The organism is Bacillus sp. RC240 (assembly GCF_044907945.1).
In the GTDB taxonomy this organism is placed as follows: domain Bacteria; phylum Bacillota; class Bacilli; order Bacillales; family Bacillaceae_G; genus Bacillus_A; species Bacillus_A mycoides.
Genome location: NZ_JBIYCT010000013.1, coordinates 1 through 57671 on the forward strand (window position 1 = coordinate 1; position 57671 = coordinate 57671).

The 57671-nt window shown below is 34.4% G+C and carries 65 protein-coding genes, 1 pseudogene and 1 riboswitch (1 of these 67 running past the window's edge); of the genes and pseudogenes, 22 read left to right on the plus strand and 44 right to left on the minus strand.

Translation table 11 applies throughout. The annotated features are described in order from the left end of the window. On the plus strand, positions 1-771 hold a 771-nt coding region (locus tag ABH955_RS29205; protein ID WP_483862315.1), incomplete at its 5' end, for a collagen-like triple helix repeat-containing protein. A gap of 147 nt (positions 772-918) precedes the next feature. Here the strand turns inward: ABH955_RS29205 and ABH955_RS26005 are convergent. Both ABH955_RS26005 and ABH955_RS26010 read right to left on the minus strand, forming a co-directional pair. Then, a complete protein-coding gene (locus ABH955_RS26005) occupies positions 919-2136 on the minus strand; it encodes an ATP-binding protein (RefSeq protein WP_404491831.1) in 1218 nt (405 codons plus the stop codon). Between the two features lie 25 nt (positions 2137-2161). Continuing rightward, positions 2162-3391: an ATP-binding protein gene (locus tag ABH955_RS26010; RefSeq protein ID WP_404491833.1), complete on the minus strand. Its 1230-nt coding sequence runs from the start codon at positions 3389-3391 to the stop codon at positions 2162-2164. A 172-nt stretch (positions 3392-3563) separates the two neighbouring features. Here ABH955_RS26010 and ABH955_RS26015 point away from each other — a divergent pair, with 172 nt between their 5' ends. Together ABH955_RS26015 and ABH955_RS26020 are read left to right on the plus strand one after the other, a co-directional pair. Continuing rightward, positions 3564-5591, plus strand: a complete 2028-nt coding sequence (locus ABH955_RS26015; RefSeq protein WP_404448357.1) for a catalase — start codon at positions 3564-3566, stop codon at positions 5589-5591. 21 nt (positions 5592-5612) lie between these two features. After that, a complete protein-coding gene (locus ABH955_RS26020) occupies positions 5613-6422 on the plus strand; it encodes an alpha/beta fold hydrolase (RefSeq protein ID WP_404448359.1) in 810 nt (269 codons plus the stop codon). 49 nt (positions 6423-6471) lie between these two features. Here ABH955_RS26020 and ABH955_RS26025 read toward each other — a convergent pair whose 3' ends face one another. The 5 genes from ABH955_RS26025 to ABH955_RS26045 all read right to left on the minus strand — a co-directional run bounded on the left by ABH955_RS26025 (position 6472) and on the right by ABH955_RS26045 (position 10455). Beyond that, positions 6472-6756, minus strand: coding sequence for an ABC transporter permease subunit (locus ABH955_RS26025; protein ID WP_313897559.1), 285 nt, complete (start codon positions 6754-6756; stop codon positions 6472-6474). Between the two features lie 152 nt (positions 6757-6908). Then, positions 6909-8975, minus strand: coding sequence for an LTA synthase family protein (locus ABH955_RS26030; RefSeq protein WP_404448361.1), 2067 nt, complete (start codon positions 8973-8975; stop codon positions 6909-6911). Positions 8976-9159: 184 nt separating this feature from the next. Continuing rightward, positions 9160-9723 carry a YwbE family protein gene (locus ABH955_RS26035; protein ID WP_404457676.1) on the minus strand — a complete coding sequence of 188 codons (564 nt, stop codon included), beginning with the start codon at positions 9721-9723 and terminating at the stop codon, positions 9160-9162. Positions 9724-9916: 193 nt separating this feature from the next. Beyond that, the gene (locus ABH955_RS26040; protein WP_404457679.1) at positions 9917-10147 is read right to left on the minus strand and encodes a hypothetical protein; all 231 of its coding nucleotides are present in this window, start codon (positions 10145-10147) and stop codon (positions 9917-9919) included. A gap of 11 nt (positions 10148-10158) precedes the next feature. Continuing rightward, positions 10159-10455 (minus strand): DUF3986 family protein, encoded by a 297-nt coding sequence (locus tag ABH955_RS26045; protein ID WP_002034469.1) that lies wholly within the window; start codon positions 10453-10455, stop codon positions 10159-10161. Positions 10456-10575: 120 nt separating this feature from the next. On the opposite strand from ABH955_RS26045, the gene ABH955_RS26050 reads away from it, so the two are divergent. The 3 genes from ABH955_RS26050 to ABH955_RS26060 are packed head-to-tail and all read left to right on the plus strand — an operon-like array spanning position 10576 to position 13158. Next, positions 10576-11583 (plus strand): ABC transporter substrate-binding protein, encoded by a 1008-nt coding sequence (locus tag ABH955_RS26050; RefSeq protein WP_002089139.1) that lies wholly within the window; start codon positions 10576-10578, stop codon positions 11581-11583. An 11-nt stretch (positions 11584-11594) separates the two neighbouring features. Then, entirely contained in the window at positions 11595-12359 is a 765-nt protein-coding gene (locus ABH955_RS26055) for an ABC transporter ATP-binding protein (RefSeq protein WP_002034467.1), read from the plus strand. Then, positions 12352-13158 carry an ABC transporter permease gene (locus ABH955_RS26060; RefSeq protein WP_404457682.1) on the plus strand — a complete coding sequence of 269 codons (807 nt, stop codon included), beginning with the start codon at positions 12352-12354 and terminating at the stop codon, positions 13156-13158. The genes ABH955_RS26055 and ABH955_RS26060 overlap by 8 nt, the downstream gene beginning before the upstream one ends. A 34-nt stretch (positions 13159-13192) precedes the next feature. Here ABH955_RS26060 and ABH955_RS26065 read toward each other — a convergent pair whose 3' ends face one another. Together ABH955_RS26065 and ABH955_RS26070 are read right to left on the minus strand one after the other, a co-directional pair. Further along, positions 13193-13420: a hypothetical protein gene (locus ABH955_RS26065; RefSeq protein ID WP_002089142.1), complete on the minus strand. Its 228-nt coding sequence runs from the start codon at positions 13418-13420 to the stop codon at positions 13193-13195. A gap of 226 nt (positions 13421-13646) precedes the next feature. Further along, positions 13647-14765 (minus strand): recombinase family protein, encoded by a 1119-nt coding sequence (locus ABH955_RS26070; protein ID WP_404448368.1) that lies wholly within the window; start codon positions 14763-14765, stop codon positions 13647-13649. A gap of 93 nt (positions 14766-14858) precedes the next feature. Between ABH955_RS26070 and ABH955_RS26075 the strand changes: the two genes are divergently transcribed. Next, entirely contained in the window at positions 14859-15533 is a 675-nt protein-coding gene (locus ABH955_RS26075) for an HAD family hydrolase (protein ID WP_404457685.1), read from the plus strand. A gap of 107 nt (positions 15534-15640) precedes the next feature. Here ABH955_RS26075 and ABH955_RS26080 read toward each other — a convergent pair whose 3' ends face one another. From ABH955_RS26080 to ABH955_RS26090, 3 genes are all read right to left on the minus strand, one after another. Further along, positions 15641-16177 (minus strand): DUF3267 domain-containing protein, encoded by a 537-nt coding sequence (locus ABH955_RS26080; RefSeq protein WP_113938165.1) that lies wholly within the window; start codon positions 16175-16177, stop codon positions 15641-15643. Between the two features lie 113 nt (positions 16178-16290). Further along, a complete protein-coding gene (gene mutTA, locus ABH955_RS26085) occupies positions 16291-16770 on the minus strand; it encodes an antimutator 8-oxo-(dGTP/GTP)ase (RefSeq protein ID WP_002015736.1) in 480 nt (159 codons plus the stop codon). 84 nt (positions 16771-16854) lie between these two features. Next, a complete protein-coding gene (locus ABH955_RS26090) occupies positions 16855-17172 on the minus strand; it encodes a hypothetical protein (RefSeq protein ID WP_002089150.1) in 318 nt (105 codons plus the stop codon). An 83-nt stretch (positions 17173-17255) separates the two neighbouring features. Between ABH955_RS26090 and ytzI the strand changes: the two genes are divergently transcribed. The 4 genes from ytzI to ABH955_RS26110 are packed head-to-tail and all read left to right on the plus strand — an operon-like array spanning position 17256 to position 18137. Next, on the plus strand, positions 17256-17405 hold the full coding sequence (ytzI, locus tag ABH955_RS26095) for a YtzI protein (protein WP_016095937.1): 150 nt from the start codon (positions 17256-17258) through the stop codon (positions 17403-17405). Position 17406: 1 nt separating this feature from the next. Beyond that, positions 17407-17637, plus strand: coding sequence for a YczI family protein (locus ABH955_RS26100; protein WP_113938167.1), 231 nt, complete (start codon positions 17407-17409; stop codon positions 17635-17637). Positions 17638-17651: 14 nt separating this feature from the next. Beyond that, the gene (locus ABH955_RS26105; RefSeq protein WP_404457689.1) at positions 17652-17882 is read left to right on the plus strand and encodes a DUF3953 domain-containing protein; all 231 of its coding nucleotides are present in this window, start codon (positions 17652-17654) and stop codon (positions 17880-17882) included. A gap of 24 nt (positions 17883-17906) precedes the next feature. Then, on the plus strand, positions 17907-18137 hold the full coding sequence (locus ABH955_RS26110) for a YczI family protein (protein WP_002138770.1): 231 nt from the start codon (positions 17907-17909) through the stop codon (positions 18135-18137). A gap of 61 nt (positions 18138-18198) precedes the next feature. Here ABH955_RS26110 and luxS read toward each other — a convergent pair whose 3' ends face one another. Next, positions 18199-18672 carry an S-ribosylhomocysteine lyase LuxS gene (luxS, locus tag ABH955_RS26115; RefSeq protein ID WP_001141371.1) on the minus strand — a complete coding sequence of 158 codons (474 nt, stop codon included), beginning with the start codon at positions 18670-18672 and terminating at the stop codon, positions 18199-18201. 128 nt (positions 18673-18800) lie between these two features. Between luxS and yidD the strand changes: the two genes are divergently transcribed. Then, complete coding sequence (gene yidD / locus ABH955_RS26120) at positions 18801-19037, plus strand: membrane protein insertion efficiency factor YidD (protein ID WP_002112460.1); 237 nt, start codon at positions 18801-18803, stop codon at positions 19035-19037. Here the strand turns inward: yidD and ABH955_RS26125 are convergent. Then, positions 19034-19597 (minus strand): beta-class carbonic anhydrase, encoded by a 564-nt coding sequence (locus ABH955_RS26125; protein ID WP_002015742.1) that lies wholly within the window; start codon positions 19595-19597, stop codon positions 19034-19036. The genes yidD and ABH955_RS26125 overlap by 4 nt on opposite strands. Positions 19598-19821: 224 nt before the next feature. Here ABH955_RS26125 and cydA point away from each other — a divergent pair, with 224 nt between their 5' ends. Both cydA and cydB read left to right on the plus strand, forming a co-directional pair. Then, positions 19822-21171 carry a cytochrome ubiquinol oxidase subunit I gene (cydA, locus tag ABH955_RS26130; RefSeq protein WP_404457692.1) on the plus strand — a complete coding sequence of 450 codons (1350 nt, stop codon included), beginning with the start codon at positions 19822-19824 and terminating at the stop codon, positions 21169-21171. Then, the gene (cydB, locus tag ABH955_RS26135; protein ID WP_002164909.1) at positions 21161-22189 is read left to right on the plus strand and encodes a cytochrome d ubiquinol oxidase subunit II; all 1029 of its coding nucleotides are present in this window, start codon (positions 21161-21163) and stop codon (positions 22187-22189) included. The genes cydA and cydB overlap by 11 nt, the downstream gene beginning before the upstream one ends. 169 nt (positions 22190-22358) lie before the next feature. On the opposite strand, the gene ABH955_RS26140 is transcribed toward cydB, so the two are convergent. Together ABH955_RS26140 and ABH955_RS26145 are read right to left on the minus strand one after the other, a co-directional pair. Then, positions 22359-22592: a spore germination protein gene (locus ABH955_RS26140; RefSeq protein ID WP_002015747.1), complete on the minus strand. Its 234-nt coding sequence runs from the start codon at positions 22590-22592 to the stop codon at positions 22359-22361. 84 nt (positions 22593-22676) lie between these two features. After that, positions 22677-23489, minus strand: coding sequence for an S-layer homology domain-containing protein (locus ABH955_RS26145; protein ID WP_002089166.1), 813 nt, complete (start codon positions 23487-23489; stop codon positions 22677-22679). A gap of 745 nt (positions 23490-24234) precedes the next feature. Between ABH955_RS26145 and ABH955_RS26150 the strand changes: the two genes are divergently transcribed. Further along, positions 24235-25269, plus strand: coding sequence for a YdcF family protein (locus ABH955_RS26150; protein ID WP_404457696.1), 1035 nt, complete (start codon positions 24235-24237; stop codon positions 25267-25269). Between the two features lie 202 nt (positions 25270-25471). Next, a complete protein-coding gene (locus ABH955_RS26155; protein WP_000738210.1) occupies positions 25472-26344 on the plus strand; it encodes a YitT family protein in 873 nt (290 codons plus the stop codon). A gap of 138 nt (positions 26345-26482) precedes the next feature. On the opposite strand, the gene ABH955_RS26160 is transcribed toward ABH955_RS26155, so the two are convergent. The 5 genes from ABH955_RS26160 to ABH955_RS26180 form a co-directional block, all read right to left on the minus strand. Next, the gene (locus ABH955_RS26160) at positions 26483-26701 is read right to left on the minus strand and encodes a hypothetical protein (protein ID WP_193652298.1); all 219 of its coding nucleotides are present in this window, start codon (positions 26699-26701) and stop codon (positions 26483-26485) included. Between the two features lie 96 nt (positions 26702-26797). Beyond that, positions 26798-27616: a DUF4247 domain-containing protein gene (locus ABH955_RS26165; protein WP_002089171.1), complete on the minus strand. Its 819-nt coding sequence runs from the start codon at positions 27614-27616 to the stop codon at positions 26798-26800. Between the two features lie 13 nt (positions 27617-27629). Next, positions 27630-28136, minus strand: a complete 507-nt coding sequence (locus ABH955_RS26170) for a DUF4178 domain-containing protein (protein ID WP_002015752.1) — start codon at positions 28134-28136, stop codon at positions 27630-27632. Between the two features lie 21 nt (positions 28137-28157). Next, on the minus strand, positions 28158-28562 hold the full coding sequence (locus ABH955_RS26175) for a DUF350 domain-containing protein (protein ID WP_002015753.1): 405 nt from the start codon (positions 28560-28562) through the stop codon (positions 28158-28160). An 80-nt stretch (positions 28563-28642) separates the two neighbouring features. After that, positions 28643-29308, minus strand: a complete 666-nt coding sequence (locus tag ABH955_RS26180; protein ID WP_002015754.1) for a PspA/IM30 family protein — start codon at positions 29306-29308, stop codon at positions 28643-28645. A 403-nt stretch (positions 29309-29711) separates the two neighbouring features. On the opposite strand from ABH955_RS26180, the gene ABH955_RS26185 reads away from it, so the two are divergent. Continuing rightward, complete coding sequence (locus ABH955_RS26185) at positions 29712-30290, plus strand: lipoprotein BA_5634 family protein (RefSeq protein WP_002129594.1); 579 nt, start codon at positions 29712-29714, stop codon at positions 30288-30290. Positions 30291-30325: 35 nt separating this feature from the next. On the opposite strand, the gene ABH955_RS26190 is transcribed toward ABH955_RS26185, so the two are convergent. The 3 genes from ABH955_RS26190 to ABH955_RS26200 are packed head-to-tail and all read right to left on the minus strand — an operon-like array spanning position 30326 to position 32722. Beyond that, on the minus strand, positions 30326-30493 hold the full coding sequence (locus ABH955_RS26190) for a FeoB-associated Cys-rich membrane protein (RefSeq protein WP_000989601.1): 168 nt from the start codon (positions 30491-30493) through the stop codon (positions 30326-30328). Between the two features lie 16 nt (positions 30494-30509). Then, positions 30510-32498, minus strand: coding sequence for a ferrous iron transport protein B (feoB, locus tag ABH955_RS26195; protein ID WP_404491835.1), 1989 nt, complete (start codon positions 32496-32498; stop codon positions 30510-30512). Then, positions 32495-32722, minus strand: coding sequence for a FeoA family protein (locus ABH955_RS26200; protein WP_000060512.1), 228 nt, complete (start codon positions 32720-32722; stop codon positions 32495-32497). Before ABH955_RS26200 ends, feoB begins: the two co-directional genes overlap by 4 nt. Positions 32723-32913: 191 nt before the next feature. After that, positions 32914-33015, plus strand: a riboswitch (TPP riboswitch). An 86-nt stretch (positions 33016-33101) separates the two neighbouring features. On the opposite strand from ABH955_RS26200, the gene thiT reads away from it, so the two are divergent. After that, positions 33102-33761, plus strand: a complete 660-nt coding sequence (gene thiT / locus ABH955_RS26205; protein WP_044443876.1) for an energy-coupled thiamine transporter ThiT — start codon at positions 33102-33104, stop codon at positions 33759-33761. A 219-nt stretch (positions 33762-33980) separates the two neighbouring features. On the opposite strand, the gene ABH955_RS26210 is transcribed toward thiT, so the two are convergent. From ABH955_RS26210 to ABH955_RS26240, 7 genes are all read right to left on the minus strand, one after another. Next, the gene (locus ABH955_RS26210) at positions 33981-35834 is read right to left on the minus strand and encodes a sensor histidine kinase (protein ID WP_404457703.1); all 1854 of its coding nucleotides are present in this window, start codon (positions 35832-35834) and stop codon (positions 33981-33983) included. Further along, positions 35831-36520: a response regulator transcription factor gene (locus ABH955_RS26215; protein ID WP_113938177.1), complete on the minus strand. Its 690-nt coding sequence runs from the start codon at positions 36518-36520 to the stop codon at positions 35831-35833. Before ABH955_RS26215 ends, ABH955_RS26210 begins: the two co-directional genes overlap by 4 nt. A gap of 54 nt (positions 36521-36574) precedes the next feature. Next, positions 36575-37195, minus strand: coding sequence for a class D sortase (locus tag ABH955_RS26220; protein ID WP_113938178.1), 621 nt, complete (start codon positions 37193-37195; stop codon positions 36575-36577). Between the two features lie 89 nt (positions 37196-37284). Beyond that, entirely contained in the window at positions 37285-37779 is a 495-nt protein-coding gene (locus ABH955_RS26225; protein WP_404448396.1) for an LPXTG cell wall anchor domain-containing protein, read from the minus strand. Between the two features lie 172 nt (positions 37780-37951). After that, the gene (locus tag ABH955_RS26230) at positions 37952-40693 is read right to left on the minus strand and encodes an S-layer homology domain-containing protein (RefSeq protein WP_404491853.1); all 2742 of its coding nucleotides are present in this window, start codon (positions 40691-40693) and stop codon (positions 37952-37954) included. Positions 40694-40853: 160 nt separating this feature from the next. Then, a complete protein-coding gene (locus ABH955_RS26235) occupies positions 40854-41186 on the minus strand; it encodes a hypothetical protein (RefSeq protein WP_000410947.1) in 333 nt (110 codons plus the stop codon). Positions 41187-41370: 184 nt separating this feature from the next. Further along, a complete protein-coding gene (locus ABH955_RS26240) occupies positions 41371-41586 on the minus strand; it encodes a hypothetical protein (RefSeq protein ID WP_002034478.1) in 216 nt (71 codons plus the stop codon). Positions 41587-41747: 161 nt separating this feature from the next. Here ABH955_RS26240 and hpt point away from each other — a divergent pair, with 161 nt between their 5' ends. Beyond that, positions 41748-42275 carry a hypoxanthine phosphoribosyltransferase gene (hpt, locus tag ABH955_RS26245; RefSeq protein WP_000687586.1) on the plus strand — a complete coding sequence of 176 codons (528 nt, stop codon included), beginning with the start codon at positions 41748-41750 and terminating at the stop codon, positions 42273-42275. A 150-nt stretch (positions 42276-42425) separates the two neighbouring features. Continuing rightward, positions 42426-43328: a diacylglycerol/lipid kinase family protein gene (locus tag ABH955_RS26250; RefSeq protein WP_404491837.1), complete on the plus strand. Its 903-nt coding sequence runs from the start codon at positions 42426-42428 to the stop codon at positions 43326-43328. 79 nt (positions 43329-43407) lie between these two features. On the opposite strand, the gene ABH955_RS26255 is transcribed toward ABH955_RS26250, so the two are convergent. After that, positions 43408-44097, minus strand: a complete 690-nt coding sequence (locus ABH955_RS26255; protein ID WP_404457706.1) for a DUF7003 family protein — start codon at positions 44095-44097, stop codon at positions 43408-43410. A 66-nt stretch (positions 44098-44163) separates the two neighbouring features. Between ABH955_RS26255 and ABH955_RS26260 the strand changes: the two genes are divergently transcribed. Then, complete coding sequence (locus ABH955_RS26260) at positions 44164-45075, plus strand: Rpn family recombination-promoting nuclease/putative transposase (protein WP_404457709.1); 912 nt, start codon at positions 44164-44166, stop codon at positions 45073-45075. A 39-nt stretch (positions 45076-45114) separates the two neighbouring features. On the opposite strand, the gene ABH955_RS26265 is transcribed toward ABH955_RS26260, so the two are convergent. From ABH955_RS26265 to ABH955_RS26275, 3 genes and pseudogenes are all read right to left on the minus strand, one after another. Next, on the minus strand, positions 45115-45879 hold the full coding sequence (locus tag ABH955_RS26265; RefSeq protein WP_404491838.1) for a hypothetical protein: 765 nt from the start codon (positions 45877-45879) through the stop codon (positions 45115-45117). 52 nt (positions 45880-45931) lie between these two features. Then, positions 45932-46141, minus strand: coding sequence for a hypothetical protein (locus ABH955_RS26270; RefSeq protein ID WP_002015775.1), 210 nt, complete (start codon positions 46139-46141; stop codon positions 45932-45934). A 166-nt stretch (positions 46142-46307) separates the two neighbouring features. Then, positions 46308-46478, minus strand: a pseudogene (locus ABH955_RS26275) (FtsX-like permease family protein); the annotation flags it as partial. Between the two features lie 373 nt (positions 46479-46851). Here ABH955_RS26275 and ABH955_RS26280 point away from each other — a divergent pair. Then, positions 46852-47031, plus strand: coding sequence for a cold-inducible protein YdjO-related protein (locus tag ABH955_RS26280; protein ID WP_002015777.1), 180 nt, complete (start codon positions 46852-46854; stop codon positions 47029-47031). A 198-nt stretch (positions 47032-47229) separates the two neighbouring features. Here ABH955_RS26280 and ABH955_RS26285 read toward each other — a convergent pair whose 3' ends face one another. The 9 genes from ABH955_RS26285 to ABH955_RS26325 all read right to left on the minus strand — a co-directional run. Continuing rightward, the gene (locus ABH955_RS26285; RefSeq protein ID WP_404491839.1) at positions 47230-49077 is read right to left on the minus strand and encodes an FtsX-like permease family protein; all 1848 of its coding nucleotides are present in this window, start codon (positions 49075-49077) and stop codon (positions 47230-47232) included. A 15-nt stretch (positions 49078-49092) separates the two neighbouring features. After that, positions 49093-49854 carry an ABC transporter ATP-binding protein gene (locus tag ABH955_RS26290; RefSeq protein WP_002143529.1) on the minus strand — a complete coding sequence of 254 codons (762 nt, stop codon included), beginning with the start codon at positions 49852-49854 and terminating at the stop codon, positions 49093-49095. 210 nt (positions 49855-50064) lie between these two features. After that, a complete protein-coding gene (locus ABH955_RS26295; protein ID WP_113938185.1) occupies positions 50065-50721 on the minus strand; it encodes a YkyA family protein in 657 nt (218 codons plus the stop codon). A 17-nt stretch (positions 50722-50738) separates the two neighbouring features. Next, positions 50739-51560 (minus strand): peptidoglycan-N-acetylglucosamine deacetylase, encoded by an 822-nt coding sequence (locus ABH955_RS26300; protein ID WP_113938186.1) that lies wholly within the window; start codon positions 51558-51560, stop codon positions 50739-50741. Between the two features lie 77 nt (positions 51561-51637). Further along, positions 51638-53500 carry an FtsX-like permease family protein gene (locus tag ABH955_RS26305; RefSeq protein ID WP_404491841.1) on the minus strand — a complete coding sequence of 621 codons (1863 nt, stop codon included), beginning with the start codon at positions 53498-53500 and terminating at the stop codon, positions 51638-51640. Between the two features lie 663 nt (positions 53501-54163). After that, positions 54164-54925 carry a rod shape-determining protein MreC gene (gene mreC, locus ABH955_RS26310; protein ID WP_003192006.1) on the minus strand — a complete coding sequence of 254 codons (762 nt, stop codon included), beginning with the start codon at positions 54923-54925 and terminating at the stop codon, positions 54164-54166. 200 nt (positions 54926-55125) lie between these two features. Continuing rightward, the gene (locus ABH955_RS26315; RefSeq protein ID WP_003192005.1) at positions 55126-55491 is read right to left on the minus strand and encodes a YxeA family protein; all 366 of its coding nucleotides are present in this window, start codon (positions 55489-55491) and stop codon (positions 55126-55128) included. A gap of 112 nt (positions 55492-55603) precedes the next feature. Then, positions 55604-57112: a sensor histidine kinase gene (locus ABH955_RS26320; RefSeq protein ID WP_113938188.1), complete on the minus strand. Its 1509-nt coding sequence runs from the start codon at positions 57110-57112 to the stop codon at positions 55604-55606. Then, positions 57096-57671, minus strand: partial view of a response regulator transcription factor gene (locus tag ABH955_RS26325; protein WP_113938189.1) — the 3' portion only. The gene runs 126 nt beyond the window's last position; only the last 576 of its 702 coding nucleotides appear in the window; the start codon falls outside the window, past its right edge — the gene reads right to left on this strand; the stop codon is at positions 57096-57098. Before ABH955_RS26325 ends, ABH955_RS26320 begins: the two co-directional genes overlap by 17 nt.

Below are 57671 nucleotides of genomic sequence, written 5' to 3' on the forward strand. Positions count from 1 at the left end.
TCTACTGGTTCTACTGGTTCTACTGGTTCTACTGGTTCTACTGGTTCTACTGGTTCTACTGGTTCTACTGGTTCTACTGGTTCTACTGGTTCTACTGGTTCTACCGGAGCTACTGGTCCTACTGGTTCTATCGGACCTATTGGTTCTACCGGAGCTACTGGTTCTACCGGTTCTACTGGAGCTACTGGTCCTACTGGTTCTACTGGTTCCATCGGAAACACCGGTCCTACTGGCAGCATTGGACCGACTGGTATTACTGGACCTACCGGAATCACTGGGCACACCGGTAGCAGTTCAGCAAAAAGCATCCTTTTCCAAGGAACTAACGCTGAGTTTCAACGTATAGCAGGTGCTCCAGCAGTTGATTCCAATATTATTCCTTATGTAATTGCTGGATCTGGAAATATAGCTGGTTTTTCTGCATCTATAAATGTAAATAATTTGCCTATAGAAGTTTATACAATTCAAATCTGCACTAATGTCCCAACAAACCTTTCCGCCCCTACCTCTAATCACGTTATATCTACTATTACTTTTACCACTACGGCTAAAATCACTGGAACAATCACATTTACTATTACTCCTTCAGACGTTGGATCACAGCTAGTTCAAGTGTATGACCCTACCCCTTTACCAGGACCTGCCACTGTTATTTGGACTAGTACAACAACTGGAAATCCAGTTTCAAGAGGAGACGCATTATGCCTTTATATTAGCCCTGGGATTACTGACAGTGCTATATACTCTATTTTTCTAATTACCTCTATTTAAACTGTACTCTATAGAAAAAGCTTTAATCAGTAGGGGGATCCCTTCCCTACTGATTATTGGTTGAACCAATTGGATCTTAACGCAAGATAAATTAAAAAACATCACTTTTGATTAAGTGATGTTTTCTATTTATCTCTTACACTATCATTAAATCGGCAACATAATCTCAACAGTCGTTCCAACTCCAACTTCACTTTCAAAGTTCAATTTACCGTGGTGATCTTTAATAATTTTTTCCGTAACTACTAATCCTAAGCCTGTTCCAGTTTCTTTCGTTGTGTAAAAGGCTTCATTTAGCTTCGGAATTTTATCTTTCGGAATGCCGCATCCCTCATCTATAATTTGAACAATGATCACATCTTCCACTATAACTTTTACAGTAATAGTTCCGCCAACTGACATTGCTTCAATCGCATTTTTTATTAAATTAAAAAATACTTGTTTCAATCGTTTTTCATCACATGTAATTGAAGGTATATCTTTACTATAAATAGCATGCATTTTTATCCCTTGTTCTAAAGCTGGCTTTTCCATAACCCTGATAACATAAGAGATGATTTCTTTAATATTATGCGTTTCAGATTCTACCGATTTAGATTTCTCAAACCCATTTAGTTCTGTAGCAATTGTATGAATTCGCTCTACTTCCTGTCTCATAATTTCACTATAAATTTTATCTTCTGGATATTTTTTCGCTTGCTTATTCACAAGTTTTTTCAATTTTTCTAACGGTCTTCTAATCTTATCGCCAATTACTGTCGCCATTTTCCCAACCATTGCTAATTTTTCTACATTTCGTATTTCTTTATCCATCATTTCAAGTGTACGAACGTAAGATTGGAATCTTAAAAATATAATCCAACATATAATAACAAACATGCTATACAATGCTATGGGGATAAGAACAATAAAGGATTGAACAACGAATCCCATAAGTGCATATTTTCCAACAATAGTTCCGGCAACTAACCAAAAGTACCTCTTATTCACAAATATCGGTGCAAATAAAATAAAGAATCCTTCTACTATATTCCCGCCATCAAATTCCGCATCACTTCCATAATAAATAATGAAGTTATTAATAAAATCCAATATATTATAGCCAATTAAAATAATATACTTCACAATATACGGCTTTTTCCATTTCATAAAATAAAGTCCTATAAAGAATAATCCAACCATCAAACTATATAGCCATAAACCTAATCCTTCTCCAAAAGCATCTGCTAGTTTTTGATTTTTATCTGATAAAAGGACAATAGCTTTTTCAGCAAAATCATACGCAAAAAATATAACGAAGAATAAGCTTAAAAATATTATTAATGCCTTTATCTCTTCTTTTTCAAATATATTGCCTTTTTCCATATGATAACTCCTTTAACAACACCTCTTAATCTTGTGTCACATTGCGCTCACATTTTTTCGGGAGCAGTATTTCTACTCTCGTTCCTTTCTTTACTTCACTAGAAATGTGTAATTCTCCAAGATGCTCTGTCACAATTCGCTCTGCTACCGTAAGACCTAATCCAATTCTATCTTGCTTCGTTGTATAAAAAGCATCCTTAACTCGTCCTAAATTATCCTTTTTTATCCCAAAACCACTATCTACTATACTTACTATTACATAATCTCTTTTTTTATTTTCAACTTGTATTTTTAATATTCCGCCATGTTCCATTGCCTCTAAAGCATTTTTAATAACATACAAAAATACTCCTTTTAATTTGCGTTTATCACATTCAATTTCACTTCTATTTTGCTCTTCATTAAAGGTGTAATTTATATTTAACTCGTTCATTTTTCCGCGCATGTTTTCTACCGCTTGTACTAAAACATCACTTACAATGTGTTTTTCATAAAAAGAAGGTTTACATGTAGCAACCTCCATTAATTCACTAATCATATTATTCATATTTTCGATTTCGAGAATCATTTGTTCATATGTTGCATCTTTTTCGTGTTTCTCTTTTTGTAATTGTGTAAACCCTTTTAATGAAGCAAGTGGGTTTTTAATTTCATGTCCGACTGTCGCTGCCATTTTTCCGATAACCGCCAATTTTTGTGACTGACTTGCCTCTGCAATACGTCCCTTTACTGCTGAAAGATATTGTAAAAATCGATTTAAAATAATAAATGACACGAAAAGTAACACCATATTTATAACAAGAGACATAAACAGGTTAAGTTCTCCAAATACAAATAGGTATATCATATATTTCCCTATAAGGAATGGCGCTAGGACAAATAAATATCTTTTACTCAAAAAGATCGGCACGAAGAAAATGAAAATATATTCAATTACATTCCCTTCATCAAATGCTATTGTATTATGAAAAGCATACCATCCAATATTAAAAGTCTCTGCGATCATGTATGCAAATAAATATGTATATTTAACTAAATATGCTTTTTCTCTCTCAAATAAGTAAACACTAATACCTAATATAGCCATAATATATGCAAGCTTCCATATCCCTTTATGCCAATTTCCTAAAGGCATTGTATCTTCTAATATAATCGCGTATGCAACCTCGTATACAATTAAAATAACATGTATTACCCATAAGAAAATCTTAGCGTTTTTCTTTTCTTCTTTAGCTGATAGAAAACTCTCTTCCACTTCAACACCCCTTCAAAAGAATACCATTTATTATAATAAATGATTTCCATAGACAAACAAAGATAAATTGAACAAATGAGGAAAATAAATCCATAGATAATATACTTCCCCACACCATATGTAAGCATAAAAACCATGAACAATAATACGTATAATATGGGAGGTGCTTTATATGGACGGTCGTGAAAATAAGAAGATAGAACAGTTACAATCCTTTACGAAAAACAATGAAGGAAAAGAGATGACAACGAATACGGGTGTCAAAATTTCAAATGATGAAAACTCTTTAACCGCCGGCGATCGTGGTCCTACACTTTTAGAAGATTTCCTGATGCGAGAAAAGCTCGCTCATTTTGACCGTGAACGAATTCCTGAAAGAGTCGTTCATGCCCGCGGTTACGGAGCACATGGTGTTTTTGAGCTATATGATTCTTTAGAAGACTTAACAATGGCTCATTTTTTACAAGACCCATCTAAAAAGACACCTATTTTTATTCGTTTTTCTGAAGTTGCTGGATCAAAAGGTGCAAATGAAACGAACCGAGATGTACGAGGATTCGCTGTTAAGTTTTATACAGAGGAAGGAAATTTCGATTTAGTGGGTAATAACATTCCGATTTTCTTCATTCAAGATGGTATTAAATTTCCGGATCTTATTCATGCCCTTAAACCAGAGCCACATAATGAGATTCCCCAAGGACAAACAGCACACGATACTTTTTGGGACTTTATCGCCAATAATCAAGAATCAGCTGCGATGATGATGTGGATTATGTCGGATCGCGCAATTCCGAGAAGTTTTCGAATGATGCAAGGGTTCGGCGTTCATACATTTCGTTTAGTTAATAAACATGGAAAGTCACGATTCGTAAAATTCCACTGGAAGCCAAAGCTTGGCGTTCACTCGTTAATTTGGGATGAAGCTCAAAAACTAGGCGGCGCTGATCCAGATTATCATCGCCGTGATTTATGGGAAAATATTAACGCTGGAAACTACCCTGAGTACGAACTTGGCGTGCAAATTTTAGAAGAAGAGGACGAATTTAAATACGATTTCGATATATTAGATGCAACGAAAATTTGGCCGGAAGAAGACTTCCCTGTTAAAATCATCGGAAAAATGACGTTAAATCGGAACGTTGATAACGTATTTGCGGAAACAGAACAAGTCGCACTGCACCCTGGAAGCATCGTCCGCGGTATCGATTTTACAAATGATCCTCTCTTACAAGGTAGACTATTTTCTTATACAGATACACAATTAGCACGCGTCGGTACAAACTATCAAGAGTTACCGATTAATCGTCCAGTATGTCCTTTTCATAACAATCAAAGAGATGGTGCGTCTAAATATATAATTGATAAAGGAAAAGTCGCTTACCATAATAACTCTTTAGCTAATAACTCTCCCTTTACTGTACCTGGTACGAAAGGCGGTTTCGTTACATATCCTTCTACTGTTTCTGGACATAAAACAAGAGAAACAGCCGCTAGTTTTAAAGACCATTTCTCACAAGCCCGTTTATTTTGGAATAGTATGAGCCACGTCGAAAAAATCCATATTATGCAGGCCTTTTCCTTTGAATTAGGAAAAGTAAAAAGTAAATCAGTTCGCCAACAAGTCGTAGGTATGATTGGTCATATAAGTACAGAATTAGCTACTTTAGTAGCTGAAGCAGTCGGGGCAACAGTGCCAAATGTTCAAGAATCAAATGTTACAAAATCCTCACCAGCACTAAGTATGGAACATACAACATTCAGCCCAAATACATTACGAGTAGGCGTCATTGTCGCAAACGGATATGACGGTCAAAACGCACAATATATTATAAATCAATTCAAACAAGCCGGTCTTCAGCCCGTTATTATTTCCGAACAATTAGGTTTTGTGCAAGGCTCTCAAAATGGACAGTGGGAAGTGAATGATACTTTCTTAACAGGGTCACCACTTCTTTATGATGGGCTACTTCTTATTGGCGGAAATATTAATGATCATTTTCTTAACAAGGCAAGTTCATTCGTCGTAGAATCGTATAATCACTTTAAGCCAATTGGCGCTTTCCAAAATGGAACTACTATTGTTCAATCTTTAAACATCGAAGGAAAACCTGGCGTTATAACAGAACAAAACCCTACCTTACTTGCAAATGAATTTATTCAGGCAATGACAAAACAGCGATTTTGGGAAAGAGCCTATTAAAATGCATGAGGAGGATACATCATGTTCGTTACAGTTGAAAAAGATGTACACATTTTTGTTGAGGATATTAACCCAGGCCCTGGAAGTAAACCTGTCTTCTTCATTCATGGCTGGCCTTTAAATCATCAAATGTACCAATATCAATTTAATATCTTACCACAACATGGTTTCCGCTGCATCGCCATGGATATACGAGGAAACGGACAGTCTGATAAACCATGGACTGGTTACACTTATGATCGTTTAGCTGATGATATCGCAATTGTATTAGAAGCACTTCAAATAGAAAATGCTACGTTAGTCGGCTTCTCAGTCGGTGGCGCTCTCTCTATTCGGTATATGTCACGATATGATGGGCGTCGTATTTCCAAACTTGCATTAGTGGATGCTGTCTCTCCTTCTTTCGTGAAAAACCAAGAATCCCCTTACGGCGTACCGAAAGAACAAGCAGATGCTCTTATTAATCAAATGTATGTAAATTTACCTAAGTTTCTAAGTGATGTATCTTTATCATTTTTTAATAGAAACTTAGGAGCGGCTACACTAGAATGGTTTTCTTATCTCGGTATGCAATCCGCTTCATACGCTCTCATCAAAATTTTGCAAGCAGCCGCGAACGAAGACGTAACGAAAGATTTAAGTAAAATTAACGTTCCAACAAAAATATTCCACGGCGTGCACGACCAACTCATCCCTTATAAAAGTGCTGAGCTAACAAAAGAGCGAATTAAAAATTCTGAACTATATCCTCTTACAAATAGTGGCCACGGCTCTCCAATCGATCAAGCGGATGAATTAAATAAGGAACTGATAAAATTTTTAAATTCATAGTTCCTTTACAGTAAAAAAAGAATTTGCCCTTACGGCAAATTCTTTTTTCTTAACTACCTTTTGCACGAGCAAATTCCACATATGGCTTATTCTTCTCTTCCATTAAAAATAAAACGATAATGCGGAAAAAATGAAGAGTTGGAACAATCGTCATACAAAGAATCGGTAAGACATATGCACGTTCATCATTAAACGCATAAATAGTAACGAAGCGATATCCTGTCTGTTTATAAATCCATACAACAAATAATTGCAAACTAAAAATTAATAACAAATCTGGAACTGATTCTATTAAAATTAAACAAATTGTCCAATTATATACTAGATGAAAAATTCACACACTTCTCACAAATCAATTATTAAAACGACTCTATTTTAATTTATACTAAATGTACAAGTAATACTCCCTAAACCTAGCTTGTCTGGTTATCCCGTTAAATACTATGAAAAAAGAACTTGTATCGTATACAAGTTCTTTTTTGTCGCCTATTTAAATAATATATCCTTACTATATTGCTTTCCGATGAGTAAGTCATATTGAATAAACTCATATTGCTTTAACATTTCTTTTTGTTTTTCTGTTAAACTTTTTATTGCTTCTCCGTCTTTTCCTATCTTCAATTCATCACGAAGTACGGGAATTTCTCCATATAACTTCGATAAAAATTGATAGAACGGTACCTTATTTAATCCAGCATAATCAAAGACAAGATTTGAAAAATAGATTGGACTTACTAAACCTAAATTGTCATTTGGCATATCAAAATTTGCATACATTAATAACGGCGTTTGCGCCATCGCTAATCGTTCACTTGGCGTTTTTTCATTCGTTATATAACCAGTCTCTTTATAAAGAGATTTATTTGTTCCTAGTGATGGGAGATGGTCCCCAAAGAATACTAATAATGTAGGTCTATCTAAATTATCTAGCTCCTCTATTAAATATTGAAGAGCTTCATCTGAACGTCTTAAACCTTCTGTATAAGTCTCTAATTCAGCCTTCGATTCTTCATTCTCTAAACCACTAATCTCTATTTGATTTTCGCCAAATCTTCCTTCTGTAAATGGAAAATGATTTTGCATTGTAACCGCATGAATAAAAGTAGGTTTCTTTTGCTTCTCTAATTCAGCTATTATCTCTTTACTCATAGATAAATCGCTAATATAATCTCCATCAACTTCTACATTTTCCATCGTATCTTGTGCATTAAACTTATCAAACCCTAACACTTTATATACGTCATCCCGTTTAAAGAATGAGCGACCGAACGAATGAATTGCACTTGTATAATACCCTTCTTTTTTCAAAGCTCGAGGAATTGATGGAATTTCTTTCTTATTTGTAACAACTTGCTGATACGGTATAGATCCTGGTTTTAACAAACTCATTGAATAACTCGTTAATACCTCAAATTCAACGTTTGCAGTATTTCCTCCAAATGCAGGAGAAATAGTTTGTCCACCCGGAAAACTTTCTATATAATGATGTAAATTCGGTAAAGGATCTTCACTAAAGGACAGGTTCGTTAACTTCGTTGGATCCCAAAACGATTCACTCATTACAAAAATAATATTCGGTTTCTCTTTTTGCTTCTGCGTCCCTATATTGCTACTATATTGTTTCTTTATATCGTTTGCTATTTGAAGCATACTTTCTTTTGAATACTCTTTCGGCTTTTCAATAACTGTTGTATCTAGATTACTTATAAAGCCTAACACAAAACCGTTCGAAGCATAATTTTCATTTTGATTCCACAAAACGAACTCTATACCTGACTTTTGAAACCATTTATTCATAAACGTATTCGTAAAATTACCATACACATATAAAATAAAAACGGATCCTATTATAAATAGTACTCGTACGCCTGCATGAACTTTTACATTTTGAATATACTTCCTCACATACATACCCGCCAAAATACAGACAACAACACTTACAATAACGAGAAGAATATAACCCCAACTAAAATAATCCATCACCATTGGTATAACAGATTGCATATGTCCAATCTGTGTAAAATCAGAAGGATATAGTGGGTCTCCCCTAAAAACAATTTTGAAGTGATTTACAATAGCCAAAATGATTAGCAAAATGCTTGTCAAAATAGTACTCAAAAAAACTTTCCCAAGTACGTTATACACCAAAACATATATCGCATAAATTACAATTAAACTAAATATAAACTGTGCGTTATAATTGTAAATCCAATTCAGTGTATTTACGAGATTCATATTATTTTGCATAAAAATAAAAAGCAAAGTAACCACATGCGCTACTAAAAACATTCTAATATAAATCCTAATAATCCGTTTAAATTTATTAACAATATCTTTATTCAAATGCGCAACATACAATAGTACAATCCACATCAAAATTGTCATTATACTTAAGACAATTTTTTGATTTAACATATCTTTCATCGTATCTAAACTAAAATATTTTAAAATCAAGAAAAGTGTGGGTATTACATATAGGGTTACTAGGCCACTTAACATCGCTGAAATTAATATACTTCTTCTTGGCTGATGAAATGAAAAATTACACCTCAATTCATTCCCTCTTTTCTGTTTATTAATTTCACCCCGCACCGTAATAAAATATTACTTATATAAACATAACATATTATGTACACAACGTCTTCTCATGTACACCCTCCGTATAATGTCATCTGTTACCTCTTGTACATACCGAATAGAAAAAAGAGATTTCCTAAGAAAGGAAATCTCTTTTTCACTACCCAACACTTTGAACACGGCCAATTTGTCCATCTTGTAATCGAACTTTAATTCCGTACGTGTGTGTTTCTGTGTTTGTTAAAATATCTTTCACAACACCACTCACTGTTTTACTATAATCTTTATCCAATTGAATAACTACATGTGAACCAACCGAAATTTGTGATCTTGTCGGTTTCCCACCTGTTGCTTGTGTTGTTTTTTCTTGTTTTGCAGACTGTTGTTGCTGTGCTTTCTGTTGCTCTTGTATCTTTCTTTGTTCCTCTTGCTTATGCTTCTCTTCTTCTATTCTTTGTTGCTCTTCCTGCTTACGTTTTTCTTCCTCTACTTTTTGCTGCTCTTCTTGCTTACGTTTTTCTTCCTCTACTTTTTGCTGCTCTTCTTGCTTACGTTTTTCTTCCTCTGCTTTTTGCTGCTCTTCTATCTTCTTACCTTCTTCAACTTTCTTCTCATCTATTTTCTGTTCTTCCGCTGCTTTCAGCTTTTCCTCTTCATCTTTACAAGCTGTTAAAACAACTACACATAAGCCCGTAAGTAAAAATAATAATAATTTTTTTAACATTAAAAAATCCGACTATATATACATTACAAATAATGACCTTTAATAGAATAACAAATGTGTATGAATCCCCTTGTCGTAATTTGTCGTATACATTGGATTTTCCATGTAACACTACATGCTCCAAATAGAGAAGAACCTGTCATGTGACAGGTTCTTCTCGTTATTTATTAGGATACGATGATTAGCATGTTTACTATACAAGAGGAAGCATCCATAGTTTCCATATGATACACACGATTACTATAAAGATAAAATCAAAAAAATCTAATCTCGGACCCTTTTTCATAGTCATATCTAACCACATATGAACCAATTTCAATCTTTTGTATTTATGAATATTTTTCTTTGCAAATCGGTACATGAGCACTTGCATAATAAGAGATCCGACTACAAAAATAAACAATAAGATGAGAAATTCAACCACGAAATTCTTCCCTATTTTTGAAGCGTTCTTTCTACTATATGGTTCTTCAAAACCCACTCTTCAAACTGAGCACTTCCAAATTCCCAGCTCAAATCACGAGCATGTACAGAAAAAACGTAATAACCAGCATATTCGTCCATAAACCGACCTGTCTCTATCTCCTCTTTCTGAAGACCGTATACTCCAAAATTAAAATACACATCCCACACGTCTTCATGCTTCCTCTTATAAGCAATCGATTCCATATCACATTCAGTTCCGAAATAATCAAGATGTAAATGTACGCTATCATCGTATTCGTAATCCATTTTATCACCCCTTATATTTGTACTTCTTTACTACCCAAAAAATTCCTGCTATATATACTCACATATGGGCACTTACCTACATATTATGCTTGTAGATTGACTTCTAGGAGGTGTCATATAGTGAAAAAATTAATAACCGTTTTTTGCATCATGTTACTAGCTGTTTTCACATTCGCTGCTTGTAGTAGTACAAAGGAAAGTACGAAAGAACAAGCTCAAAAAATTCGCGTTGGCGAAGTTACACACTCTCTTTTCTACGCACCATTATATGTTGGAATTGAAAAAGGATTTTTTAAAGATGAAGGCTTAAATATTGACTTACAAACAACAGCTGGCGGAGATAAAACGATGACCACCCTTTTATCTGGCGGAATTGATATTGCTCTCGTTGGTTCAGAAACGTCTATTTATGTTCATCAACAAGGAGCAAAAGATCCTGTCATTAATTTTGCGCAGCTTACACAAACAGATGGCACATTTTTAGTTTCCCGTAAAAAATTAGACTCTTTTAATTGGAACGACGTAAAAGGCGTTACGTTTTTAGGACAGCGTAAAGGCGGCATGCCGCAAATGGTTGGTGAATACGTTTTAAAGAAAAATGGCATTGACCCTCGCAAAGATACGAACTTAATTCAAAATATCGAGTTTGCTAATATTGCAAATGCCTTTGCATCTGGTACGGGAGAATTTGTACAGCTCTTTGAACCGACTGCAAGTATACTTGAAAAGGAAGGAAAAGGTTATATCGTCGCGTCTTTCGGAGCTGAATCTGGTACTGTTCCTTATACAACGTTTATGGCAAAAGAAAGTTTCTTAAAGAAAGATAAAGCTGCTGCAGAAAAATTCACGCGCGCACTATATAAAGCGCAGCAATGGGTTGATACACATAGTCCAGAAGAGATTGCCGATGCCGTTTCACCACTATTTAAAGACACTTCAAAAGACATTTCAGTAAAAGTAATTGAGCGCTACAAAAAACAACATTCTTATGCGACAAATCCATTATTAGATGATGCAGAATGGAAACAACTCCAAACGATTATGAAAGAATCTGGTGAATTACAAAAAGAAGTTCCACATGAAGCGCTCGTCAATACAAAAATTGCCGAAAGCGTTATTAAGAAATAGAGGCGAAGTGTATGAGCTTTTTACAAATACGTAACGTTTCTCACTGCTTTTTTGCAAAAGAAAATGCCAAACTTATTCTTGAAGATATGAGTTTGCAAGTAGAAGAAGGCGAATTTATTTCAATCCTTGGTCCAAGTGGTTGCGGAAAAACAACGCTCCTCTCCATCATCGCAGGTCTACTCGATCCAATTGAAGGTATCGTATTTTTAGATGGTGAACCGATTACAACTAAGACCCCCTCTATGGGCTATATGCTCCAGCAAGATTACTTGTTTCCGTGGAAAACAATTGAAGAAAATATTATGCTCGGACTTCATATTCGGAAGGTTTATGATGAAAATACGAAAGAACATACATTAAAGCTTTTAAAACAAGTCGGCCTATATGATATAGAACAGCAATACCCTCGTGAACTATCCGGTGGTATGCGCCAACGTGCTGCACTCGTTCGAACATTAGCGACCGACCCAAAAATTTTATTGTTAGATGAACCATTTTCCGCTCTTGATTATCAAACAAAATTAAAACTAGAAGATCTCGTCTTCACATTACTACGTAACTATAAGAAAACATCCCTACTTGTGACACATGATATTGAAGAAGCAATTGCGATGAGTGATCGTATTTATTTGCTGCAGGCGAACCCTGGAAAAATTGCAAAAACATTCATCGTCCCAGAAAGTATCCGTTCCTTATCGCCGTTAGAAGCACGCCACCACCATGACTTCCCATCCCTCTTCCAAGAAATATGGAAGGAGCTGGAACGACTTGGATAATATAAAACAACTACATGAACAGTTTCGAAAAAAAGAAAGACAACATGCATGGTTAGCTCGCTCTTTACAACTTGTACTTCTTGTTCTTTTCTTTGCACTATGGGAAATAGCTAGTAAAAAAGAATGGATTGATCCTTTACTCTTTAGCTCTCCTTCAAGTATTTGGGATCTCTTTTTAACGAAATGGATTGACGGTTCACTTTGGGTCCACATATGGACGACATTACTTGAAACAGGAGTAGGCTTCATTCTCGGAACTATACTCGGAGCTATTATTGCTACTCTCCTTTGGTGGATGCCACTTTTGGCCCGCGTACTTGATCCTTATCTCGTCGTCCTAAATGCAATGCCAAAAGTTGCACTCGGTCCAATCATCATTGTTATTTTCGGTCCAAATATTTCATCCTCTATCGCAATGGGGGTAATCATCTCCATCATCATTACCATTCTCGTTATTTACAGCGCATTTCAAGAAGTCGATTCCAACTATATTAAGGTCATGGACACATTTGGCGCAGATAAATGGCAATGCTATAAGCACGTTATTCTCCCTTCATCTTTCCCTGCAATTATTTCAACGTTAAAAGTGAATGTTGGCTTATCATGGGTCGGTGTTATTTTCGGGGAACTCCTCGTTTCTAAACAAGGGCTTGGCTATTTAATTAGCTACGGATTCCAAGTCTTTAACTTCACACTCGTCTTACTCAGTGTATTGCTCACTTGTGTCCTCGCAACTCTTATGTATGTATTTGTCGAGGCATTTGAAAAACTCCTTATTGGAAAACGAAAAAAAAGCTGACTTAGAGCGATACGCTAGAGTCAGCTTCTTTCTTCTACCTTTTATCACACATTTTCGAATCATCTGTAACATTCCCATTAGCAACCGTAACTGTATGGAAACAATCTTTCACACGCACCGTAACGACATTATCTTTTCGATCAATAATATGATAATCATTAAACTCTTTATTTAATGCACTACGAATTTGCTCCCCTTCAAAAATCGGAAAACCGTGAGACATTACCCAAATGAGACCAGCAACAGCAAGAATCGTTTTCATACGTTTCATTACCTCCTCGAGAGTAAACTTATAGCCCCTATACTATGCGCATTATAATTGTGTCTAATTTGTGACGTTTTTATACTAATTCTATTTTAATGATTCAGTTCCTTCTTCTTTTTTAAAAAAAGACAGAATTTTCAATTTTATAAACGTAAAGAAACGCAAAGAACTATAATTCTTCACGTTTTCCCTTGGCTAAAATATATCGAACACATAATTCGCATTAATGTCCACTTGGTTGTTCCATCGTTTTCGAAACATCATATAATCCCACTAACACTTCCGCTCTCATTTTTACAAGCTCGGGGAATTGATAGAAGAAGGCAATTTTTTTATATTTTAATTCTGTTCCTTCTTTCACCTTTTTTGAATCTTGTAAAATAAACGCTGTAAATGTATCCGCGATATCTTCCGCTACATTTGTCGTTCCATACAGTGAAACAAACTCACCATGCTTTTCCTTAAAAAATTCAATTTGAGCTTCTTCGCTTTCTTCCACTTTCTTTTCTGTCCACTCCTGGTCAATTGGTTTCCAGAAAGAATTATAAAATTGATTTATATAAGAGCTCTCCTTCGCACATCCTTCTTGTAAGAAAAGAGATTTACATTTATTTTGGTATGATGAAATATCTTTATCTTCTTCAAAAGCCTTTAAGTACTTTTCATTTACTGGTATTTGTTTATGTCCCAGTGTCAATACGTGAGCCGTCTCATGTATTAATGTTTTCATCACTTGATCGATATTTACTGCAGAATCAAGCGTATCTAAACTAATGGTCCACTCTTTCGGATACTCCATACTCGGCATAACATGAGCCACAATTCCATCGTATCCATCTGTTACCATATCAAACTCTTTTATGTCAGTGCGATACTTAGCAGGAATAAGCGTGCTATACATCTCCCATAACGATTCATGATAATCCCTATCTTGACGTTGCTTTAATACTTCTTCTTTCGCGTCCTTATCCTCCGCAAAAGCCTTATTCAATCGTTTGCGATCTAATTTATCGAAATAAGGATCTACAATTTCATCACCATCAATATAATAAGAAGCTAAAAAGAAATAATTTTCATCATCCTTTTTTTTCATTTCTGCTTCTTTCATATCGTTACTTGAATGTCCTTCTAAATCATAATCCTCTAGTACTTCAAGTTCTGAAAGTCCATCTATCTTTTTATATACTTTTTGAAGTGTTTTATCACCTATTTGTGTGCATTCTTCTGTCGTTTCGCACACATCTTTTTTCTCTCTTTTCGAAGTTTGCTCCGACATATCACATCCAGCTACTAAGCCCGTTGAAATCATAAAACACACTAACTTGCCATACAGTTTCTTCATACGCACCTCCATTATTCCATTCTACAAAAATATCATAATCATTTTTTAACGAATATGCGATAATTAATTATAAAAACTGTATGGAGGTTTCCCATGATTCGAGCAATCTTATTTGACTTAGATGGAACACTATTAGATCGTCGCCAATCTCTAGAGCAATTTATTCGTGATCAATATAATCGCTTCGCCTTTCATTTGATAAACATAGAAAAATTCGAGTATTGCTCTCGTTTTCTCGAACTCGACAATAATGGTTACACATGGAAAGATAAGGTATATTCCACTCTCCTTTGCGAATGCAACATTACCACTTTAACGCAAGAGCAACTGCTGCACGACTACATTACAAACTTCCAACATCATTGTATTCCTTTCCCAAACATGCATGAATTACTTCAACAACTAACTCAGCAAAACATTAAAATCGGTATTATTACAAACGGCTTTACTGATTTTCAAATGAACAACCTTCGAGCACTAAACATACATACGTATACAAACACGATTCTTGTTTCAGAAGCGGAAGGAATTAAAAAGCCTCACCCTGAGATTTTCGAACGTGCTTTACAAAAGCTAAACGTAAAAGCAGAAGAATGCCTTTACGTTGGAGACCATCCAGAAAATGATGTGCTTGGTTCTGAACAAGTAGGGATTCTTGGCGTTTGGAAGAGAGATTTATTTTGGGGTGACTTTGAACATTCACGTGTGGTGGATGATTTGTTGGAGGTTCTTTCATTTTTAGGGGCGGAGAGAAAAACAAGACGATAGTAAATGAAATTTCACTTTATCAGCGATTCGCCAAGGAACATCGGCTTATCGACAAAAGCTGACAAACAAAAAGAGGCCATTTTTCAAAAACGCCTCCTCTTCCTTTATTATTCATATACTGTAAACTGCGGTTTACTCGGATGATCTTTAACTAGCGCATCATCTGGAAACTTTGAAACTTTTTTATATAAAGCAATGTCACCGATACAACCTGCTGTTAGTAGAATCCCTAAAAATGAGAGTGGCTCCAGATTCATAGCTAATCCCAATACAATTGGTAAAATTCCAGTTGGTAAAAACGGAAGCATTAACACTGTCTTCATTTGCTTTACTGTAATCACCTGTTTAGAATGAGCATATGCAGCACCTAATTTCCAATTGACGCCCCATTTTAGTTCACTCCACGGAACACCTCCGATATAGCGAAATCCAATTAAATGTATTGCCTCATGAATACAAACGAGAATAATCATTCCAATAATCAAAAGAAACATAATCGGCAATGTAATTTCAATTTGAAACTCGCCTGAAAAAAGCGCATGTAAAAAACTAATTCCAAATGCCAAAACAAATATTATAAGAAATGCATAGAAATTTAATTTAACCATCGAAACCGCAACAGTCGTTTCTTTTCTTTTATCCATCTTTTCCCCTCCTAAAACGTAAATACACCTTTACAAAATTGTATAATATACCCAAAATAAATGTAAAGATATATTTACATTTATTTTGAACACAAAAAAAGAAACCGGCCACTTTACTTCGTAAAACAGCCGATTTCTTCTATATGTTTCATCGTACGCGCTAATACATCATCGCGCATAATAAAGCTAAATTTTCTATCAGTTTTAATATTATCAGGAATGTCTTTTAATAACACAGACCCTTTCGTTTCTTCGTAATGCGTATGTTGCTCTACCGCACTAATTGTTGCAAAATAAATGTTTTTAATGATTATTTTGTCTTTTCCGGATACTTTGTATTGCCCTAAGTAAGTTAAATCAGAAACTATGCCGCCGGTTTCCTCATGAACTTCTCGAACTGCCGCTTCTTCCGGTGTTTCCCCGAGTTCTACTTTACCACCTGGAAATTCAAGACCACGGCGTAAATGATGCGTTAATAACCATTGATCCCCGTACCGGCATACAACCCAAACATGCTTTGGCTCAGGAGAAAATGGGTAACGTTCAAACGATAATTGTACAGTGTTGTGGTAATAATCTTTAAATTTGTACATGCCATTACTCCCCTATTGATGATTACAAGTTTTTCCTACCACAAATTGTAGCATATTCTCGCTTTTCTGCATAATATTATCCAATTACAATCCATTGATTATTCCCATTTGCGCGACTAATTCTTTCGTTTCATGATTCCCTAGATCATAAATCATTTTATATGCTTTTTGTAGTTGTTCATCGTATCGATCATTATTCGAATCGTGATGATACTCAACGAATGGAACGTGGGAGCGTACATACGAACCTAAGTCCTCTTCATACGCTTGATCAAAATACTCTCTTAACTCCGTAATCTCTTCGTCATTTGCATAAATTTCAAAATTATACGTATCCGCCGTCTTCACTTGCGAAATTTGACCATTCCCAACTGATATATAATATGTTTTTTTATTCTCCATGTAACACCCTTCTTTCATCCTTTTAATTTCTATTGTTTTCATCAATTACAAAATTATGTAAAATAAAGAAGAGGAGGGATTTCATGCTCAAAATATTAATTATCGGCATTATAATCGTACTGATCGTATTAGTACTCTCCGTCATGACGATTAATAAAGGCTACGCATATAAACATTCTGTTGATAAGCCCGAAGATAACCCTTACTCGAAAAATAATAAGGAGGAATCATAGTATGCCTCGTATACTTCGCATCGCAATCGCACTCACTGTGATAATTATGTCGGCAATTGGGCTCTATACAGGTCAAAATAACTTTCTACCACTTTCACAATTTCTATTAGGCGCTTTAATGTTTCTCATCGCAATTGAGCAAATAAAAAAGAAGGATTCAGGAACCGGATTTATTTGCATTGTTGCTGGAGCTTTCATTTGGATTGTCCTCATCATTACCTACATAAAATAGAAGGAGGGTCCTTTATGTTAAAAGGAGTTCGAATTACTTTTTCACTTATCGCTTTATCTATAGCAATCTATAGTTTTATTGCTGGCAATATAGGAATTATGCCTTATATGTTTATCTTTTTAGGCGGTATGGCTTTCATTGTAAGTATAGAGGAAATAATGGAACATAAAAAAGTAAGTAGTACGTTCGCTTTTTTAGTCGGTGCAGCAGTTTTATATCTAGGTATCTCAGAAATACTTCGTTAATTTGTCTATTTAAAGGAGGATTTCATGTTAAAAAACTTTCGAATTATAATAGCTACTATCGCTCTCATTCTCGCTCTACTTAGCCTCTTTGCAAACCTCTCTATGCTTTTACCATTCGTATTTATCCTTTTAAGTATTATGTTTATCCTTTTTGGAATTGATGAAATAAAAGAGCAGCAAAAAGCAAAAGCATTTGTTTATTTTCTCGGTTCTGTCTTTATTTTATATGTTGGAGTGTCTAGTATACTTTCATAAAAGAAGAGCAAGTTTTCTCTTAACAAAATAAAAAAACTGCCCTTTCACAGGCAGTTTTTCTTTATCCAAATACTTTTTCAAGTTCATCTTTATCTTGGCTTAGCCAGAAGTTCATTAAGCGTTGTGCTCCTTCTAAGTCGTGAAGCTTCGCTTGGCCACATTGTGTTTCATTTGCAGCTGGAATTTCTGTAATTTGAACCGCATCTTTTAATGTTAGTTCTAATAAATCAATGATTTCTCGAACCGTCGGTGTTCCGCTTACTACAAGATAATATCCTGTTTGGCAACCCATTGGTGAAATATCGATAATATCAAAATGCGGATAACGATCAATATATTTACGTAAATTAAATGCTAATAAATGTTCTAACGTATGAATAACATCTGGTTTCATTGCTTGTTTATTCGGTTGGCAAAAACGAATATCGAATTTATTTACAATACCGTCGCTACCTACGTTGTGAACTCCGCAATGTCTTACATAAGGTGCCTTTACAATCGTATGATCTAATTCAAAGCTTTCTACTGATGGCATACAACATCTCTCCCGCTTTTAATTTAATTCCGTTATATCCAATATGATATAACGGAAATGCACATTAGTAAAGTATTATGTACTGTCGTGCTATAATACTTTAAGACTATGCTGAAAAGGAGACCATTATGAAACAGATTTTTATCGGTATTATACGCTTTTATCAAAAGTTCATTTCTCCGATGACACCGCCAACGTGCCGCTTTCATCCGACTTGCTCTCATTATGGATTAGAAGCGTTTCAAAAACACGGTGCCTTCAAAGGATTTTGGCTTACATGTAAGCGTATATTAAAATGTCACCCTTTCCATCCAGGAGGATTTGATCCTGTCCCAGATAAAAAGGATGACAAAGTAAATTCTTAATTGTCGTAACCATTTACAACTAAATCTAATTTTCCTGTGTCAGGATCTATAACAAGACCGTGAACAGGTACTTCTTCCGGAAGTAACGGATGGTTGCGGAGTATTGACACACTATGTTCTACACTTTCTTCTACACTAGAGAACCCTTGTAAGAATCTTTCTAAATCGATTCCAGAATAACGAAGTGTATCTAATTTCTCTTCTGTTACGCCGCGCTCTTTCATTTTTTCGATTGTACTGCTTGCTTGAATTTTTGCCATACCACAATCATGATGACCGACAACACATACTTCATCAGCTCCAAGCTCATATACAGCGACTAAAATACTACGCATAATACTTCCGAATGGATGTGAAATAACAGCGCCTGCTACTTTAATAATTTTCACATCACCGTTACGCATATTCATTGCTTTCGGTAATAATTCAACAAGACGAGTATCCATACAAGAGATAATTACCATTTTTTTATTTGGAAATTTTCCTGTTTCATACTCTTCGTATTTTTTCTCTTCAACGAATTTTTCATTGTATTGTAAAATCTCTTCTAATGACTTCATAGTAAAGAACCCTCTTTTCTCTCATTTACATTACATATGTAGTGTACCAAAATTTGAAAAACTCAAAAAGGATATTGCTTTATAGTAAAAATAGGATATTTTCAGACAATCGACATATTTCTTTCAAAATATACACACACCTTTGTAACAAGTCTCACATACTTTAAACGTTTTTTCACTATAAACTGATTGTAGATAATGTAAAAAAGGAGTGAATATTTATTATGTCCGACGTTCTGTTACTAAGTCGTTTTCAATTTGCAATTACTATTTTTTATCACTTTTTATTTGTACCTTTGACAATCGGACTTGTTATTTTAGTAGCATGTATGGAAACTCAATACGCCCGCACATTGAATCCAACATACCGCAAAATGGCAAATTTCTGGGGAAAACTTTTTACAATTAACTTCGTAATGGGGATTATAACTGGGATTACGATGGAATTCCAATTTGGAACAAACTGGTCTGAGTACTCCAAATATATGGGGGATATTTTCGGATCACCTCTCGCAATCGAAGCACTCGTTGCCTTCTTCTTAGAATCTACTTTCATGGGAATATGGTTATTCGGTAAAGACAAAATCTCACCAAAATTCCGTGCTTTCTGTATGTGGATGGTTGCACTTGGAACAAATATTTCTGCCCTTTGGATTATTACTGCAAATGGCTTTATGCAAAACCCCGTTGGCTATGTAGTACGTAATGGCCGCGCTGAATTAAATGACTTCTGGGCTCTTGTTACAAATCCATACGCTTGGAACATGTTCTTCCATACTGTAATTGGTTGTTATATTGTCGGTGCTTTCTTCGTTATGGCAATTAGTGCATATCACTTACTACGTAAAAACGAAGTGGAATTCTTCAAAAAATCATTTAAATTTGGTTTAATGTTAGGTTTATTCGCCGCAACAATCACACCATTTATGGGCCATCAATCCGGTGTATCAGCTGCTAAATATCAACCAGCAAAAGGAGCTGCGATGGAAGCAGTTTGGGAAACTGGAAAAGGACAAGGATTCTCGATTGTTCAAATTCCTGATGTAAAAAACGAAAAAAACTTTGAATTCCTTACTATTCCGAAACTAGGAAGCTTCTTCTACACAAACTCATTTGATGGCGAAATTGTTGGTTTAAAAGATATTCCGAAAGATGAACGTCCAAATGTTAACCTCGTGTACTATAGCTTCCGCTTAATGGTTGCACTTGGTATGTTCTTTATGGCATTAACTTGGTACGGTTTCTACTTAAACCGAAAAGGAAAACTAGAAAACTCAAAACGTTATTTAAAAATCACAATGTGGTCTGTTTTACTACCATATATCGCAATTAACGCTGGGTGGATTGTTGCCGAAGTAGGTCGTCAACCATGGACAGTATATAAACTGATGCGTACAGCGGAATCTGTATCACCTATATCTGTTCCACAAATTTGGTTCTCCTTAATTAGTTTAATCTTGTTCTACACATTACTTTTAATCGCAGATGCATACTTAATGCTAAAGTTCGCGAAAAAAGGACCTGCTGCATTAGAAGAGCCTGCTACTGAAGGAGGTACAGCTCATGTCTCATGATATGCTTGCAATTATCTGGTTCGGTTTATGGGGCGTAATTTGGACAGTTTACTTCATTCTTGATGGCTACGCACTCGGTAACGGGATGATTTTCCCATTCGTTGCGAAAGACCGACAAGAACGAAATCAATTACAAGAAGCAATTGGTCCATTCTGGGGTGGTAATGAAGTATGGTTAATTACAGCTGGTGGTGCAACATTTGCTGCCTTCCCAATCACATATGCAAATATGTTTAGTTACCTATATACACCACTGTTTTTAGTATTACTTGCACTATTTGCTCGTGCCGCTGGACTTGAATTTATGCATAAAGACGATTCACCAATTTGGCAAAAAACTTGTAAATGGGCATTTACAATTGGTAGTTTCCTAATCGCCTTCTTATTCGGCGTTACATTCGCTAACCTGTATTACGGGCTGCAAATCGGAAAAGATGGTTATGAAGGAACTTTACTTAGCTTACTAAACCATTATGGTATTTTAGGTGGTCTTTTCTTCACTGCTATATTCGTCGTATCTGGTGCCCTTTGGATTATGATTAAAACAACTGGCGAAGTATCTGATCGTGCTTATAAAATCGCAAGACCATTTTCAATGGCAGCTGCTATCATTTTAGCTATTTTCTATGTCGCAACTGCAAATCGTACAAATTTATTCCAAAACTTCACGGAATATCCTGTACTATTCATTCTTCCAGTACTTGCAATGTTAATGAGTGTACTCACACTTATTATGGTGTACAAACATAAAATCGGCCTTGCATTCACATTCGTTTGCTTAACAATCGCAATGTTTATGACAACTGGTTTTGCAGGTATGTTCCCAAGAATGTTACCATCTCGTATTAACGACGCTTATAGTACAACGTTATACAACGCAGCTGGTAGTCAATTAAACTTAAAAATTATGTTCTTCGTTGCAATCGTCATGGTACCAATCGTTATTGGATATCAGCTTTGGAGCTACAGCATATTTAAAAATAAAATTCATAAAGACTCTGCTAAAGGATATCACTAAAATAAAAAAGACACTTCGAGCGAAGTGTCTTTTTTATTTTACGTATGATTTTCGATAAGATGTTACATTTCTAATCTAACAACTATGATAAAGAAGAATCACTAACAGCTCACAACTAAATTGTATCACAGGGCAAGCACATCATTTTATGCAATTTTACATATAAAAATTATAACGTAGATTGAATTACTTGGTCATACACATCGTTATCCGTTACATCTGCCGTACTAATACCACTGAATGTCCTCACATTTAATCCGGTATTTGAAGATCCCGATCCATTATAAGCTTTCGTTTTTTCAATTGGATGTACGTTATATTTATCACCTAAGTTAATTGTCCCATTACAGTTCTCAATAATAACCCCTTCCACAATAGCTGGCATTTTATCACCTACTTTCATTTCGTTACTCCCATTCTATGAGAATCGCCTAAAAAAATAGCATGTGTGAATAAGAAAAAAGCACTCAGGCTGAGTGCTTTTTTCTTATTTACCGCTCTTCTTTCTCTCACAAGCAATTCCATCGCCATCACGATCTAAATGCTTACCGTAATACGGACTATCTCTTGTAATATCGTAAACTCCAGCATCATTTGCTTCTTTACAGTTAGCAAAGCGTTTTGGTTCTGGCTTTTGTTCCGGCTTCACCTCTGGTTGTGGTTGTTCTTGTCTTGCTCCTGGTCTTTCTTCAAGTGGTAATGTCGCGTTATATAAGAACTGAACATATTGCTCACGACTTACATGCATTCTAGGTGCGAATTTACCATCACCAGTTCCAGCTGTAATATAATTTGATTTAACTGCAGTAATCGCAGGATTCGCCCATCCATTTCTATCTACATCCGGGAAATTATGATCCCCTCTAATTTGCAATTGAAACCCTTTTGTTAAAATTTGTGCCATTTCATCGCGAGTTAACGAATCTTTCGGCCTAAAGTTCCCTGTGTCATCTCCAGCGAATACACCGATCTCTGTTAAAGCAAGAATCTCTTTTTTAAACTGAGTCGAACGATCAGTAACATCTTTATAAGGATTATTATACTGTTCTTTTACTGCTGGCTTTAATTGACGGAACATAAGGGCTGCAACTTGCTCACGAGTTACATCATCACCAAATCCAAAAATCCCATTTCCATATCCAGCAACAATATTTTTATTTGCTAAATCCATAATTGCCTTATAAGCCCAATGATTGTTTGGAACATCTTTAAACTGAGTACTTGCCTGCGCTGTCCCGATTGAAGTAAATGCTGTAGTTGCAACAATTGCACCTGTTAAAAGTAATTTTTTAAATCCCATACTTAAGTCTCCTTCTCTTTTCCATAATAACTATTTAACAATATAACAAATTATATAAATTCATTTTGTCATATTCTGTCGAATACAAAAAAAGAACCCCGAAGGATTCTTTTTTTGCTAAGCACAAATGGCAATTTTGGAGACAGTTGACTCTTTCAAAATTTATTAGGGGTAATATTTTGAAAAAGAAAGCCTTTCATATGTAGCTTAACACCACTGGAATATATAGTAAATTGATAATCTTTATACGGAAGATTGCTAATGTTTAGTATAGATAGTTTGCACTACGTTAATAGTGGAAATTATCTATACTAAGAAACAAAAAGACGCCTTTCAAGAAGACGTCCTTTCCCCTGTTTATATATACCCCATCCCGCTTTTTGTAAACACACACTAGAAAACAGAATCATGAATTGTTACAAGATTGTTAGGTACAAAAAGAGTAGAGGTAAATATTAATATAAAATTCTGCTTTATAGCGTGTATCCACAATTTATATTTTAATCCTCTTCCCTTGAAAATAAACATAATATGCATAATTACATACCAAAAAGAAAAAGACACTCCACAGAGTGCCTCTTCAACCATTTTACTTTTAATATATCACTTTGAATACATTTTACCATATTTAACTATATCGATTGTTGAGAAAATTCTAAATCGTTATTTTTTTATCAACATCTTCAAAATCATGTAATATTAAGGATGCAATAAAACATTATACAAATTGAGGTGTACTATATTTATGTTTTTCGGAATCATTCCTCTTATATTGTTTATTATTTTTCTTATCTCTTACTTAAAAGATCCACGAAAAATAATAAATGGCTTTTTATTTAATGCCTTTTTCTGTTCATTTCTATTATTTTGTGCAATCGCCTCGTTTGCATCTGGTAGTAACACTTTACATTTCATCGTTATTCTACCCATGTTAGCTCTACTTTTCATGATACCTTTTGGCATCGTTGCTCTAATGTTTGGACTATTTCTTAATGCGAGAATCTTGATGAGGCGTGAAGGAAGACGCTTTACAAACTCTTTAACTTTAATTGCTGCTTTAGGGATTTTATTCTGTATACTAATCCCTATCATAAATCCAGCAAGTTTATTCTCAGAGCATTTTCAATTTATTTTTGCTGCTATTTCTCTTGTAACTATGTATTTCTTTATACATTTATCTAACTTCTTAAGCGCTTATTTTCTATACCAATTCAATAGACCGAGACGTAATCAAGATTTCATCATCGTTCTTGGTAGCGGCTTAATTAATGACAAAGTGCCACCCTTACTTGCAAGTCGCATTAATAAATCAATCGACTTTTATTGGAAGCAAGCCGCTGTGAATACACCACCAACAATCATTTTCTCTGGTGGGCAAGGGCCTGATGAAGGTCTTCCGGAAGCAGAAGCGATGCAAAATTATGCTGTTGAAAAAGGCATTCCGCTTGAATATACGGTACAAGAAAATCGTTCTGTAAACACATATCAAAACATGTCGTTCTCTAAAGAAATTATGGATTCTTTAAAACCAGAAGGTAAGTATAAAAGTATTTTTACAACGAATAATTTCCATCTTTTCCGTGCTGGCATATATGCAAGACAAGCTGGCCTTAATAGCCAAGGAATCGGATCAAAAACAGCCTTTTATTACTGGCCTAATGCAATGATTCGCGAATATGTCGCAATTGTCGTTATGGGGCGTAAGCGCCATATGAAAATATGTGGAACTATTTTAGGTTTCGCTTTATTCCTAACAGTCGTTAGTTTTATACTTTCTTAACAACATCCCATCCTTTAAAAGGGTGGGATTTCTTATACGAATTTCAAAAATATTTTAATGGTACTATGGTGATAATATTCCCTGCATACATCCATTAAAGGAGAATTTTTTCAAATATAATGTTAAAATGGTTGTTAGGCATGAATCGAACTGATTAGCAAACATGTAAGAAAAAGAAACTAGTTTGAAACGAGGAAATTATATGAAAAAAATGATCAAGAGTAAGCCCAATAAGCTGAAAATTGCTTCAAAAGCTTTGATGATTATTATTGGGGCATTTATCACAGCGTACGGATTAGAAGCTGTCTTAATTCCAAATAACGTATCCGACGGTGGTGTGACTGGTTTAAGTATCGTTAGTTCAAGATTATTTGGATTGCCATTAGGAGCTCTAATCGCAGTTATTAACATTCCTTTCGTTTGGTTAGGATATAAACAAATCGGTAAAAGCTTTGCAATTTATTCCATCATCGGGATTGCTTCATTAGCAATAGGTACCGTTGTCATGCACGGAATACCAACTATTATTGAAGGCGATACACTACTCGTTACAGTTGTTGGTGGTATTATTATCGGTTTCGGTATGGGACTAGCCTTACGTAACGGCGGCGCATTAGATGGAATCGATATGCTAGCTGTATTACTTTCTCGTAAGTTACCTTTTGGAACAAGTGACCTTATTTTATTCTTAAATATGTTTGTCTTTATTTTTGTTTCAACAGTATTTGGTCTTCAAGGGGCTATCCTTTCGGCAATTGCTTACTTTATCGCTTCGAAAGTGATTCATATCGTTGAAGTTGGTTTAAGTGGTTCGAAAACATTTAAAATCATCACGAAAGAGCCTGAATTAATGGTAGAAACAATTCGCGATCGTTTAGGCCGAAGCGCAACGTATAACGAAGTATATGGTGGTTATTCAAGAGAGAAATTCAAAGAAATTTCTTGTGTAATTAACCGTTTAGAAGAAAGTAAAATGAAGGACCTGATTAATGAAATCGATCCTAATGCCTTTATTACAGTTTATGACGTAGCTGAAGTAAAAGGCGGTAACTTTAAGAAACGTGATATTCATTAATCATTATGAAAAAAGAGGGTGTGCCAAAATATTGGTGCAGCCTCTTTTTATTATGAAGTTGGTAAATCGATATTCCTTTTCGAATCGTTGATATATTTTGAGCTACGATAGATATAATCGAAAAACCGTTGATATATTTTACTCCCCCCATCTTCCCCCGCTTTTAATCCAATCGACGTACTTTTGAAAGGCGGGCACTTCATGCTGAAAGCGAAGCGGAACATATAGAAAGAGAGTACATGTACATAGTATCCATAGAATACCAACTACAAAGTGAAATTTCATCGTTGTACTAATAAACAAACTGAGGAATAATACGAGGAACATGATTAAACTAAATCTTTTATACATAGTCATAATATTCCCTCCTTATTCATTAATTGTACCAGCTGCAAGGAATTAATTCCCATAATAAAAAGACCGAAAAGCAAATTCCGCTTTTCGGTCTCTATACTATCTTCTCTTCATAATTTTCCCTGAACCGCCAACCCTTGTTTTCGGGGGCGACGTATTCTTTGGTGGGGTTTTAATGGATGATTTCGGCTTCACATCAGATCCACTCGAACCACCCGGATTTTTCGTAATTTTCCCTTTGCTTCCGGTAGAAGGCGGTGGCGTCTTGTTACTTCCTTTTTCCGTAATACTTCCTTTATCACCTACAGATGATTTCGGATCTACATTATCGCCTCGCTTAATAATAGATCCTTTCCCTTCCTTCGTAATTGGAGGCGGGGTTTTCTTTTCTTCTTTCGTAGGTGGTCTTTCCGGGATAACCGGTTTATGATTTTGTCTGTCATTATATCCGCGATAATCACCGTATGATGATTTGCGTGAACCGAATATATCGTTTAATATACTCCCCATAATATATCCTTGTAAGAAGGATGGTTGGTAATTTTGACGGACAAATTCTTCATTACTTATTTCAATTAACGTATCAGATGGTTTCTCTTTATCCTTTTGTAAATTATACATTTTATCAGAATAAACGAGGAACATTTGATTTTCGTCTTCTTTAGATGCTTGCTTCGGTTTCCTTTCAGCTATAAGTTCCTTTGCAACTTCAGGAACTGACCGATTGGCGGCCCTATACACGTAAGATTCTTGTTTACCATCCTTTGCGACAGACTCTAGTGGGTAACGGTCCTGAATTGACTTCGCCTGACCACTTTGACAGCCCGATAAAGCATAACCGGCAATAACAAGTAATGTAACGATAGCAAGTATAGGGATCACGAACGATTTAATCATGGTAAACAATCGGTTTGACATGATTACGCCCCCCTTATGTTGCTCTTATGATTTGTACATCAGCAGGAATAATTACTTCTCCCTCATACATCATTGTGCGACCATTTTGCCATTCAACACGTAATAATTTGCGGTTATCAGATTGGAATTCCCATACGTACTGTTCTTCTGAAGCAGCGAATGGTGTTTTCCCCATAACAACAACACGTCCATTATATTGTTCTTCCATATGATACTCTATATCATCCATTTCAATCGTCGTCGGAATTTCATCGATTGAATCTAAACGACCATCAATCGGTGTATACAATTTGTAATACGTATTTTCACGGTCTTCGATTTTCAAATAACGAATATCTTTCCCATCCTGCAAAGTTAAAATAATCTCCTTGCGAGAATGCATGCTCGTTTTCCCAGTTAATTCGTACATGACTAACGAGACTTCAATCATATCGCCAGGAGCCAACGTTAAAAGACTCTTTTCTGGCTTCGGCGGCTCCGGACTCTTCATTATATTTTTAATACGTTTAAATAAACTCACAATCTACCCCTCCTTTTCTCTTTATAAACAAGCACCTAAAATAAGTGCACCAACGATATGTAATGAACCAGCTAACAACGCATGTGCTAAGCTGCCTTCTTTCGTTCCTTCTTCTAAATCTAAACCAGACATTTTCTTTAACACAAACTCAATGAACATTTCTACAATTAATAAAATAACGAATGAAACTGCTGAGGCAAGAAGCGCTTGCCATAAGTCATTCGCTTTCGTAATCGATTGTGACAAAATGTATCCTTGAGCGAATAATTTCATAACGAAACGCGTTGTCACTGCTGTATTTCCATTTTTCATTTCTTTTAAATCATTGTATTTTGTAAAAATCGAATCAACCCACATAATTGCAAATAAAAGTACTGCACTCGCCCCAGTCCATACAAGCATAGCTAAAACATTCATCCACGTCATTACAAAACCTCCTCTAAAAAAGTAATAGAAAACCGACATGAATTCTCTTCAGACATGTCGGTTTCTTTGTCTATTCTATATTATTTCTCATACTGCTTCATAATACGAGCTAATTCATCGTCAACAACAGAATTTTTGTTTAAGCTTGCGAATTCATCATCTAACGACTTTTCTTTCTTGTAAATTTCACCGCTTGCTTCTGCTTCAGCCTCTAATTGAAGTGCTTTCTCTTCCATACGGCTTAAACCAGCTTTTGCTGAATTTGAATCAAATCCAGACATCGCCTGATTAATATTCTTTTGTGCTTTCGCTGCATTTACACGTGCAACAAGTGTTTCACGTTTATTTTTCAGCTCTGTTAATTGCTTACGCATTTCTTCTAGCTTCAGACGAAGGTTATCAGCAGCTGCTTTGTTTTGCTCATAGCTCGCTTTATACTCATTCATCTTTTGCTCTGCATTTTGTTTTTCTTCAAGAGCACGACGCGCAAGGTCAAGATTGCTTGCTTGAACAGCCATATGAGCTTGCTCTTCACGTTTTTTCACAAGTGCTTCTTGCTCTTCAAATAATATTTTGAATTTCTTCTCAAGTGCAATTTGAGCTGCTACACTTTTCTCAGCTTCTTGTACATCCGCTTGCATATCGCGTAAATATTGATCCGTCATCTTAACTGGATCTTCCGCTTTTTCAATTAATGAATATACATTCGACATTGTTAAATCTCGTAATCGTTTAAATACAGACATTCTAATTCCTCCTATGACTTACCTCATATTTCAAATTCACTACTTGGAAAACTGAAAAATCTCCCTTAACAGTAAAGAATATTCATTTTTACAGCCTATGTGTTTATTATAACAAAACTAATATGTCCTTACATGTTATTTCCAAAATACAGCCAATATAATATGACATTCTAGATAAAACATTGTATTCCTAATATATTCTCATTAACCCTCTTCAGAATTGACATATTTTTATGCACTTTCACTAAATTACATTATTGTAATGTTACTGTAAGCTAACTCGATAGTTACGTTTCAATATTTCTTATACACTAATACCAGAAGCAACAAACAAGCTTCTCATAATTTCAGGACTAATACAAAAAATGTATTTACTATAAAACATATAAAAGGAGCAATCATCATGAAAAAATTAGTAGGAATCGGATTAGCAGCAGCAATTTCATTCGGAGCATTATCAGGTTGTTCTTTATTAGGAGAAAAAGCGAACGGCTTTGTACTATACGGAACAGATGAGCAAATTCAACAAGTTACAGATAAAAATAAAAAAGAAGTGAAAGAAAAAGACTTCTATAAAATGAAAATGACAACATTAGAGGGTAAAAAAGTTCTTGTAATGGATAAGAAAACTGGTGAAGAACTGGTGAAAAAAGAATTACTTAGCAAAGTTGATAAAAACGATGATACAAAACCACTTGATAAATTACCAGCTGTAACAACAGAAGAAGGCGTGTTATTTGCAAAAGAGAAAGTAGAAAATGCTACACTTGATGGGGCAAAATTAAAATACGAAGGCAACACAATTATCGGAAGTGGCCGTGCATATGCAGACATGTTCGCAATTGTTGACGATGCAACTTATGGAAATGTAAAAGGTGATGAAAAATCTGTTGGTGTATTAAAATTCGATAAAGACCCTAGTAAAGAATTCCCTGGTTACAACGGAGTAGAAGCTTCTCAGCTTGTAAAAATTAAAAAGTAAACAAAAAAGCTTTGCGAAATTCGCAAAGCTTTTTTCTATTTATGAGCAATTTGCTCCATATCTGGACTACAAGTTTGCGACTGACATGACTTACTTAAAGAGCATGCTGCGCATTTTCCCTTTTTACTTCTCTTTACAAAATTAACTAACGTATATGCTGCATAACCAAAAATGATAGCTCCAATTATAATATTGACCATCACCGCGATACATCTCCTTCTAGAATCCGAGTAAGGACCCAACTTGGTATATAATGAGCGTTAATACATAAGCAACAACGAGCGGATAAACGACAGAGAAAACTGTCCATTTCATCGATCCAGTTTCACGTTTAATAACAGCTACTGTCGCTAAGCACGGAACATATAATAAAATAAAGAACATAAATGCATAGGCTGATAGCGCAGTATAATGTGCTCCCATTACATTTCCTAGCACATCTTCTTTAACCGCATAAATAATTGCCATCGTAGAAACGACAACTTCTTTCGCTAAAAATCCTGTTAAAAGGGATGCCGCAGCTTGCCACGTTCCAAAACCGAGCGGTGCAAAAAGTGGTGCAATAAATCCACCAATCATCGCTAAGAAACTGTCTCCCATATCAACACCAAATCCTGATGGACCTGCATAGTTTAATAACCAAATGACAACAGAACCACCGAAGATGAATGTACCCGCTTTACGAACAAATCCTTTACCTTTCTCCCACGTGCTCAGCCATAACGTTTTCGCTTGCGGCACACGGTAAGGTGGTAGTTCAATTACAAAAATAGATTTTTCTGCTTTTAAAATAGTAAGAGACATAATTTTTGTAACGAGTAATGCAAGAACAATACCTGCAATGTATAAAGAGAACACAACAGTCGCCTGACTATTAGGGAAGAAAACTCCCGCAAATAGTGCATATACAGGTAAACGTGCCGAACAAGACATAAACGGTGTTACAAGAACTGTAAGTAACCTTTCTTTTTCTTGTTCAATCGTTCTCGCTGCCATAATACCTGGAACGTTACATCCAAAGCCGATAATCATCGGAATAAATGCTTTTCCGTTTAAACCGAAAAACTCCATAATTCTATCCATAACAACTGCAATTCGTGCCATATATCCCGAGTCTTCTAATAATGAAATGAAGAAGAATAGTGCAAAGATTTGTGGAACGAATACTAATACCGCACCAACACCAGCAATAATACCTTCTGTAACGAGTGCTTGAATAAAGTCAGAAGCCCCAACACTTGTGAGCCCAGCTGTAACCCAATCAGTAAGTTGTCCGCCAAAAAATCCATCAAGTATATCAGATAAAGGTGTACCAATCCACGTAAACGTAACCTGAAAAATAAAAAACATGACTGCTAAAAAGATTGGAAGTCCTAAAATTTTATGTGTAATTAACCTATCAATTTTTTCTGAAAAAGGAATTTTCCCTTCTTTCTCATGTTGCATAACATTTGTTTTTAACTTTTCAATATACGCTTCACGAGTCTTATAAATGTGCTCTTCCAACGTACAATCAAGTTTTCCATCTAAACGAGATCGAATGGCTATAAGTTCCTTATAAATTGGTAATGCTTTCATTTCTTTTTCTACTACTTCGTTATTGCTTAAAAATTGAAGGGCTAACCATCTCGGATGCTCATAATTCGCTGTCTCTAAAAGAGCGATTACCTCTCCAATTCCTTCATCCATTTGTACACCATATGAAATAATGAATGGCTTTTTCTCTTTTTGTTTCTCTTCATGAAGAGTAGTAAGTAATTCTTCACAGCCTTTTCCGGTTCTTGCGATGGCAGGAACGACTGTTACACCTAATATTTCTGATAGCCGTTTTACATTAATAACAATTCCTCTTTGCTTTGCCACATCAATCATATTTAAACCAATTGAAACGGGCTTACCAAATTCAAGTAATTGCAATGTTAAATGCATATTTCGCTCAAATTGAGAAGAATCCACTATATTTAACATATGATGAAATTCATCTGTTAGTAGAAAATTCGTAACGACACCTTCATCACGTGAAACTGGATTCAAATCATAAACGCCTGGTAAATCAATTAATGTTCCTTGCTTATCTTTTAATTTACCAACCTTCTTTTCTACTGTTACACCACTCCAGTTTCCTACATATTCATAAGAACCGGTAAGTGCATTAAATAATGATGTTTTCCCTGTATTCGGATTCCCTAGCAAAGCAACCTTATTCACGCTAATTCCACCTTTATCATTTTCGCGTCACAATGACGAATACTAATTAACTGTCCACGACACTCCAATGTACAAGGACCTTTAAACATCGCTTTCTGTTTCAAGCGAAGTTCGCTTCCTTCCGCGAGACCGAAAGCAGCTAGTCTACGCTTTAATAACTGATCTAAAGACTGAATGCTTTTTACTAACACTTTCTCGCCAATTTTAATATCTACTAAGCTCATAACCTTCCCCCTCAGAAGAGAATGATAATTATTTTCAAAAAAATTATATCATACTCTATTTCACTTGGACTATATCTTTTTGCTTCATATTTATTAACATTTCAATACAATTATATTTCAATAATTGTCATACAAAGTATGTTTGCCATTCTCATCCATTTCACTTACAATAAACAATAACAAAAGAATCTCGTTATCACAGGGGGAGCCTTACCGCTGAGAGGGAACAATTCGTTCCGACCCTTTGAACCTGTTAGTTAATGCTAACGCAGGAATTGTGCAAACGTCCGAAATACACACCTCTTTTTTTATTTACGTATTTCGTATCCTCCTATGATAATGTTCTTTTTTGTGAAACTTGGATTTAGGGGGAGACAACATGCGTAACACCAATTTACAAGCGATGATCGAATCTGCAATTCTTGCAGCCTTCGCCTTGATTATCGACATTCTACCATTATCAATTAAACTTCCAACAGGCGGTTCCATATCATTTGCTATGATTCCTATTTTTATTATCGCATACCGCTGGGGCTTCAAAAGGGCTTTCTTAGGAGGCTTAATTTGGGGGCTTTTACAAATTGTCGTAGGCGATGCTTACATTCTAACACCAGTTCAAGCATTCATTGAGTACTTCATTGCCTTTGCCTTTATCGGCTTTGCTGGTTTATTCTATCGTCCAATTCAAAAAGCACTTGCCTCAGACAACAGTAATGCAGAGCATTCAAGTTTTGGTAGTCGCAAAGATAAACCAAAACAAAACAAAGGAAAAAAAGCACTCGTTTACATTATCCTTGCCACATTTGTCGGCAGCTTTGCACGCTATTTCTGTCACTTTATTGCTGGTATTATTTTCTTTGGTCAATATGCACCTAAAGGACAATCAGCTGTGCTATATTCATTAATTGTAAACGGCAGTACCATGATCGGTTCTTTCATACTATGTACTGTATTACTAATTCTTTTATTTACAACTTCACCACGCTTATTCAAAAGCATCGGTGCTTATCAAATGAATACACAAAAAAAGGGCGCTTAATTAGCGCTCTTTTTTTATCAAAGCTCTCAATGAGTAATATCAATAATAAATACAATAAATGCACAAAGAAAAATAAATACCATCACGCCTAGTAAATCGCTATTCACGGCTAATCTACTCCTTACATAACCTCATTTTCTATCCAAATTATACTTCTTAAAAATAAAGATTAGGTAAAGATAATATGAAGTTAAATTAAAAAAACGTAGATTGTATTATCTACGCTTTTTTCGGTAAATAGAAGTAAAATAAAACACCATCTTCGGTATTCTTCACCCCATATTCAGCATTGTGCAGTTCTAAAATATTTTTTGAAATCGCAAGGCCAAGCCCTGTTCCACCTTGTGAACGTTTCCTTGCCGCATCCACGCGATAAAAACGATCCCAAATTTTATCTAATTGTTCTTCTTCAATGTGAGCACCTTTATTTTCAATACATACTTTTATATGATCCTTCACGTCTATTGTGGAAATAATAATATCTTCTTTTTCTGGTGTATAACGTATTGCATTCGTAATAAAATTCACAATTACTTGTTCAATTCTATTTTGATTCCCAATCACTTCTGCTGGACATATATGTTTGTGCACACTCAGTTCTTTTTTCTCTATCTCCGCTGAAAGCTGTTCACATATTTCTTCAATCACTCCATCTATATAGAAAGAATCCATCTTCATGTTATATGTGCCAGACTCAAATTTAGCTAATTCAAGCATATCCAAAATTAGTATATCCATCTTGTCTACTTCTTTTTCCATCGCCTGAAAATAGTAGTCTTTCTTATGTTCAGCTACCCCATCTTTTAAAATGGAAATACAGCTTTTCATAATACTCAGCGGCGTTTTTAGTTCATGCGATACACCCGCAATAAATTCTTTCCTTGTGTTTTCTAACTTTCTTTCTTTTTCAATATCTTGTTCTAACTGTCCAATATGTGAATGTAGTTTATTAGATAATGTATTAATATTTTGCGATAAATCACCAATTTCATCTTTTGAAGTAATCGGAATTTTTTCTGTGAAATCCAAATGAGCTATTTTCTTCGTTGTATCATTTATTTTTAGTAACGGTTTTGCAATTTGTTTTGAGTAATAAAACGAAGCTAGAAAAATTAGAACGACTACAAATGCTACAATATAGATGTAATAATCTTGCACCATTTGTACAGCCTCATCTACAGGCTGTAAAGAAGCCATCGCATATATATATGTTACCGATCCGTCTTTTTCTTTTTTTGGTTTAATTAATAATTTATATTTTATATCATTTTTTTCATAGTCCATTATTTGTGTTGAATACTGTATATGATTATTCTCTTTTAATAATAACTCAGTTTGAAATTCCTTTATGCTATCTAAGAATAAACTATTTTTATAAATTGGATTCACAGGACCTTTTACATCGGGGAACTGTACTTTCGTAACACGTCCTACTATGAAAGCATCTAATTCCTGAGCAGCTTGCTCCTGAACGGCCGGCTTCTTTTCCTTAACAACTTGTTCCTCAGCTGCTTTCTTTTTCTCCTGATCTAATTTAATCATTTTCTCATTAAATGCTTTTTCTAACGGTTTATTAGATCCACTTAAATTTTGTTTACCTAACGAGAAAGAGAATGGAATAAAACTTTCTTCTTTTCTCACTCCAGAAAAATAAATTTCTTGTCCTAAAAACTTCTCTGATAATTTATTATCAATCTCCTCTATATTGACGAGATTACCTAAGGGAATCTTGAATATTTGTTGTCCAAAGCTCTTTTGTTGCCTACGGTCTATCGTTACTTCAAAATAAAAATCATCCACATGTTTTAAATTCCCATTCTGATCTAACGTCGTAATCCACGTATTATTTTCTCTTAAAAAATCTTGCTCCAGTTTCTGAACTTCTTCTGCACTTCCTGCATAATTCAAATAATTCTTCTCAAAGGAATTTAAATTCACTTTAATATCTTCTACTTTTCGGTTCGCATAATATTGTTTGAAAAATATTGTTTGCCCAATAAATATCGTCGCTAAAATCAACATACATAGGGCTGTTGTAAGTGTAAATAATTTAAGTACAATCCCATTTCTCATATGTTCCCCTCGAATTTATAACCGGTTCGCACTACAGTTGTAATGTGCTTTGATTTCTCTCCTAATTTATTTCGTAAATTACGAATATGGCTATTAACCGTTCGATCATCACCAGCAAACTCATATCCCCAAATTCTTGAAATTAATTGCTCTCTTGTTAGTACAATTCCTTGGTTTTTCATGAAATACACTAATATTTCAAATTCTGTATGTGTTAAAGTAATGTCTGCCTCATCAACAGTAACAGTACGTGACGGAAAATGGACGTGAATGCCATGAATTGATAACGTATCATCTTCATTTTCTAAAGGTTTCTTTGATGCTTGTCTACTTTCTAATAATCGTTTCGCTCTCGCTAATAAAATAGGCGGACTATACGGTTTCGCAACATAATCATCTGCCCCAAGCTCAAATCCAAGTAACGTATCATCTTCATCTACACGTGCCGTCAGCATAATAATTGGGACCCCGGACGTCTTACGGATCCTTCGGCAAACAGACCATCCATCTAGTTCTGGTAACATAATATCAAGTATAACTAAATCGACCTCTTCTTCTTCAAATAAAACTAAAGCCTCTTTCCCGTCTCTCGCTTCAAGCACTTTATATTGTTCACTCAAAAAGTAATCCTTTAATATTTCGCGTAAAATATCTTCATCTTCAACAATTAAAATGTTTTTTGACATAATCTATGTCTCCCCCTCTCATTTTAAGTAGCTAGCATTTTGTACTTGATAATTTTATTTTGAATTGCTCGTAATTAACTTTGCCTCGATAATATATCGATCCGGTGCATCCCCTATATAATCAAATGGATAGCAAGTCGTCAGTGTTAATGTCGGCTCTTCTTTTTTTACAATAACAGTGCGATCATCCGCATGTGTAATCCATGTCTTTTGAATTTCGTATGTGTACATTTTATTATCATACTCCAAAATAAGGTTATCCTTTTCTTTTAACTCTCCTAAATCTGTAAATACAGTATCTCGATGCCCACTCAGTACAGTATGTCCCCCTCCAGATGGTGTTGTCGTTAAATCACTGACAAACATACCGACTCCTTTTTTCAATGTTGCATCATTTGCTCCCCAATATATAGAAAACTTCTTCTTTATTTTCGGTATATTTAACATTGCTACCTTTTCTCCTTCTTTATGCTCGGTTTGAGAAGAAGGTACTTGGGAAGTTACAGGTGTTTCATGTGAAAGTTGATTATCTTGTATATTTTTAAAGCTCTTTATTTCTTCTTTCGTTAATTCTCGAGCAGAGCTTTTTCCTTTATACCATTCCACAGCGTAATACGATCCCATGAATAGCCCTATGGCCATCAATATGATACCGATATAATTGAGTAACTTCATGTTCCATCCCTCCATGCAAAAAATGGTAGGAATAACCTACCATTTTTAATATATGAAATTATCCCATTCTTTATAGAAAAATATTTTATTTACGCCTTAACTTTATTACGACGATTCAAACCAAATAATGTCCCTATCCCTACAAGGCATGCGCTTAGTGCCATCATTGCTACATTGTTTGATGCTGTGTTTGGTAATTTTTCACCTTGTACAACTGGCTTTGCTGCTTCTTTTTTTACTGCATCATTTTTTTGCCCGGCCTTAATTGCTTCTTCTTTTTTTGCAAGAGCTTCCTTTTCTTGAACTTGTGGTGTTACTTCTTTTTTCGCTGTATCATTCTTTTGCCCTGCTTTTATTGCTTCCTCTTTTTTAGCCATATCACTTTTTTCTTGTACTTGTGCCGCTTGCTTTTTCTCTACATCATTTTTTTGCTGTTCCTTAATTGCTTCTTCTTTTTTAGCTGCATCTTGCTGTACTTGCGCCGTTTCTTCTTTTGTTAATGTTCCAGTAGAAGCGCTTGCTACTGAAGAATATCCTACTGTTAAAAGTGCCATCGCACAAATTGGTAATAGTTTTTTTTTCATTTTATTTCTCTCCTTTTATACTTTATTCTAGTAATAAATTACGTCGCACCGGATGTATTACTAGAATAAACAAGAGATGTAAATATAAGATGCAGATGAAATGGAGTTCTTTTAAAGATTTCATTATAAAAAAAGGTTATCCAAAAATAATCTTTTGGATAACCTTTTTTATTTAATCTACACTTAAAGCTTTCTTCCCCATTTGGTTATAAATACTTGCAAACCAACTCTTACTCACTTTCACATTTTTCGTTCCATAAAATGGATCATTATAATACACGTAATTATCATCGACACCTGTTAAAACGACCGCATGAGTATTCATTCGTCCATAAATTGTTTTTCCGCCTGGTGTTTTCCACGTTGTAATTGGTCTTGGATTATTTAGTGCTACAGTTACCCAAGTAACAACTGGTTTCCCATTTCGTACATAATCTTCTAGGACTGAGAAATCATTTCCTGTTAAATTCGTTCCTCTTGCATATTTATCTAACAATCTTTTTAATGGTTCTGGATTAATAGAATATCCTGGCGTATTTCCTGTCACATCACCTACAAACCCTACATCTGGATCTCCCCAAATTTGTGATGATGTTTTATAGTTCTTTAATTTTGTTTGATCAAAAGGCATTTCAAACGCAAATGCTACTTTATTTAATGAACGACCAATTTGATGTTCCACAAGCATTTGTAAAGAAACTACTTCACAGCCATTGTGTAATTCTGGGAATTGGTAAATTGATGGTACGTTCAATATCACTTGACTACGATTAACATTGCCTTCATTCACCCATTTCAAACCATTATTAGTTTGTATTTGAATCCAACCGCCTGCTCTTTCGCCATACACTTCTACTGTTTGCGGAGAATATTTCCCTGATACGCGCGATACAAAACTAGGGCTGTCATATGCGAAAAATACTTTAGATAAATACTTTGTCTCCTTTTTCGTGTCCAACCATTGGTATCCTGCATATGTACTTATACGAAGCCACGTTCCTCTTTCTTCTACAACAGTTACTGTTTGTGGTCCATAATACGCTAAAACATTCGCAGACCGTGACGGAGCATCATAAGTAGTAAAGTCTCTATCAATCTGTACTTTCTTTTCAGTTAGACATACCCACTTATAGCCTACACTAGTACGAATTTTAATCCAATCGCCTTCTCTTTCTTCAACAACCGTCACTTCTTGCGGAGTATACTCGCCTGAAATACCAGATGATAATGACGATTCATTATATGTAACGAAGTTTTTCGTTATCTTTACTTTCTTCTCAGTTAAGCACACCCACTTAAAACCCAAATCCGTATAAATTTTTATCCATCCACCATCTCTTTCTTCATATACCCTTACTTCTTGTGATGCATATTCATTTGAAATACCTGATGATAATGATGGACTATTATAAGTAAAGAAATTTTTCGTTATATTTACCTTTTTCACTTTTACTTCGCTATCTTTAGATTGATCTGTCACCGCAACAAGTCGAGCTGCCTCAGCACGTGATATCGATTTATCAGGTTGCCACTGTGTTCCATCAATACCACTTGATATACCTAATTCTACTAAAATATTAATGAATTTCTCGCCCCAATGATCTTTCACATCATTAAATAATGTCGGTAATTCTCCATTAACTTTCGAATCTAATTGATATGCTTGTACAAGCATTGTTGCCATTGCCGCTCTTGTCATTTGACCGTACGGATTAAATTTCCCGTTTCCTTCACCTTTAATAACGCCTGCTTTTTCCACCGCTGCAATGTAAGAAGATGCCCAATTATCTTTCGAATCTATAAAGGTCGGCTTGTCTCCTTCTTTAACTTCTAATCCTAAAACTTTAGCCATAATTGTAGCCGCTTCAGCCCTACTTAATACGCTATGCGGTGAAAATGTTCCATCCGGCATTCCTGTAATTACTTTTTTATTCACTAAATAAGTAACAGACTCTTCCGCCCACCCTGGAACATCAGGGAATGATTGTGGTGCTGCTTGTAAATTACTTACTGCCCTCTTTAATTCTACTTCTCTTTTTTCCTGTTCTTCCTTTTGCTTTAATTCAAGCTCTTGTTTTTCTTGCTCTTCTTTTTGCTTTAATTCAATTTCTTGTTTTGTTTGTTCTTCTTTTTGCTTTAATTCAATTTCTTGTTTTGTTTGTTCTTCTTTTTGCTTTAATTCAAGCTCTTGTTTTGTTTGTTCTTCTTTTTGCTTTAATTCAATTTCTTGTTTTGTTTGTTCTTCTTTTTGCTTTAATTCAAGTTCTTGTTTTTCCTGCTCTTCTTTCTGCTTTAACTCTATTTGCTGCTTCTCCAATTGTTGCTGCTTTATTCGTAATTCTTCTTGCTGTTTCTTTAATTCTTCTCTCTTTTGCTTCTCTTTTAATTCATGATTTGTCCCTTCTTGTTTATTCTTTTCGTCTACTTCTAATCGATCCTTCTCTTCAAGCTCTTCCTTCTTTTTTTGTTCCTCTAATTCATTCGAGTTTGTTTCTTCTTGGTTATTCTTTTCATCAATCTTCTTTTCTTTTAGTTCTAACGGATTCTTCTTTTCAAGTTTTTCTTGTTGTTTCTTTAATTCATCTAATTTTTGCTGAACTTCTTCTAATTGTCCTTTATCTTCGCTACCTTGTTTTAGTAACTCTTCTTTTTTCCGTTTTAATTCGTCAACCTTAATAAATAACTCTGCCTGCTGTTTCAAAATATCTTTTCTTTTTTCTAATTCCATTTGTTGCTCTTGTATAACTTCCAATTGTTTTTGCAATTCACTTTGTCTATCACTATGTATACTCTGTAAAGCTTCTATATTATTTCTTGTTTTATTTTCAATTTCCGCTAGCGAACTAGAAGGAAATGTTAATAGATTTGTTGCCAATAAACTCGCTACTGCAATTACACTATATTTTTTCATCATACACACCTTTTCTAATTTTACTTCCATCATATTTCCTACCATATGCAAAATGTAAGATTCCTTTATAATCATAACAAATCTTTCATACACTAAGGGACTTTTTATGGACAGGAAAGAAGCACCGTATAAATACGATGCTTCTTTCGATGTGTCTCGATATTTATTTGTTACTTTCGCGTGATTGAGAAGTAGGAAGGGCCGGAGTGATAACTAATTGTCTCGGCTCAGTTTTCTTGAAGTGATTTTTGACGTTACACTTACGACATTGAACGACCCATGCTTTAATAGGATTTGTTAAAATAATTTTTTGCCTTTCGTTAGGGGCCTCTTCTTCCAATTTACAACTATCGCTCCACTTACTCCATTTCATTGTAAATTTAGAAGAAGAATGATCGTCTTCTCGATCAAACGTATGCAAAAAATCCATTTCTCCAGCTAGCATTACGGTGTTACTAGTTGCTAAAAAAGAAAAGGTCGTCCAATGTTTCTCCATGCCCTCCTACTCCTTTTTCACATATAGAGTGCCTAAAACTTAATTTACCTAAAATATGCTTACCTTTTACCTTACACTTATAGTTTATCCAAAACACTACTATGCAACTATCGATTTGTCTTACAAATCACCTTACATTTTTGTAAGAAACGAAAAACCTTCACTCTATATACGTGAAGGTTTCTCATTTCTTATCTATAGAATCTTTCATATCATCAAGTCTAGCCTCTTGCAGCTGCGACATCATACCGTGGGAAATTGCGCCTAATACTAAAGTCATTCCAATTAGTGAAATGCGAATTGCAGGTACATCAATTATGTAAGCCAACATACCAAGAACAATTGTTAAAAGCAATGCTTTTATAAATGTTACACTTGTATACTGTTTCTTTTTCATCATAATCACCCTTTTTGGAAGCGTTTTCTTAATATTATCAGTATATCATATCATCTGACTATTTTGTGGGGATTTCTGTAAAAACCTTATATCTTCTTTGACTTTTTTCTTTCTATCCTTTACAGTCGAAATGTTCACAAGTTTTACACTGTAGGAGGATTCAAATGAAAATTGAAATAAAAGACACTTTAATTTCTGAAGAACAATTACAAGAAAAAGTAAAAGAACTAGCGCTTCAAATCGAACGTGATTTTGAAGGAGAAGAAATCGTTGTAATCGCTGTATTAAAAGGATCTTTCGTATTCGCTGCTGATTTAATTCGTCATATTAAAAACGAAGTAACTATCGACTTTATCTCTGCATCTAGCTACGGAAATCAAACAGAAACAACTGGAAAAGTAAAACTATTAAAAGATATCGATGTAAACATTACTGGAAAAAACGTAATTGTCGTAGAAGACATTATCGATTCTGGTTTAACACTTCACTTCTTAAAAGATCACTTCTTCATGCATAAACCAAAAGCATTGAAGTTCTGTACGTTACTTGATAAACCTGAACGCCGTAAAGTGGACTTAAAAGCTGAGTATGTTGGCTTCCAAATTCCAGACGAATTTATCGTTGGCTACGGTATCGACTGCGCAGAAAAATATCGTAACTTACCATTTATCGCTTCAGTTGTAACGGAATAATATAATAAAATGAAACCTTAATCATTGGGATTTTTGTCCATTCCCAATGATTATTGGCCCGCGAATAGCGGGATCAAATAAGCTTCCATGCATTATTGGTGGAAGTTTTATTTCTACCGTAATTTATAAAAACAAAGGGAGAGATGAAGAATGACAAAGACAAAATTTAAAAAAGTACTCCTCATCGTAAATCCAAAAGCTGGACAAGGCGATTTACATACAAACTTAACGAAAATCGTACCACCACTTGCCGCAGCTTTTCCTGACTTACATATCCTTCATACGAAAAAGCAAGGTGATGCAACAAAATATTGTCAGGAGTTTGCTAGTAAAGTAGATTTAATTATCGTCTTTGGTGGTGATGGAACTGTATTTGAATGCACAAACGGCTTAGCCCCTCTTGAAACTAGACCTACACTTGCAATCATTCCAGGCGGAACTTGCAACGACTTCTCTCGCACACTTGGTGTTCCGCAAAATATTGCAGAAGCAGCGAAACTCATTACAAAAGAACATGTAAAACCAATTGATGTCGCAAAAGCAAACGGACAACACTTCTTAAACTTCTGGGGCATTGGACTCGTATCTGAAGTATCAAACAATATTGATGCAGAAGAGAAAGCAAAGCTTGGTAAAATCGGTTACTACTTAAGTACCATTCGAACTGTCAAAAACGCTGAAACATTCCCAGTAAAAATTACTTACGACGGACAAGTATATGAAGACGAAGCTGTCCTTGTTATGGTTGGAAACGGTGAATATCTTGGTGGTATCCCGTCCTTTATTCCGAACGTGAAATGCGATGACGGAACACTTGATATTTTCGTCGTAAAATCCACAGGCATCCAAGCATTTAAAGATTACATCGGAAAGAAATTATTTGAAGACACAAATGAAAATGATATCTTCCACGTAAAAGCAAAATCCATTCATATTGAAACAGAAGAAGAAAAAGAAGTAGATACAGATGGAGAAAGTCCGCTTCATACACCTTGTCATATTGAACTATTACAAGGGCACTTTACGATGATTTATAATCCTGCGGTTGTGTAATGCAAAAAGACGAGCTAAAGTTTCAACACTTTGGCTCGTCTTTTTTATTAGCAAGGCATTTTGATCTACTCTTTAATTTTTAATATAAATTTTCGTAATCAAACTCCACCCAATTTTTCCAGTGCGTATTAGCATCCTTATCTACAATAACACTTGAATCTTGCTTCTCTATCGCTGCAGCTACTGATTGGAAGAATTCATTTTCACTTACTTTCTCTTCTTCAACATGTTGCCACTCTTCCGTTTCATAAGCTACTTCCCAATCACCTTTTAAACCCAACTCTTCTAAAATTTCTTCTTTATCCCACCATAATAACTTTCTAGCTTCTTCATTAGTAGCAAGCATACGCAGGAAATATGTTGGATAAGACTCTTTCGTTTTCACTTCTATTCCATTATTCGCATAATCTTCTTCTGTAAATTGATATTCAAAATGATGATCGCGAATTTTGAAACTACCGTTATGAATATCCGGTATAAATTCACCTTTATTATCAAATAATTCATAATCTCCATCTTTTACTTGCAAAATACCGTCATCACCAATTGAATGATTCATTCTATTGCCATATACTTGAATATCATTAAATACACCTAATGAACCTACACCGACAATTTGAAACACCATTAACCAATCCTTAGTATCTTTAAAGAAAAGAGAAAATTTCACTTGCGAAATATCCATATATTCATTATCAAAGGCAGGAAATTCATAGTTACTTTGCTTTCTATCTAATAGCTTCAAAATAGCAGAAGGGTCTGTTTGCATGACCTAGTTCTTTTTAGGTACAATGAGGGAAAGAGGCAACCTGATATACAAGGGAGAGGAAAAGCTGTGTTCAACCAACAGTTAGTTAATTTACGCATTGATTTTGCATTTAAACAATTGTTTGGTACGAATGGTAGTGAAGATATTCTAATTGCATTTTTAAATGCCATGTTACAAGATTCTTTAGAATCACCCATCGCTTCTCTACAACTAGAAGATCCGCATTTACACCGGGAACACGCAAATGATAAATTATCAATTCTAGACATTTCAGCTACGTTAAACACAGGGACAAAAGTAAATGTCGAAATACAGCTCAATAATAATCACGATATGATGAAACGCAGTTTATATTATTGGGGAAAATTATACACATCTCAATTACAAAAAGGCATGCCATACAGTGCACTTCGTAAAACCATCACCATTAATTTATTGAACTTCATAATGTTTTTAGATCACAAAGAATTTCATACAATGGGCACATTATGGAATACACAACAACAGAAACTACTAAGTGATGACATAGAAATTCACATTGTAGAAATCCCAAAGTTAACAGAACAATGGCATGAAGAAAAAGTAAATCCATGGAAAGATCCATTTGTTCGTTGGCTTTTATTACTTTCAGCAAATGAGGATGAACACTTAACTAAAACATTGGAGGATATTGCTATGAACCAAGATCCTATTTTACAAAAAGCGATAAATAAATGGGAACGTATGAGTCAAGATTCTTCTTTTCGCCAAGCCTATGAAGCGAGGGAAAAGGTTTTAATGGATGAGGCTGCAAAATTTGCCCACGCAGAGAAAGAAGGAATGAAAAGAGGCATAGAAAAGGGGATGGAAAAAGGGATTCAACAAGGAAAAATACAAATGATTAAAGGTATGTATGAACTTGGTATCCCTCTTGAAACGATTTCTCAAGCAAGCAAATTAAGTGTACATGAAGTTGAACGCATGTTAAGACATAAATAATAATGAAAAAGAGCTTGAATGGTTTCAAGCTCTTTTTCATCAACTTTCCTCAATTCTTTCAATCTTCCAAACTAAATTAGCTGGCTCATTTTTCTCTAAAAAGGTTAACATCCATATATTTTTCCCTTTGTCGTTCATCAACATCACTTTATGGTTTAACTTCCAAGCCACGTCACTAACATGATTAAACATTTTATACATGTCTTCTTCTCTAATAAGTTTGTCTTTTCTAATTAACCTTCTAGTTCTATACTCCCTTATTTCTAAGTAAATATCAGCATAAGCCACTTCATGCTGACAAATTATACTACATACATATTTTTTATTTGGACTACTCTTCTTTATATATGCAAGTTCATTTTTATAATCCAAATCCAGTATCTGATTGTATGCTTTTTCTAACGCCTCTATATCCCAATCATATTTCACAGCTAAATTCTTCATTTCAGAGTGTACAATACGAAGAGCTAATTCTTTTTTCTCTCGCTCTAATAAATACGAAAAATCCTTTTCACTCCCATACTCTACAAAAGCATTCATATATTCAGGGAAAATTCGATATTTCTTCTCCCACTGATTTAATAATGAAATATCATCCACACAGTAAATCAAAATACCTTTTTCATAGTCTGTTCTTAGCTTTGGCATATCTCGCTCGTATAAAGAAGTAATACAGCTCGTTTCTTGTAAAAAAGATATCTCTTCCTCATAATTGCTTGAGGATGTTAATTGTAATACTTCTAGGCTACTTATATTCTCTTTTCTTTTTAGAAAACTTAATTGGATATCTCTTATAATTGGCATTTACTCTCTCCTTCTTAACGCTACGACTATATAATTAATTCTCTAGTACCAACTAATTAATTTCAACCCAGCCCATTCCCATAGAGAGAAATAAAAGCCCCACTACAAAAAAGAGCGCACCAATTAAAAAGTAGAACGGTGCTCCGTGCAGCGGATCACTAAATAGCTCTAGAATATTTTGTGCCACTACTGTCCATTTATCTTTCTTTGAATCTTTTTCTTTTATTTCTTTTACAAATCTATAAATGCTTAGGCCAATCAAAATGATGCCTATTAATAGGCATCCTACTATAATTAAAATCCCAAATTATAACACTCCATTTAAATACCATTGTCATACACACTTCATTTTAACTAATAAAAAAGCGAAAGAGAACATAATTCCCACTATGTTTCCTTTCGTTTCACGAGAAATTTCATCACTATTTTTATTCCTTAACAATCCGAAAATAAGAACGAACCGTTAAGAAATAATAGCCAATATACATGGTGCCATACAGACCAATACTAATTAATAACGGGACTGCAATTTCATACGGAAGTACTGCCGATAAGCCTTTTAGCACAAATAAACTATGTGAAACTCTAACTACTAATGGATATATTCCTCAATTACTCATATTAAATCTATTTTAATTCAGTTCTCTTAAAATTTTTTTTGATAGTATACTCATTTTCCTTTATAGTTCTTTAGGCTTATCTTAATTGAAATAAGAGAAGAAAAAGAGGTAGAAACATGCGGAGAAGGTTGACGGCATACACCGTGTCAAATTGAATTATTACTAAGGCGTTCAACGATGATTTATAATCCTGAGCTTGTATAATCGCTATTTCGCTATACTTTAACAATTACTAACCTTCGCATTTTTTAAAAAATACAGTATAATGAATAAATAAAAGGTTGTTAACAAAAAACGTTAACAACCTTTTTTGTTTTTTCCGAAAAACTTTTCAAATTAAAGAAGCGATCACATGTATTGGAGAAAAAATGATAAACCTGTAGAAGAACCAGAAGCAATTGCTGTGTGGGAATGCGAAGCAGACGACTGCCTTGGATGGATGCGTAAAAACTTTTCTTTAGAAGATAAGCCACAATGCCCGTTGTGTAAAGGCGACATGAAAAGCGGCGAACGATTACTACAGAAGTTATAATACCTTTCCCTCTTTATCTTTTATATACTGAAAAAATAGAGGATTTTGTTTCTCCTTATCTACAGTACAAGTTGCTTCCTAATTACAAATAATGAAAAAAGCTGCTTTTTTGAATTTATAACTTCTTCATCACTATAAATTCCATATAATATTCCCCTAAATTTAGCTCGATTCATCATCCCCCTTATTCACTACACACTACACTTCTTTCGGAAGAACAATTTTTTTATACAATTGAACTGTAATGAAATAATAAAACACATAAATGACTAAGAAAATAATAATCGGCAGCCAAATACGGAAATATGGATTATCTATTAAGAACGAGAACATGTTCATTCCGACTAATACGTGCGTTATACCTACGATCGCTGGGAATAAGAAAATGAAAAATAACTCTTTATAAATTGATTTCGTTAATAGCTCATAACGTACACCAATTTTACGAAGCATTTGATAGCGAATAATATCTTTTGAAGCACCAGAAAGAATTTTAAACATTAAACAACTTGCCAACATCGCTAAGAAAGCTATGCCTAAGAAAAAACCCATAAATACTGTTCCACTGTAAGTACTGTAATATCCTTCATACAGCATATATTTACTCAAAAGATGTACTTCTTTCATATCTTTATATTTAGCTAGCTCTAATTCATCAATTTTTTTCCATTCTTCTTTATACGTTATAAAATTGTCCGTTTTCCCCAGTATTATAATTTCTTCTTTACCTTGTATCCCATCATACATCTTTTGATCTACAATTTTTATCTTTTGACTAGGATTCATATATGTCTTTTGAAGAGACCGTAAAACATTTCCCCATTCTTCTGGAATTACATTGGTATTATTCTCATTTTTTTCTTGGCTATGACTTAAAACGGATCCCGCAATTAGTTCCCTCGAAACAGGAATGAATCGGCTACTATTCTTGTCATTTCCAGTACGTGTTAGCGGACGCTTTCTTTCCAAATCTTCTTTCAATTGATAAATAAACTGCTCATCTACTTTGTATCGATATTCATTCTTTTCTTTAAATGTAATACTATCTAGTATTTTCTTTTCTTCTGCTGTGGGATTTTTAATTTCGACATCATAGTATTCTGCACTCTCCACTATATTTGTAACATTATTTTTTAACGCCATACCACTGGAGATTGCACCCGCACCAAGAGCAACTAACATCGTCACTGTTGCTAATACTTTCGTTAAGCTATTAATAGAAAAACTTAACTGAGCAAACGTAAACACATTGATTCCTTTTTCACTACGATTTTTATTCGCTTTTAGTTTATTAATAATAATGGGAAGGAATGATGCAAATAGCATGTAAGTTCCTAATGTTACTGTAATTGTTGCAATGATAAATCCTGATTCCTTTAGCTCCTTCATATAAATCATCGAAACATAGCCAACTGCTAATAAAATAATTGATAAAAGTGCTACTATACTTGTTAGTTTCCCTTTAATAAACGTACGCTCTGTTTGACTATTGGAGTGAACGAGTTGTAATGGCGAATTACGCACTAGTTTCATACCATTCATAATTGCGGACAACATAAATAATGCAATGAAAAAGATGAAAGTAACAACGATTGATGGTACATAAAATGCATGATAACCACCGCCAGTAAATTCCAGCTCCTTCATCAGTAAATGTCCAACACCTTGTGCCAAGATTATACCGACTATCACACCTACTATAAGAGATACTATTCCTAATACAATTGTTTCAATAAACATGAGCAATGTAATTTTATGCTTTTTTGCCCCTAATACCATATACATACCAAATTCTTTTTGCCGAAGTGATAATAAAAATGAATTGGCGTATAAAATATAAAATAATGTAATAAATCCTAATAAAAATGAGCCCGTTTGAAAGACGGAAAAAATCCCATCCATAGAATTCCCTTCAATAAACGTTTTATTTAACGCTAACGTTTGAAACATATAAAAAATTGAAATAGACATAATAAGCCCAACTAATAAGACCATATAGTCTTTTCGTTTACTTTTTATTCCCGACATGGAAAGTTTGAATAACATGTTGAACCTTCTTTCTTATGCTTTTTGTGTGCCTAAATCCGCAAGCACATCTAAAATTTCTTTATAAAACTCATCACGCGTACCTCTGCGATGAATTTCTTTATACAGTTCTCCGTCTTGGATGAATAAAATACGTCGGCAGTAACTCGCACTAAATGGATCATGTGTAACCATCATAATCGAAACATCCTGTTCTTCATTTAAGTTGGTCATCGACTCTAATAAACTTTTCGCATTTTTAGAATCAAGCGCTCCTGTTGGCTCATCTCCTAAAATAATGGCTGGCTCATGTACAAGTGCACGGGCCGCTGCCGAACGTTGTTTTTGTCCACCAGATACTTCGGACGGATATTTTTGAAGAATCTCTGAAATCCCTAACATTTCTGCTACCTTTTTCACCTTTGATTCAATTCTTTTCGAATGAACGCCTTGCAGAGAAAGCGGTAATGCAATGTTTTCATAGATTGATAAATTTTCAAGTAAGTTAAAATCTTGAAAGATAAACCCTAGTGTCTCTGAGCGAAAATCAGATAATTCTCCCTGCTTCATTTTCGTAATATCTATTCCAGCAATTTCAACAATTCCACCTGTTGCCTTATCTAATGTAGAAATTACATTCAATAATGTTGTTTTTCCTGAACCAGATGGTCCCATAATTCCAACGAATTCACCCTCTTGAATTGAGAACGATACATTCTTTAGTGCATGTGATTGACTCTCATCTTTTTTACCGTATACCTTTTGTACATTCTTTACCTCTACAACTGATGCTTTCATATATATCCTCCTACACTTCTTTTTCCTATCTTTTATTTTCCCTACATATTTTCCGAGCACTTCTTAACCCATTTCTAAGTATAGATAGCATTTCTTAATAAATAGCAGCGGATATTCTTAACATTTCTTTAAGAATATGAAAAAGCCCCAAGGCTAGTAGCTTGGGACTTTTGATTTCTCTATTCTATTTTGGAGTAAGAAATAAAGTATTTATTTCTCCTCTTTCATCTTAATTTTCGCTTGTTTATAAAAATCTAATTTCTCTTTGTTATATTCTTGTGTATATCTATTAAATTTCTCTTTTTCTCGTTGAATGTCCTCATTCATTTGATTTACACCTTTAATCTTTTCACTAACCTTTTTTAAGTTCGTTTCTTTTTCACCTAAGCTTTTATATAATTCTCTTTCAGATTTCATTAATTTTTGATACGAATCATTTATCTTACTAAAAGATGCATAACGCTTTTTATAAATATCCTGTATGTTTTTCGCTTGTTTCTGAAGAGCTACATCTTCCATTTTATCTATAGTTTTATGAACTGATTTTACTTCTTCTTGTGCTTTTCCAAAAGCTTCTTTTTCTTTGTTCCATACTTTTTCACGTTCATCAATACTTTTTGTAGCTTGCTCTAACTTCGGCATAATTGCTTGGTTACTATCTTTACCATCATTTATAATTTGATTGTATAACTCTTGACCTTCTTTTTCTAAAACCTCTAGTTTTTTCACATCTTCAGAAACCGTCTTTTCTTGCTTCGTTGCATTTTCAAATGCAACGAACAATTCTGCTTCTGGCTTCGTGCCAAAACACCCTGTCAATAAGCTTATAGATATAATTCCCGTAATCGCTAACGCTTTATAAGTCAATGTCAATTCCCCCTATGTTACATACGTTTATCATGCATAAAGTTCAATGGGAAATGATCATCTTCATGATATGCTTCAAATTCATACCCTTTTTCTTTTAAACCTTTAATAATAGCAGGTACTGCTGCAACGGACTGCGGATGAATGTCATGCATCAAAATCACTTCTTTTTGATCTGTCGCACCAGCCAGTACATTTTGAACAATTTTTGCTGTTGCCGTATTTATCGGCATCCCACTGTATTCCCAATCTAATGAATCAATTGTCCAATCCCATACTTTAAGACCATTTTCTACAACTTTATTACGAAGCTCTTCGTGTAACCCAGGCTTCGAACCATATGGCGGACGTGTGAGTTTTGGTGCATGTCCAAGAATACTAGCAATTAAACTTTGATCCTCTTTCATTTCATCAACATAGCCACCCTGGGCATATAATTTCTTGTTATTGTGCGTCATACTATGCATTCCCACATAGTGTCCTTCTACTTCTTCTCGCTTTACTAAATCAGGATACGATTTTACATTTTGACCAATTAGAAAAAATGTTGCTTTCGCATCATTTTCCTTTAATATATCTAGCAACTGTGCCGTATACTTTCCTGGACCGTCATCAAAGGTAAGATAGGCAATTTTTCTAGTTTGACCATTAAATTGCGTTGGTGCTACCTTATTCATCTCCACTTTTATTTGTTCATTTGCATATTGAACTGGATTCTCTTGATTTGCTATCGCTTTTGCAGGTGAGGTTATCGATTGAAATACAAAAAAAGCTCCTCCCATTACAACTGTAGCTACTGTCATTACAACTATGTTTTTTACCTTTAACAAATTCCCCATTCTATTAATTCCTTTCTACATTCCTTACGTATTAATAAAACATTAATCTAGCTTTTCAAGTCTTCCTCTTTAACTATTTATCTTTCCTTTGGAAGAACAATCCTCTTATATAATTGTACAGTGATTAAATAGTAGACTATATAAATCCCCAGGAATATACTAATCGGCATCCAGATGTTCACATATGGATTCACAAAAAATTTAACAAATGTAAATATATTCATTCCTACCAAAACATGAATGAGACCCAATATTGCTGGAAATAGAAATACGATACCTAATTCTTTATACATAGATTTTATAAGTAATTCTTTACGCACCCCAATTTTCCGAAGCATCTCATACCGCCCTATATCTTTCGTAGCCCCAGAAAGGATTTTAAACATTAAACAACTTGCCATCATAGCTAAAAAAGCAAGACCTAAAAAGAATCCCATAAAGGAAGTTCCTTTTGAAAAGGCGAGCATAGATTCATAATCACCATAGTTCGTTGGTAAATATACGTCTTCCTTAGACCTATTAGTAGCAACAGCTATTTTTTCAATTTGACGATTATCCATCTCTTTTAACTCTGTTTTATACTGTAAAATATTATCTACTTTAGCAATAAAAAACGTATGCTCATTCCCTTGAATTGTTTCATAACGGTTTTTATCGACAATATAGACAGGCTTACGATCATATACAGTAATATTCGACCTAAAATCACTATCCACAATCTTGTCCCAGTTCATCGGTAACGTAGAACTAGATGGATCAACTTCCTCTCCCTTAAACATCCTATAAATCGAAGATGGAAGTTGTTCAGAAATATGTGTTGTCTCTTTCTTTCTGAATAGTAGTGGAGGATTCTCTAATAATTCCTCTTTTAAATAATAAACAGCCTCATTATCAACTTTATATTTATACTGTTTTTTATCTATAATTTTCATTTTTTCCATAGCTTTATAATCCGTTGCTTCTGGATCATGAATTGTAATATCATACCCTGGCATTTTTTCTGCTGTAAGGATTACATTTTTCTGTAAAGACATGCCACCGGCCATTGCCCCCACGCCTAGTCCAATTAGCATCGTTACCGTTCCTAATATTTTCGCCAAACTACTTACACGGAACTGCAATTGTGCAAATGTAAATGCACTTAATTTCTTTTCGTTTAAATAGCGCGTTTTTTTTAATCTATTAACAAACGTGGGTAAAAGAGAAATAAATATAAGATATGTTCCCAATGTAATTGTGAATAATGGGAGTAAAATGGCACCAGCACCTTTTATTCCTACAAAGATTACGAAATAATATCCTACACTTAGTCCTAATAAACTACATAAAGTTAACGCCATTGTGACAGGACCCTTTTTTCGTATCTGCTCCGCCTTTTGCTCTGTACGAATTAAATCTAATTCTGTTTTAAGTGTTATTCGAATTGCATTCACAACAGATGTAAGCAGAAACAATGCACTGAAGAATATAAATGTTATTTTGAATGTAGGACCATAAAAAGCTTGATAACCTTCAGCTGATATTTCCAATTGTTTTGTTAAAAACCCACTTATGAAATTAGAAAGAATAGCTCCGAATACACTACCTAATACTAGTGAAATCATTCCCATGGCTAACGTCTCAAAAAATAAGAGTTGGCTGATTTTACTCTTTTTTGCTCCTAATACAAGATACATGCCAAGTTCTTTCCGCCGGAGTGAGAGGAGAAATGAGTTTGCATAAAAAATATAAAAGAAGGTAATAAACGCCACCAAAATAGATCCTATTTGAAATACAAATACAATTGAACCAATAATGCTGTTATTCATTGTAAATTCTTTATTTAACGCAAGCGTTTGAAACATATAAAATATAGAAATTGAGATTACAAGACCTATTAGTAAAACGATGTAATCCTTTATCATTTTTTTCATACTGGAAATAGAAAGTTTTAATAACATACTCTATGCCCACGCTTCTCTACAGTATGGTGTACTACATTCACCTTTTTACTATGCACTTTTTGCACAACGTTCTCATCAAATATTAAATTTTTCATATTGCCTCCTGTCATATGGCCAGTGTTGCGATTATGCTATTTTTATAGACACTAACTATCATTTTATCTTTTCTTTACAAACAGCAATATTGATTCCCCTTACATTATCCTTACATTTTTGTAATGTATATTTCTAATGAAATTATAATATACGAATTAAATGTTTTATAACCCAATTCATATACCATTACTTTGTTCTCACGAAGATGGCGTCAATAACGTTTTCGAAGAGCCATTATTCTCGCGCTCAAATAATGCATTTACAAATATAAATTCGAAGGATATTGTATAGGTTTTCTAGCCTACTGGAGAGGTTATATAAATAATTAATATTAAAAATGGACAAAAAAAGACCCACTGTAATACTTAATAACTTTGCACTTATCATCAGTTTACCTCTTCATTATAATTGTCCGAGATAAAGATAAAATAAAAACGATATAAAGATATAACTACATATTATTAAATTTAGTACCATTTTATTTTCCCTTATCCCTCTTACTCTTTACTTTACATTAATTCTCTTCGTTTCTAATTCACCTCTCATAGACACTATATAAAACTATTATTTAGGTTCTATTAAAATTACATCTTCTAAATCATATAGATTTGCCTTTGGTTTTGCATAAATAATATAAGCAAGACCATATTGATCTGGTTCTTGCTCTATCACCTCTGCTACTTCAAGACCGGGTGGTATTTTCTGACTTAATTCAGAGGTAATAACGCTATCACCTATTTTTATTTCTTTCGCTTTATCTGATGGAATATTATCAATTCGAAGGGCTTGTTTTTTCTTATCGTACCCTGTAACAAATCCTAAAATAGATGAATCATTTTGGAAGGTGATTGCTAAACGATTTGTTCGTTCATCTTTCGTAATTAATTTCACAACAGATGTATATTGATCTACACTCTCTACCTTTCCGATAAAACCGTTCACTGTAATAACAGCCATATCAGCCTTTACACCATGTTGTGAACCTCTATCGAGAGTAATTTCTCTATACCACTCTTCTGCTACACGGGTTACTACTGTAGCTTGAATGAAATTATATTTTCCCTGTTCCTTTAATTCTTTCGTTTTGTTGATAATTTTAGTAAGGCTTTCTTTCTCCTCACTTAACATTTGCACTTTACTCTTTAACGATTCTTGATGTTCAATTTTCCCTTTCAATACCTGATTCTCTTTATATACTTTATAGATGTCTTCTATATTATGAACAATATTTTGGACATGCTTATTATTTGTACATACATACACCATCAATAAAGCCAAAAGAATAATTGAAAGAAATAATAATATTTTCTTCTTAGAAACCTGCATAATTATCCTGCTACTCCTTACTATTTTTTATCTACATACTATAGAATACTAGTCATTGTACACAGAAGAAATGCAGTTTGGATAAAGTTCAGATAAACTTTATCTTCTTTATAAAAAATTTAGAAATTATCATATACTGCCACTATATTCGAAGCTTGATCGTTACTTTATCCATGGAATGCAACTTATAATTTCTATAACTAATTATGTTTTATTTGTACTTTCTCTTTTACTTTATTAGGTATTTCATCTACTTGTACTTCCTCCCATTTCATACCATAACTTCCTTTAGATCTAATCTTTAAATATGACCCTATTCTTAAATGTTTTGAAGCAGTCATCGCGATCTTTTGCTCTTGACCGGATTCATTATATCCTTTGAATTTATATTGCCATCTACCAAAACCATCTTTCTTAGCCTCAAATTTACCATCATTGTCTACAACAGCATAATAAACATCTTCTTTAATAAATGGATTGAGTTGATCTACAATCGGTCCACCTTTCCCGATAAGTAATGTAACTCCAACTATAATCAATACGATAAACACACTTATTTTTTTCATGAAACTTTCTATTCTCCTCTTCTCAGATACTTCCCCTTAAAGGACTTCCTCTAAATCAATCGCGGCGCTATTACTTATTAAAATGTAACCAAATTTCCTAATGCTCTTCTAATTAAATTGGCAATAAGATAATAAATTGAATAACCCCATTTTCATATTCTGCTCGAATTTCTCCTTTGTGCAATTCAACAATGCTTTTTGCAATTGCAAGCCCCAAACCTGAACCTTCTACAGCTCTACTTCTTGATTGATCTTTTTTATAAAAACGCTCAAACAAATTCTCTAATTCTTTTTTTGTAAATTCTTCACTATGATTCGCTATAGAAATTTTGATATGCTGTTCTTCTCTTTGAAGTAAAACTCGAATTTCTGCTTTATCTATACTGTATTTAATTGCATTTATTAAAAGATTTTCAAACACACGTACCATTTTTTCTGAGTCCACAACAGCATATATACGATCTTCCTGAAATTCTTTCACAAAAGAAAGATTATGCTCCTCCGCTTGTGGTACTAGCTCTTCTATTAACTGATCAAGTAGTTCATTCATACACACTTCTTGTGAATCTAACGCCTTATTTTCATCTGTTAGTTTTGTATACTCAAACAAATCCTCTATTAACATCTTCAACTGCTCTGATTTTGAGAAAGCAATTTTTATATACTCATCATGCTGTTCTTTATTTTCATATTTTGCATCACCTAGTAAACGTAAATACCCCATAATAGAAGTAAGTGGTGTTCTTAAATCATGTGATACATTTGTAATCAATTCACTTTTTTGTTTCTCTATTTGTTTTTCCTTTTCTATATTAGCCAAAAGCTTTTCTGCCATTTGATTAATATTTGAAGTTAATAACCCTATTTCATCTTGACCTGCCTGTTTGATTTTATATTGTAAGTTACCTTTCGAAAATTCCCTTACTCCTTCTGCCATCGCTTCAATCTGATTCATCTTCCTTTTCGTTATATAAAAGAAAGATAGTATAAACGTGATAAAACCTAGTAAAGATGGAAATGGGCTATTATCATTCACGATATACTTCACATTTCCTTGTGGTATACCACTTGCAATGATATACATATTTTTCGTATTAACAGTAACCGGATAAAAGGTTGTAAACTCCTTACGCTTTTGTTCAGTTCCATCTTGAATTAAATTTTGCGCCTCTACATATCGTACTTGATCCATTTTAAAATCCATCACATTACGCATCGTCTCATGAAGATTGATTTGTTCTTCCGGCGCTCCCTTTGTTTTATAAACGACTTTCCCATTCTCATCTATTATTAAAATTTTCAGTTGATTTTGATGATTCGATTGATCAAGCAGTTCTTGTATATTAATTTCCTTACCTTCCTCTGTTATACTTCCAACAAGCCATTGTGTCTGTCCATCAATGGCTTCCATACCTGATGCATAATCAATGATAGAAATTTTATTCGCATCCTCGAAAAAGGAAGATGAAGACCATCCTACTAATACACCGAGTAACGTACAGAAAGTAAATGTAGCAATTAGCTGTATCCGTATACTTTTTTCCAAATAACTCACTGTTTTACCTATCATTTTTTTAAAAATTTGATTCATCCATATTATCGGTTCAAATATCTTTCTCAATCTTGTAGCCAACTCCCCATACTGTTTTAATATAACGAGGCTTTCTTGGAATCGCCTCTATCTTTTCGCGTATTTTCCGAATATGTACCATCACGGTATTATCGGATTGGAAAGCTTGTTCTTTCCATACTCTTTCATAAATTTGCGCTGCATTTAATACCATTCCTTGATTTCGTGCGAACAATTCTAATACCTCAAACTCTCTCGGTGTCAATTTCACTTCTTCATTTGCAATAATGACCTGACGCGTTACTATATTTATCTTTATATCTCCAACTTCAAATACACTTTCATCTTTTACGCTTGTCCCGCTCATTTTCATATATCTCCGAAGTTGTGATTTAATCCGAGCAATGAGTTCCAGCGGATTAAATGGTTTTGCTACGTAATCATCTGCCCCAGTTGTTAACCCTAAAATCTTGTCCATATCTTGCGTTTTTGCCGACAGCATAATAATAGGCATTTCCGCTATTTCTCTCACTTTCATACACATATGAATGCCATCTATTTTCGGCATCATAATATCAAGTACAATTAGATGCACGTCTCTTTTCTTTAC

What these genes read in the sequence shown, in the direction of transcription:
- ABH955_RS26005 (WP_404491831.1), bottom strand. Translation starts at nt 2,136, where the DNA reads ATGGAAAAAGGCAATATATTTGAAAAAGAAGAGATAAAGGCATTAATA.
- ABH955_RS26015 (WP_404448357.1), top strand. Translation starts at nt 3,564, where the DNA reads ATGGACGGTCGTGAAAATAAGAAGATAGAACAGTTACAATCCTTTACG.
- ABH955_RS26020 (WP_404448359.1), top strand. Translation starts at nt 5,613, where the DNA reads ATGTTCGTTACAGTTGAAAAAGATGTACACATTTTTGTTGAGGATATT.
- ABH955_RS26035 (WP_404457676.1), bottom strand. Translation starts at nt 9,723, where the DNA reads ATGTTAAAAAAATTATTATTATTTTTACTTACGGGCTTATGTGTAGTT.
- ABH955_RS26045 (WP_002034469.1), bottom strand. Translation starts at nt 10,455, where the DNA reads ATGGATTACGAATACGATGATAGCGTACATTTACATCTTGATTATTTC.
- ABH955_RS26055 (WP_002034467.1), top strand. Translation starts at nt 11,595, where the DNA reads ATGAGCTTTTTACAAATACGTAACGTTTCTCACTGCTTTTTTGCAAAA.
- ABH955_RS26065 (WP_002089142.1), bottom strand. Translation starts at nt 13,420, where the DNA reads ATGAAAACGATTCTTGCTGTTGCTGGTCTCATTTGGGTAATGTCTCAC.
- ABH955_RS26070 (WP_404448368.1), bottom strand. Translation starts at nt 14,765, where the DNA reads ATGAAGAAACTGTATGGCAAGTTAGTGTGTTTTATGATTTCAACGGGC.
- ABH955_RS26075 (WP_404457685.1), top strand. Translation starts at nt 14,859, where the DNA reads ATGATTCGAGCAATCTTATTTGACTTAGATGGAACACTATTAGATCGT.
- ABH955_RS26080 (WP_113938165.1), bottom strand. Translation starts at nt 16,177, where the DNA reads ATGGATAAAAGAAAAGAAACGACTGTTGCGGTTTCGATGGTTAAATTA.
- mutTA (WP_002015736.1), bottom strand. Translation starts at nt 16,770, where the DNA reads ATGTACAAATTTAAAGATTATTACCACAACACTGTACAATTATCGTTT.
- ABH955_RS26090 (WP_002089150.1), bottom strand. Translation starts at nt 17,172, where the DNA reads ATGGAGAATAAAAAAACATATTATATATCAGTTGGGAATGGTCAAATT.
- ytzI (WP_016095937.1), top strand. Translation starts at nt 17,256, where the DNA reads ATGCTCAAAATATTAATTATCGGCATTATAATCGTACTGATCGTATTA.
- ABH955_RS26100 (WP_113938167.1), top strand. Translation starts at nt 17,407, where the DNA reads ATGCCTCGTATACTTCGCATCGCAATCGCACTCACTGTGATAATTATG.
- ABH955_RS26105 (WP_404457689.1), top strand. Translation starts at nt 17,652, where the DNA reads ATGTTAAAAGGAGTTCGAATTACTTTTTCACTTATCGCTTTATCTATA.
- ABH955_RS26110 (WP_002138770.1), top strand. Translation starts at nt 17,907, where the DNA reads ATGTTAAAAAACTTTCGAATTATAATAGCTACTATCGCTCTCATTCTC.
- luxS (WP_001141371.1), bottom strand. Translation starts at nt 18,672, where the DNA reads ATGCCATCAGTAGAAAGCTTTGAATTAGATCATACGATTGTAAAGGCA.
- yidD (WP_002112460.1), top strand. Translation starts at nt 18,801, where the DNA reads ATGAAACAGATTTTTATCGGTATTATACGCTTTTATCAAAAGTTCATT.
- ABH955_RS26125 (WP_002015742.1), bottom strand. Translation starts at nt 19,597, where the DNA reads ATGAAGTCATTAGAAGAGATTTTACAATACAATGAAAAATTCGTTGAA.
- cydA (WP_404457692.1), top strand. Translation starts at nt 19,822, where the DNA reads ATGTCCGACGTTCTGTTACTAAGTCGTTTTCAATTTGCAATTACTATT.
- cydB (WP_002164909.1), top strand. Translation starts at nt 21,161, where the DNA reads ATGTCTCATGATATGCTTGCAATTATCTGGTTCGGTTTATGGGGCGTA.
- ABH955_RS26140 (WP_002015747.1), bottom strand. Translation starts at nt 22,592, where the DNA reads ATGAAAGTAGGTGATAAAATGCCAGCTATTGTGGAAGGGGTTATTATT.
- ABH955_RS26145 (WP_002089166.1), bottom strand. Translation starts at nt 23,489, where the DNA reads ATGGGATTTAAAAAATTACTTTTAACAGGTGCAATTGTTGCAACTACA.
- ABH955_RS26150 (WP_404457696.1), top strand. Translation starts at nt 24,235, where the DNA reads ATGTTTTTCGGAATCATTCCTCTTATATTGTTTATTATTTTTCTTATC.
- ABH955_RS26155 (WP_000738210.1), top strand. Translation starts at nt 25,472, where the DNA reads ATGAAAAAAATGATCAAGAGTAAGCCCAATAAGCTGAAAATTGCTTCA.
- ABH955_RS26160 (WP_193652298.1), bottom strand. Translation starts at nt 26,701, where the DNA reads ATGACTATGTATAAAAGATTTAGTTTAATCATGTTCCTCGTATTATTC.
- ABH955_RS26165 (WP_002089171.1), bottom strand. Translation starts at nt 27,616, where the DNA reads ATGTCAAACCGATTGTTTACCATGATTAAATCGTTCGTGATCCCTATA.
- ABH955_RS26175 (WP_002015753.1), bottom strand. Translation starts at nt 28,562, where the DNA reads ATGACGTGGATGAATGTTTTAGCTATGCTTGTATGGACTGGGGCGAGT.
- ABH955_RS26180 (WP_002015754.1), bottom strand. Translation starts at nt 29,308, where the DNA reads ATGTCTGTATTTAAACGATTACGAGATTTAACAATGTCGAATGTATAT.
- ABH955_RS26185 (WP_002129594.1), top strand. Translation starts at nt 29,712, where the DNA reads ATGAAAAAATTAGTAGGAATCGGATTAGCAGCAGCAATTTCATTCGGA.
- ABH955_RS26200 (WP_000060512.1), bottom strand. Translation starts at nt 32,722, where the DNA reads ATGAGCTTAGTAGATATTAAAATTGGCGAGAAAGTGTTAGTAAAAAGC.
- thiT (WP_044443876.1), top strand. Translation starts at nt 33,102, where the DNA reads ATGCGTAACACCAATTTACAAGCGATGATCGAATCTGCAATTCTTGCA.
- ABH955_RS26210 (WP_404457703.1), bottom strand. Translation starts at nt 35,834, where the DNA reads ATGAGAAATGGGATTGTACTTAAATTATTTACACTTACAACAGCCCTA.
- ABH955_RS26215 (WP_113938177.1), bottom strand. Translation starts at nt 36,520, where the DNA reads ATGTCAAAAAACATTTTAATTGTTGAAGATGAAGATATTTTACGCGAA.
- ABH955_RS26220 (WP_113938178.1), bottom strand. Translation starts at nt 37,195, where the DNA reads ATGAAGTTACTCAATTATATCGGTATCATATTGATGGCCATAGGGCTA.
- ABH955_RS26225 (WP_404448396.1), bottom strand. Translation starts at nt 37,779, where the DNA reads ATGAAAAAAAAACTATTACCAATTTGTGCGATGGCACTTTTAACAGTA.
- ABH955_RS26230 (WP_404491853.1), bottom strand. Translation starts at nt 40,693, where the DNA reads ATGATGAAAAAATATAGTGTAATTGCAGTAGCGAGTTTATTGGCAACA.
- ABH955_RS26235 (WP_000410947.1), bottom strand. Translation starts at nt 41,186, where the DNA reads ATGGAGAAACATTGGACGACCTTTTCTTTTTTAGCAACTAGTAACACC.
- ABH955_RS26240 (WP_002034478.1), bottom strand. Translation starts at nt 41,586, where the DNA reads ATGATGAAAAAGAAACAGTATACAAGTGTAACATTTATAAAAGCATTG.
- hpt (WP_000687586.1), top strand. Translation starts at nt 41,748, where the DNA reads ATGAAAATTGAAATAAAAGACACTTTAATTTCTGAAGAACAATTACAA.
- ABH955_RS26250 (WP_404491837.1), top strand. Translation starts at nt 42,426, where the DNA reads ATGACAAAGACAAAATTTAAAAAAGTACTCCTCATCGTAAATCCAAAA.
- ABH955_RS26255 (WP_404457706.1), bottom strand. Translation starts at nt 44,097, where the DNA reads ATGCAAACAGACCCTTCTGCTATTTTGAAGCTATTAGATAGAAAGCAA.
- ABH955_RS26265 (WP_404491838.1), bottom strand. Translation starts at nt 45,879, where the DNA reads ATGCCAATTATAAGAGATATCCAATTAAGTTTTCTAAAAAGAAAAGAG.
- ABH955_RS26280 (WP_002015777.1), top strand. Translation starts at nt 46,852, where the DNA reads ATGTATTGGAGAAAAAATGATAAACCTGTAGAAGAACCAGAAGCAATT.
- ABH955_RS26285 (WP_404491839.1), bottom strand. Translation starts at nt 49,077, where the DNA reads ATGTTATTCAAACTTTCCATGTCGGGAATAAAAAGTAAACGAAAAGAC.
- ABH955_RS26290 (WP_002143529.1), bottom strand. Translation starts at nt 49,854, where the DNA reads ATGAAAGCATCAGTTGTAGAGGTAAAGAATGTACAAAAGGTATACGGT.
- ABH955_RS26300 (WP_113938186.1), bottom strand. Translation starts at nt 51,560, where the DNA reads ATGGGGAATTTGTTAAAGGTAAAAAACATAGTTGTAATGACAGTAGCT.
- ABH955_RS26305 (WP_404491841.1), bottom strand. Translation starts at nt 53,500, where the DNA reads ATGTTATTAAAACTTTCTATTTCCAGTATGAAAAAAATGATAAAGGAT.
- mreC (WP_003192006.1), bottom strand. Translation starts at nt 54,925, where the DNA reads ATGCAGGTTTCTAAGAAGAAAATATTATTATTTCTTTCAATTATTCTT.
- ABH955_RS26315 (WP_003192005.1), bottom strand. Translation starts at nt 55,491, where the DNA reads ATGAAAAAAATAAGTGTGTTTATCGTATTGATTATAGTTGGAGTTACA.